The organism is Actinocatenispora comari, from assembly GCF_017312725.1.
In the GTDB taxonomy this organism is placed as follows: Bacteria; Actinomycetota; Actinomycetes; order Mycobacteriales; family Micromonosporaceae; genus Actinocatenispora; species Actinocatenispora comari.
The window spans coordinates 57,672-112,036 of record NZ_BOPO01000028.1; the positions used below are offsets into that span (position 1 = coordinate 57,672).

The following is a 54,365-nucleotide window of genomic DNA, read 5'->3' on the forward strand; positions in this document are numbered from 1 at the left end:
CGACTACGGCTTCTTCGAGGCCCGGACCACCTTCGGCCGGATCGGCGTGAAGGTCTGGATCTACAAGGGCGAGGCCGTGCCGGGTCGCGAGCAGCCGGAGGTTCCGTCCGGCCGTCCGCGCCGGGACCGCAACGACCGTCCGCGGCGCACCCGTTCGGGTTCGTCCGGCACGACCGCCGGCGGTACCGAGGCGGGTCGCGCGGCTGCGGCCGAGCGCGGTCGCCCGGCGCCCGAGCCGGCTGCAACTTCGACGGCCCCCGCGGCCGAGAAGAGTCAGGAGGGCTGAGCAATGCTGATTCCGCGTAAGCCCCCGAAGGGCTTCCGGAAGCCGCATCACCCGACGCGCCGCGGCAAGTCCAAGGGCGGCACCCGGGTGGCGTTCGGCGAGTTCGGCATCCAGGCGCTGGAGCCGGCGTACGTGACGAACCGGCAGATCGAGGCCGCACGTATCGCCATGACCCGGCACATCAAGCGTGGTGGCAAGGTCTGGATCACGATCTTCCCGGACCAGGCGCTGACCAAGAAGCCGGCCGAGACCCGGATGGGTTCCGGTAAGGGTTCGCCCGAGTGGTGGGTCGCCAACGTGAAGCCCGGTCGGGTGATGTTCGAGCTGTCGTTCCCGAACGAAGTGGTCGCGCGTGAGGCGCTGACCCGCGCGATCCACAAGCTTCCGATGAAGTGCCGGATCGTGAAGCGCGAAGTGGGTGAGGTCTGATGGCGGCTGGTACGCCTTCCGGTGAGCTGCGCGAGCTCGGCGACGAGGAGCTCGCGACGAAGCTCGGCGAGGCCAAGGCGGAGCTGTTCAACCTCCGCGTGCAGGGTGCCACCGGGCAGCTGGACAACAACCGTCGGCTCCAGGTGGTACGCCGGGAGATCGCCCGGATCTACACGATCATGCGTGAGCGCGAGCTCGGCCTCAGCGCTGCGCCCAGCGAGGTTGCGTGATGAGCGAGCAGACGACAGAGCAGCGTGGCCGCCGCAAGGTCCGTGAGGGCCTGGTGGTCAGCGACAAGATGGACAAGACCGTCGTGGTCGCCGTGGAGGACCGGGTCAAGCACCCGCTGTACGGCAAGGTCATGCGGCGGACCAACAAGCTCAAGGCGCACGACGAGCAGAACCAGTGCGGTGTCGGCGACCGGGTGCGTCTGATGGAGACGCGTCCGCAGTCGGCGACGAAGCGGTGGCGGGTCGTCGAGATCCTGGAGAAGGCCAAGTAAAGCGAGCCGCCGTGACCCGGAAGCGGGCTGCGGCGGGACGTTCCGCCAGGCTTCGCGTCAGCGGAGGACCGGCAGACATCAGGAGTTGACGTGATTCAGCAGGAGTCGCGACTGCGCGTCGCCGACAACACGGGTGCCAGGCAGATTCTGTGCATCCGGGTGCTCGGCGGCTCCGGTCGGCGCTACGCGAGCATCGGCGACGTCATCGTGGCCACCGTCAAGGACGCGATCCCGGGCGCCGGTGTGAAGAAGGGCGACGTGGTCAAGGCCGTGGTCGTCCGTACCGCCAAGGAAAAGCGCCGGCCGGATGGCTCGTACATCCGCTTCGACGAGAACGCAGCGGTCCTGATCCGGGACGGCGGGGACCCTCGGGGTACCCGCATCTTCGGGCCGGTCGGCCGGGAACTGCGCGACAAGAAGTTCATGAAGATCATCTCCCTGGCACCGGAGGTGTTGTGACCGTGAAGGTGAAGAAGGGCGACACGGTCCTCGTCATCGCCGGCAAGGACCGGGGCGCGAAGGGCAAGGTCATCGCGGCCTACCCGGAGCAGGACCGGGTTCTCGTCGAGGGCGTGAACCGAGTCAAGAAGCACACCAAGATCCAGACGTCCCAGCGCGGTTCCCAGAGTGGCGGCATCGTCACCCAGGAGGCGTCGATCCACGTCAGCAATGTGATGGTGGTCGACGGCGACGGGAACCCGACCCGCGTGGGTTACCGCAAGGACGAGTCCGGGCGCAACGTGCGGATCTCCCGGCGCTCCAAGAAGGACCTGTGATGTCGACGGCAACTGATGAGAAGGTCACCCCGCGCCTGAAGCAGCGGTACCGGGCGGAGATCGCGGGCGGGATGGTCGAGAAGTTCGGCTACGCCAACCCGATGACCGTTCCCGGTCTGGTGAAGATCGTCGTCAACATGGGTGTCGGCGACGCGGCCCGGGACGCCAAGCTGATCGACGGCGCGGTGCGTGACCTGACCGCGATCACCGGCCAGAAGCCGCTGGTGCGGCGGGCGAAGAAGTCCATCGCGCAGTTCAAGCTGCGCGAGGGGATGCCGATCGGCGCGAAGGTGACCCTGCGCGGCGACCGGATGTGGGAGTTCCTGGACCGGCTGCTGTCGATCTCGCTCCCGCGTATCCGTGACTTCCGCGGCCTGTCGGCGAAGCAGTTCGACGGCCACGGTAACTACACGTTCGGTCTCACCGAGCAGTCGGTCTTCCACGAGATCGACCAGGACAAGATCGACCGTGTGCGCGGCATGGACATCACCGTGGTGACGTCCGCAACGACCGACGAGGAGGGCCGGCACCTGCTGCGGCTGCTGGGCTTCCCGTTCAAGGAGAACTGACATGGCCAAGAAGGCGCTAGTCATCAAGGCGGCGCGGAAGCCGAAGTTCTCCGCGCGTGCGTACACTCGCTGCCAGCGTTGCGGTCGCCCGCGGGCGGTCTACCGCAAGTTCGGGCTGTGCCGGGTGTGCATCCGTGAGATGGCGCACCGCGGCGAACTTCCCGGTGTGTCCAAGGCGTCCTGGTAACAGCCGACGCTGGATAAGCAACGCCACAGGCCCGTGAGGCGGGAACCGGGGCGAGGAAGGCACCACATCACATGACGATGACCGATCCGATCGCAGACATGTTGACGCGTCTGCGTAACGGCAACCAGGCATACCACGATGTCGTGGCGATGCCCTACTCGAAGATCAAGGCGAACATCGCCGAGGTCCTCAAGCAGGAGGGCTACGTCACGGGCTGGTCCGTCGAGGAACCGGCCGAGGGTACCGTCGGCAAGAAGCTGAGCGTCGAGCTGAAGTTCGGCCAGAACCGGGAGCGCAGCCTCGCCGGTATCCGTCGGGTCTCCAAGCCGGGCCTGCGGGTGTATGCGAAGGCAGACGAGCTGCCCCGGGTGCTCGGCGGTCTGGGCGTCGCGATCATCTCGACGTCGCAGGGGCTGCTGACCGACAGGCAGGCTCGCAAGCGCGGCGTGGGCGGGGAAGTCCTCGCCTACGTCTGGTAAGGGAGTTGCTGAGCCATGTCTCGGATTGGACGTAAGCCGATCCCGGTCCCGGCCGGCGTGGACGTCAAGATCGACGGCGCCACGGTCGCGGTCAAGGGCCCGAAGGGCGAGCTGTCGCACACGCTCGCCGAACCGATCACCGCTCGCCTCGAGGACGGCACCATCTACGTGGAGCGGCCGAACGACGAGCGTCGTTCGCGCGCCCTGCACGGGCTGTCCCGGACGCTGGTGAACAACCTGGTCGTCGGCGTGACGGCGGGGTACGAGAAGGTGCTGGAGATCCAGGGCACCGGTTACCGGGTCCAGGCCAAGGGCCAGGACCTGGAGTTCGCGCTCGGGTTCTCGCACCCGGTCGTGGTCCCGGCTCCGGCCGGCATCACCTTCAGCGTGCAGAAGCCGACCCAGCTGACGGTCTCCGGTATCGACAAGCAGCAGGTCGGTGAGATCGCGGCGAACATCCGCAAGATCCGGCCGCCGGAGCCGTACAAGGGCAAGGGTGTGCGGTACCAGGGCGAGAACGTTCGCCGCAAGGCTGGAAAGGCGGGTAAGTAATGGCTGCCACACTGGCCAACCGCAACTCGGCGAAGGGCGGTGCGGCGGCGCGCCGGATTTCCCGGAACCGCCGGCACTTCCGGGTGCGCAAGCGGGTCACCGGTACCGAGGTGCGTCCTCGGCTGGTCGTGACCCGTTCGCTGCGGCACATCTACGCGCAGGTCATCGACGACACCAAGGGCCACACGCTGGTCGCGGCGTCGACGCTCGATGGCACCCTGCGCGGCGCCGACGGCGACAAGAAGGACCAGGCCCGCAAGGTCGGCGAGCTGCTCGCCGAGCGGGCGAAGGGCGCGGGTGTGACCAAGGTGGTCTTCGACCGGGGCGGCAACGCCTACCACGGTCGGGTTGCCGCGCTTGCCGACGCCGCTCGGTCCGGTGGCTTGGAGTTCTAGGAAACCGACCAGCATCGGGCCCGACCGGTCCGGTGACGAGGGACTTAAGAAAGGTAGCGCCTGATGGCAGGTCCGCAGCGCCGTGGCGGATCCGGCGACAACCGCCGGGATCGCCGGGATGGCGGCCGTGGCGGCGCGGCCGCGGAGAAGACACCGCACCTCGAGCGGCTCGTCAAGATCAACCGCGTCGCCAAGGTCGTGCGAGGTGGCCGACGCTTCAGCTTCACCGCGCTGGTCGTGGTGGGTGACGGCGACGGTACCGTTGGTGTCGGATACGGAAAGGCCAAGGAGGTGCCCGCGGCGATCGCCAAGGGCGTCGAGGAGGCCAAGAAGCACTTCTTCAAGGTGCCGCGCATCGGTGCGACGATCACCCACCCGGTGATCGGCGAGGATGCGGCCGGCGTCGTGATGCTCAAGCCGGCCAGCGCCGGTACCGGTGTGATCGCGGGCGGCCCGGTTCGTGCCGTGCTGGAGTGCGCCGGTATCCACGACGTGCTGTCCAAGAGCCTCGGCTCGTCCAACCCGATCAACATCGTGCACGCCACCGTGGCAGCCCTGAAGAGCCTGGAGTCTCCGGAGCAGGTGGCCGCGCGCCGTGGCCTGCCGCTGGAGGACGTGGCTCCGACCGCGATGCTGCGGACCCGTGCGGGCCTGGCGAGCTGAACGGGAGACATGACATGGCACGCCTGAAGGTCACCCAGGTCCGGTCCGTGATCGGGTCGAAGCAGAACCAGCGCGAGACGCTGCGCAGCCTCGGCCTGAAGCGGATCAACGACGTGGTGGTCAAGGAGGACCGTCCGGAGATCCGGGGCATGGTCCGTACCGTGACCCACCTCGTGCAGGTTGAGGAGGTGGAGTAGCGATGGCGCTCAAGGTGCATCACCTGCGCCCGGCTCCGGGTGCGAAGACCGCCAAGGTGCGGGTCGGCCGCGGTGAGGGCTCGAAGGGCAAGACCGCCGGCCGCGGTACGAAGGGCACCAAGGCCCGGAAGAACGTACCGGCGTACTTCGAGGGTGGGCAGATGCCCATCCACATGCGGCTGCCGAAGCTGAAGGGCTTCAAGAACCGGTTCAAGGTCACCTACCAGGTGGTCAACCTGGACCGGCTGGCCGCCCTGTTCCCGAACGGTGGCGAGATCGGCCCGGTCGAGCTGGCCAAGGCCGGCGCGGTGCGCGCCGGTGAGCTGGTGAAGGTGCTGGGTTCCGGCGACCTCGGTGGCGTCAAGCTCCAGGTCACGGCGCACGCGTTCAGCGGCGCCGCCAAGGAGAAGATCACCGCCGCCGGTGGTTCGGTCACCGAGCTGTAAGTGAAGCAATTTGCCGCGCCGTTGTGAGCCCCACCAGGGCGTTCACAACGGCGCGGTCTCATGTCGGTACGGAAGTGGCCGGCACGGATACCGCCGTAAACGCCCGTACTGTTAGAGTCGCCCCCGGACCCCGGCCATGCCGTGGGCGAAGTTCTCGACACGCACCGCCGCGTCGGCGGTCAGTCTGCGCAGGAGGAACAGTTGCTCTCCGCCTTTGTCAGTGCGTTCAAAACGCCTGACCTGCGCAAGAAACTGCTGTTCACGGTCTTCATCCTGGCCATCTTCCGGCTCGGGGCCGCGTTGCCGAGTCCCGGCGTGTCGTACACGAACGTGCAGACCTGTATCGGCATCGCGTCGAAGTCCGGTGGTACGCAGGACGTCTTCACCCTGCTGAACCTCTTCTCCGGTGGCGCGCTGTTCCAGTTGAGTGTGTTCGCGCTGGGCATCATGCCCTACATCACCGCGAGCATCATCCTGCAGCTGCTCACCGTGGTGATTCCGCGGTTGGAGCTGCTGAAGAAGGAAGGCCAGTCCGGCCAGGCGAAGATCACCCAGTACACGCGGTACCTGACGCTCGGGCTCGCGGTGCTGCAGGCGTCCGGCTACATCGCGCTCGCCGAGTCGGGCCAGCTGTTCGGCAACCAGTGCCCGGACCCGATCATCCCGACCGTCGGCCCGCTGCCGCACTGGCTGACCCTGGTGATGATCGTGACCACGATGACCGCCGGCACCGGCTGCATCATGTGGCTGGGCGAGCTGATCACCGACCGCGGTGTCGGCAACGGCATGTCGGTGCTGATCTTCACCAACATCGCGGCCCGGATGCCCGCCGAGGGCTGGACGATCCTGAAGAAGGGCACGCTGACCTTCGCGATCGTGCTGGGCATCGGCATCGTGGTGATCGCCGCGGTGGTCTTCATCGAACAGGCCCAACGCCGGGTCCCGGTGCAGTACGCGAAGCGCATGATCGGCCGCCGGATGTTCGGCGGCACCTCGACCTACATCCCGTTGAAGGTCAACCAGGCCGGCGTCATCCCGGTGATCTTCGCGTCGTCGCTGCTCTACCTGCCGCAGCTGGTCACCCAGCTGGCCGGGTCGAACAGCACGAACTCGGTCGTGGTGTTCATCAACAGGTACATCACCCAGCCGAACAACTGGGTCCACATCCTCTTCTACTTCTTCCTGATCATCTTCTTCACGTACTTCTACGTCGCGATCACGTTCAACCCCACCGAGGTCGCGGACAACATGAAGAAGTACGGCGGGTTCGTGCCCGGCATCCGGCCCGGCCGGCCGACCGCCGAGTACCTCGACTACATCTTGAGCCGGATCACCCTGCCCGGTTCGCTCTACCTGGGCATCATCTCCGTCCTGCCGAACCTGTTCATCGGCCTGGTCGGCGGTAACGTCCAGAACTTCCCCTTCGGTGGTACGGCCGTGCTGATCATGGTCGGTGTGGGCCTGGAGACTGTGAAGCAGATCGAGTCGCAGCTGATGCAGCGCAACTACGAAGGGTTCCTCCGGTAGTGTCGCCGCGCAGCGGCAGCGATGTGCCGGCAGAGCGGATCGGGGCGGCGGCGTGAGCGGCCGGCCGGAGCAAGGCGGAGGGCAGCGCGCATGAGCGAGCGTCAGCGAGCGGTTCGTGAGCATCGCGGTCTCGTGTCTGCTGCCCGGCCGAAGCGAAGCGGAGGGCGGGCATGAGGTTGGTGCTGGTGGGTCCGCCCGGGGCGGGCAAGGGGACCCAGGCGGAGTTCATCGCCGCGCACCTGTCGGTGCCGAAGATCTCCACCGGTGACATCCTGCGGGCCAACGTCGCCGACGGCACCGAGCTGGGGCGCGAGGCCAAGGGCTACATGGACTCCGGCGAGCTGGTCCCCGACCAGGTCGTGATCAACATGGTGCGGGACCGGCTGGCCGAGCCGGACGCCGAGGACGGCTTCCTGCTGGACGGCTTCCCGCGTACCGTGCCGCAGGCGCAGGAGCTCGACAAGATGCTCGCCGACCTCGGTACCGGCCTCGACCTGGTGTTGGAGCTGGTGGTCGAGGAGGAAGAGGTCATCCGGCGGCTGTCCGGCCGGCGGAACTGCCGTGGCTGCACGAAGATCTGGCACGTCGAGTTCGATCCGACCACGGTGGACGGCGTCTGCGACCGGTGCGGTGGCGAGCTGTTCCAGCGCGACGACGACAAGCCGGAGACCATCGCCGAGCGCCTCCGGGTGTACGCGCGGGACACCCAGCCGCTGGTGGCCTACTACGCCGCCCAGGGCAAGCTCGTCGGCCTCGACGCGGTCGGGCCGGTCGAGGACGTGACCCAGCGCGCGTACGACGCTCTCGCGTCCTACGGCGGCTGACCGACCGTCCGCGGGCGGCGCCGGGCCTCGGCCCGGTCGCCGCGGCGGTACGCACGATCCGTGAGGAACCACCTTGTTCGCCAAGCAGCAGATCCAGCTCAAGACGCCGGAACAGATCAGGATGATGCGGCGGGCCGGGCTGCTCGTCGCGGACACCCTGGCGAAGGTGCGGGCCGCGGTGGCGCCGGGCGTGTCCACCGCCGAGCTGGACGAGCTGGCCGAGGAGAACATCCGGGCCAACGGCGGGATCCCGAACTTCAAGGGCTACTACGGCTATCCGGCGACGATCTGCGCGTCGGTCAACGACCAGGTCGTGCACGCGATCCCGAGCCGCAAGCAGGTACTGGCCGAGGGCGACATCATCTCGATCGACGCCGGCGCGATCATCGCCGGCTGGCACGGCGACTCGGCGATCACGGTACCGGTGGGTGAGGTCGACCCCGCGTTGCTGCGGATGATCGAGGTGGCCGAGGACGCGATGTGGGCCGGCATCGCCGCTGCCGGTACCGGCCGGAAGCTCACCGACATCTCCGCCGCGGTGGAGCGCACGGTGCACGCGGGCGGGCCGTACGGGATCGTCGAGGGGTACGGCGGGCACGGCATCGGCACCGAGATGCACCAGGACCCGCACATCCTCAACTACGGCAAGCCGGGCCGCGGGCCGAAGCTCGTTCCCGGGATGGCGTTGGCCATCGAGCCGATGATCACGATGGGCTCGGCCGACGTGGTGGAGCAGGACGACCAGTGGACGGTGGTCACCGTCGACGGCTCCCGCGCCGCGCACGTGGAGCACTCGATCGCGCTGTGCGGCGACGGGCTGTGGGTGCTGACCGCGGTCGATGGTGGCAAGGAGCGGCTCGGTCCGCTGGCGTCCGCCCTCGCCGACTCGGCCGACTGACGGCCGGTTCGGCCGGACCGCCCCGGCTACGGGCGTGCGTGGCCTGGCCGCGGGGGTCGGCAGGCTGACCCGACTGCCCGTGCGCTGTCTGGGCGCCGTTTGCCGCCTGAGAGGTCACTGAGCCGGCGAGCTGGCCGGGGTAAGCGCTTTCCCGAATTCCCCGCCGTACGATGGACGTGGTGGCTCTGCAGCGCGGGGAGGGGGCGGCCGTGGACCGGCAGGACATGCGGGTTTCCGATGCCGAGCGGCAGGAGGTCGCCGAGCGGCTGCGCACCGCGCTCGGCGAGGGTCGGCTGGAGCTCGACGAGTACGACCAGCGGGTGCAGTCGGCGTACCAGGCGAAGACCTATCGCGAGCTGGTGCCGCTGACCGCGGACCTGCCCGACGTGCCGATGCCGGTGCCGCCGGCGCTGGGGCGGGTGCGCGAGCAGCAACGCTCTGCCCACCCGAACCGGACGGTGGCGCTGCTGTCGGTGGTGTTCGTGTTCATCGGCCTGAGCGTGTTGCTCTCGGTGGCCAGCGGTGGGGTGTTGGTGCCGTTCTGGCCGTTGTTCATCTTCGGCTTCTGGGGCCTGGCCCGCTCCGGGCGGTACGGGCGGCGTTGAGAGAGGTCGCGACCGGCTCGGCCGCGACCTCCACCACCCCTGCTGGCAGGCGCGGGGGCGGCGGGCTAAGATATCCGGTGGCGCACAGCGCCCGTCCCTTTGTGTCCGGAATCCGAACGACGTCGTGACCTCGTCTCCTGCGAGGCGGGCGCACAGCGTTCGGCCGGTCCGCCGGGGCGCGGCTGAGGGTGTTGTACGTCGACCATAGGATCCGACTCGTCACGGTTAGCGGAGGACATGCCGAAAAAGGACGGCGCCATCGAGATCGAGGGCCGTGTCGTCGAGCCCCTGCCGAACGCGATGTTCCGCGTGGAGCTCACCAACGGTCACCGGGTGTTGGCACACATCAGCGGCAAGATGCGGCAGCACTACATCCGCATCCTGCCGGAAGACCGAGTCGTCGTGGAGCTCTCTCCCTACGACCTGACTCGGGGTCGCATCGTCTACCGCTACAAGTAGCCCGCTCGTCGGGCCGCTTCGAGTGGCGAGGCTGTCGGGCCGTGGTCCGAGACGCCTCGCCGTCTGCTCGCTGACGCGGATCCGCGTGTCCGTGATCGAACGCGTTCCCGCATACGCGGGGCGAGGATCGCAACAAGGAAGCCAACAACCGTGAAGGTAAAGCCGAGCGTCAAGAAGATCTGCAACAAGTGCCGGGTGATCCGTCGCCACGGCCGGGTCATGGTGATCTGCTCCGACCCGCGCCACAAGCAGCGTCAGGGCTGACCCAGCACCGAACCAGCGGATCTCGACGCTGACAACAGAAAGGCCCGTCCACAGTTCACCCCCGGCCCGGAGGCCGGGGCCCCGCTCATTGGGCGGGCGGGGACGGACGGGCGCAGACCTCCGGAAGGACACGAGGAGCACGCCCAGCAATGGCACGTCTGGTCGGCGTTGATCTCCCCCGCGAAAAGCGGCTGGAGATCGCGCTCACGTACATCTACGGGGTCGGTCGGACTCGCGCGGCGGAGACGCTCGCGAAGACCGGCGTGAGCCCGGACAAGCGCGTCCGTGACCTCACCGACGAGGAGCTGGTTTCGCTCCGCGACTGGATCGAGGCCAACTACCAGGTAGAGGGCGACCTTCGCCGCGAGGTTGCTTCGGACATCAGGCGCAAGATCGAGATCGGTTGCTACCAGGGCATCCGGCACCGTCGCGGCCTGCCCGTCCGCGGGCAGCGGACCCGTACCAACGCGCGTGGACGCAAGGGTCCCAAGCGCACCGTCGCCGGCAAGAAGAAGCCCGGCAAGAAGTAGTAGCCACCTCGATTAGGAGAGACATACAGGTATGCCGCCCAAGGCGCGCGCCGGTGCCAAGAAGGTACGGCGCAAGGAGAAGAAGAACGTGGCCCACGGCCACGCCCACATCAAGAGCACGTTCAACAACACGATCGTGTCGATCACCGACCCGACCGGCGCGGTGATCTCGTGGGCGTCGTCCGGCCAGGTGGGTTTCAAGGGCTCCCGCAAGTCGACCCCGTTCGCGGCGCAGATGGCGGCCGAGGCCGCCGCCCGCCGTGCCATGGAGCACGGCATGCGCAAGGTCGACGTGTTCGTCAAGGGTCCCGGTTCCGGCCGGGAGACCGCGATCCGGTCGCTGCAGGGCGCCGGGCTCGAGGTCGGTTCGATCCAGGACGTCACGCCGCAGCCGCACAACGGATGCCGTCCGCCGAAGCGGCGTCGGGTCTGAGGGGGAGCAGAGAATCATGGCTCGTTACACAGGCGCGGACTGCCGCCGGTGCCGTCGCGAGAAGATGAAGCTGTACCTCAAGGGCAGCAAGTGCGAGGGCCCGAAGTGCCCGCTGGAGTCCCGGCCCTACCCGCCCGGCCAGCACGGCCGCGGTCGGCTCAAGGAGACCGAGTACCTGCTCCAGCTGCGTGAGAAGCAGAAGGCCAAGCGGGTCTACGGCGTGCTCGAGAAGCAGTTCGTCCGGTACTACGACGAGGCGAACCGGCAGAAGGGCAAGACCGGCGAGGCGCTGCTGCAGCTGCTGGAGATGCGGCTGGACAACGTGCTCTACCGGGCCGGCTACGCGAAGTCGCGTGACATGGCCCGCCAGCTGATCCGGCACGGTCACATCGTGGTGAACGGCCGCAAGGTCGACATCCCGTCGTACCAGGTCTCCGAGCACGACATCGTCGAGGTCCGGGAGAAGTCCCGCGAGCTGACGCCGTTCGTGGTCGCGCGGGCCGAGGCCGGCGAGAAGACCGTCCCGGCGTGGCTGGAGGCGATCCCCGGCCAGATGAAGGTTCTGATCCACTCGACGCCGGCCCGGCAGGTCATCGACACGCCGGTGCAGGAGCAGCTCATCGTCGAGTACTACTCGAAGTAACACCTGTGGCATCGGGTCGCGGGCCGCTCGTCGGCGGTTCGCGACCCGGCCCGGGGCGCATGCCCCGGAACCGCAGCGTGAAGTTTGCGGCGTCATATGGCGGGCGTCCGACTTAGAAGGAGATACACCGTGCTCATCACCCAGCGGCCGTCGCTGTCCGAGGAGTCGATCGTCGAGAACCGTTCGCGGTTCACGATCGAGCCGTTGGAGCCCGGCTTCGGGTACACCCTCGGCAACTCGCTGCGGCGTACCCTGCTCAGCTCGATTCCCGGCGCGGCCGTCACCAGCATCAAGATCGACGGCGTGCTGCACGAGTTCACGACGATCCCCGGGGTCAAGGAGGACGTCGTCGACCTGGTGCTGAACATCAAGGAGCTGACCGTCAGCTCCGAGCACGACGAGCCGGTCACCATGTACCTGCGCAAGCAGGGCCCCGGCCCGGTCACCGCGGGCGACATCCAGCCGCCGGCCGGCGTCGAGGTGCACAACCCCGACCTGCACCTGGCCACCCTGAACGACAAGGGTCGGCTGGACATGGAGCTCGTCGTCGAGCGTGGCCGCGGGTACGTGACCGCGGCGCAGAACAAGCAGCAGGGCCAGGAGATCGGCCGGATCCCGGTCGACTCGATCTACTCGCCGGTGCTCAAGGTCAGCTACCGGGTCGAGGCCACTCGTGTCGAGCAGCGCACCGACTTCGACAAGCTGATCCTGGACGTCGAGACGAAGAACTCGATCTCGCCGCGTACCGCGCTGGCCTCCGCCGGTTCGACCCTGGTCGAGCTGTTCGGGCTAGCCCGCGAGCTGGACGAGGCGGCCGAGGGCATCGACATCGGCCCGTCGCCGCAGGACGCGCAGCTCGCTGCCGACCTGGCGCTGCCGATCGAGGAGCTGGACCTGACCGTCCGGTCGTACAACTGCCTCAAGCGCGAGGGCATCAACAGCGTCGGTGAGCTGCTGTCCCGTACCGAGGCTGACTTGCTGGACATCCGGAACTTCGGTCAGAAGTCCATCGACGAGGTCAAGATGAAGCTGGCCGGTATGGGGCTGGGCCTGAAGGACCAGGCTCCCGGGTTCGACCCCGCCAGCGTCGCGGAGAGCTTCGCCGAGCCGGACTACGACGGCAACGACTACCGCGAGACCGAGCAGCTGTAGCCGCGAGTCGCGACGTGGCCAGCCTTCGTCGCGACCCACGACGGAGCAGTACTGCGCTGGAGTACTTCGCCGGCAAGGGGCACCCCCGAGCCGCACTGAATAAGGAGCCTGAGAAATGCCCAAGCCGACCAGGGGTGCCCGCCTGGGTGGCAGCCCGGCCCACGAGCGGATGCTGCTGGCGAACCTGGCGACGTCGCTGTTCAAGCACGGCCGGATCACCACCACCGAGGCCAAGGCCAAGCGGGTCCGTCCGCTGGCCGAGCGGATGGTGACCTTCGCCAAGCGCGGCGACCTGCACGCGCGTCGCCGGGTCGCCACCGTCATCCGTGACAAGGACGTGGCGTACCAGCTGTTCGCCGAGATCGCACCGCGGTTCACCGCCCGGCCGGGTGGCTACACCCGGATCGTGAAGGTGGGCCCGCGCAAGGGCGACAACGCGCCGATGGCCGTCATCGAGCTGGTCGAGGAGCTGGCCGAGCCGGCGAAGCCGGCCCGTTCGTCCCGCCCGGCGAAGAAGCAGGACAACGCCGCCGCGCTGGCGCCGGAGGAGTCGACCCCGGCTCCGGCGGCGGAGGCCGACGAGCCGGCCGCGTCCGACGAGAGCAAGACCGAGGAGTAGATCTCTCCTCGCTGTGCGATGCCCGAGCCCGTCACCCCCGTGGTGGCGGGCTCGGTGCGTACCGGAAGCGAAGGTGGTGGCGGTGCGGCTGCGGTTGCGGGTGGCGTACGACGGGACCGGGTTCTCCGGCTGGGCGGTGCAGCCGGAACGACGCACCGTCGCCGGTGAGCTGACCGCGGCGCTGGACCGGCTGTTCGACCCGGCGACCGGGCTGACCGTCGCCGGCCGCACCGACGCCGGCGTGCACGCCACCGGCCAGGTCTGCCACGTCGACGTACCGGACGACCAGTGGCGGCGGGTGGCCACCTCGCGCGGCGCCGGCGAACCGGACCCGGTCCTGCTGGTACGGCGGCTCGCCGGGGTGCTGCCGCCCGACGTGCGGGTGCCGAGGGTCGAGGTCGTCGACGACCGGTTCGACGCGCGGTTCTCGGCGTTGCGCCGGCACTACCGGTACCGGATCACCGACGACCCGGCCGGGCCGCCGCCGCTGCGCCGGTTCGACACGCTGGGCTGGCCGCGCCCGCTGTCGCTCGACGCGATGGCGGCCGCCGCGCCGGGGCTGCTCGGCGAGCACGACTTCGCCGCGTACTGCCGGCGCAAGCCGGACGCAACCACGATCCGCGAGCTGCAGCGGCTCGACGTGACCCGGGACGGCGACGTCGTCACGGTCGCGGTGTCGGCGGACGCGTTCTGCCAGGCGATGGTGCGCAGCCTGGTCGGCGCGCTGCTCGCGGTCGGCGAGGGTCGGCGACCGGTGGACTGGCCGGCGAGCCTGCTGACCCGGACCGAGCGCTCCAGCGAGGTCACCGTGGCGCCGGCGCACGGCCTGACCCTGGTCGGCGTCGACTATCCGAGCGAACCGGCCGAGTGGGCCAGCCGGGACGCCGCCACCCGCCGCCGCCGCGACGTCTGCCCGCTCCGCCGCCGCGACGGGTGACCGCGCCGCCGGTACCGGACGAGCTACGGGTCGCCGCTGCCGGGCGCCGCGACCCGTAACCGCCCGCCCGGTACGGACACACTGGGCCGGCGCTCGCTCTCGCTGGGGCTGCGCCGGGTGCTCGGCCGAGGTGGGCTGTGCCGGGTGCTCGGCCGAGGTCAGCGGCTGTGCCGGGTGCTCGGCCGAGGTGAGGGGCGGGGCAGGGTGTAGAGGACGAAGTGCTCGCCGCGGTGCGTGATCGGGCGCGGATCGCGCATGCCGAGCCGCTCCATCACCGCGCGGGACCGGCGGTTGTCCGGCTCGGTGAACGCGACGATCTCGTCGGCGCCGAGCTCGCCGAAGCCGACGTCCAGCCCGGCGCGGCCGATCTCGGTGGCGTAGCCGCGCCCCCAGTACCGGGCCCGCACGATCCACCCGATCTCCAGTCGGCGGGCGCCGTCGACGTGCTGGTACGACAGGCCGCCGCGGCCGATCAGCTCGCCGCTGACCCGGTCGTACGCGAGCCACTTGTGCACGCCGTCGCGCGCCCAGCCGGCGGCCATCTCGTCCGCGACGGCCTGCGCCGCCGGCAGCCGGAGCCGCCCGAGCCACCAGATGGCGACCGGCTCGTCGGCGTGCAGCCGCCACAGGCCGACCGCATCCGCCGCGGTGATCGGCTCCAGCCGCAGCCGTTGCGTGTAGTACGTACCGACCATCCGCCGACGGTAGCGCGCCGGGCATCGGCCGGAAACCGGATAATCCGGCACAGTCCACTGTGGATAATCGCGCTCGCTCCCGGGCGGCAAAGAGAGGACCCGGCGGAGTAGCCATCCGCCGGGTCCAATGGGATCGCAACTGCTCTACCGAATTGAGCTACCGGCGTGACCGCCGGGGAGGACTCGAACCTCCAACCTGCTGCCCAATACCCTCGCCGACTTTGCCGCGTCGACACGTTTAAGAGCCGGATCATCTTCACGACCCACGACTCTGCCATTGAGTCTACCGCCCGATGGGAAACCGTTGCGGCGCAACGGTTTCGTTGGCCGGGCGGGCCGGATTCGAACCGGCAACCTGGGTCTACGTCCTGACTCCCTCGATTCGACGCTCGACGAAATGCTGAAACTGGAGCGATAGCGTGAACGTGAGTCGGTCTCCGGGACTGCCTCTGCCAGTTGGGCTATCCCGTCACGGGTGACGGGAGGAGGACTCGAACCTCCACTGTGGACCCGGAGCCTGGAACGCGCAGAATCCCTGTCTGCGCGACCCTGGTTCAGGCTGAGCATCAGTCTCAGTCTGCGCTCCTGTGGCGCGCGGCCAGCATAACCCGCGCCACCAAACCGTTCGAGCGCATTCGCCGGTCAGCCCCACCGCCGGTCGCGCGCACGCACCGTCGTGGCCCGGCAGCCGGCCGCGCGCAGCCGGCGACGTGGCCGGCAGCTGGCCGCGGGCATCCGCCGCCGGCCGTGGCCCCGGTCGTCAGCCGAACAGGTAGCCGAGCACCCGCTCGCCGACCTTGCGGTCCTCGACCTCGGTGCCGTTCGCGTCCTCGCGGGCGAACTTGACCGCCGCCTGCAGCTTCTCCACCCGGTCGATGAGCTCGTTGACCCGGCTGGCCGGCAGCGCGCCGGAGAACTTCACGGTGCGCCAGTAGCCCACGGTCACGTCCTCGTGGTACACCTCGACCTGGGCCGGGTGCTTTTCGGTCGCCTCCGCCTTGACGTGGTTGCGCGGCACCTTGCGGGTGCGCAGCGTCTGCACCGGCTCGGTGGCGAAGCAGTCCGCGGACGAGTCGTAGTTCCACGACTCGGCGGCGTCCAGCACCGGCAGCTTGCGGATGAACGTGTGCAGGTCGACCAGCTGCTTCTCCAGGAACAGCAGGTAGGTCACCGGGACCTCGGCGAGGATCGTCCGGCCGTCCACGACCACGTCGGCGCGGGCGGTGCAGTTCGCCCAGTCCTTGGTCGCGGTCACGTCGAACAGCTTGGTGAGGATCCGCGACGTCTCGCGGATGACCTCCTCGGCCTTCACCTGAACCCGGGTGGACTCCGGTGGCAGTCGCTCGCCCTCCTCGTCCTTCGGCTGGTACGTCCGGGAGATGCCGGACAGCGCCGCCTGCTTCTGCAGGGTGTGGTGGCTCGCCGTCAGTTCGGCGAACGAGCGGCTCTTGACGCCCTTCTCCACGGCGATGATCTGGTTCAGCTTTGCCATCGTGTCTGCTTTCGTCGTTGAATTCCGTCCGGTCGTCGGCAGCGACGGGGATGGGTGATTCGCCGCCGGAGGCTACCTTTCGCAGGCAACCGACCGGCACCCGATTTCGGCCCCGGCGGGTCCCGCGGACCGCCGGGATCGCCGCCGCGCGGTGGGCGCCGGTTCGCCGGGCGGGCCGAAACGTCGGAGTGCCGCAGTAGCCTCGGCCGTATGACCGGGACGGGTCGACGCGGGGCAACCAGCGGCGCCTGGTCCGCGCCCGCCGCGGCCAGCGCGGCCGAGTGGTCGGCGCCGACCGGCCGCACCTGGTACCGGCCGGCACCGCCGCCCGCCGACCTCACCGGTGGCCTGGCGGTCGGCTGGACCGCGCGGATGGCCGGGCGGTACCGGCTGGTCCCGGACGGTGCGGTCGAGCTGCTGTGGCTCGACACCGGCGCGCTGTGGGTCTGCGGTCCGGAAACCGCCGCCTGGCAGACCGAGCTGCCGGCGCCGGTCGAGGCGGTCGGGGTGCGGTTCCGGCCCGGGCAGGCGGCGTCCGCGCTGCGGATCGACGTGGCGCAGCTGCGCGACCGGCGGGTGCCGGTGGACGACCTGCTCGGCTCCCGGTTCGCGCGGCGGCTCACCGACCGGCTCGCCACCGCGCGCGATCCGGCCGCCCGGCTCGGCATCCTGCACGGCACGGCCCGCGGCTGGCTGACCGGGGCGGCCGAGCCGGACCCGGTCGCCGGTACCGTCGCCGGGCTGCTCACCGCCGACCCGGCCACCGCCGTGGCCGACCTGGCCGCGGAGACCGGTCGCAGCGGCCGGCAGCTGCACCGGCGGTGCCAGGCCGCCTTCGGGTACGGGCCGGCCACGCTGCGCCGGATCCTGCGGTTGCAGCGGTTCCTGGCGCTGGCCCGGCGCACCGACGCCGGACTCGCCACGCTGGCGGTCCTCGCCGGGTACGCCGATCAGCCGCACCTGTCCCGGGACTGCCGGCAGATCGCCGGCGTCAGCCCCGCCGTACTGGTCGGGGCCCGGCCCGCGCCGCTCGCGCCGGCGGGCCGGGCGTGACCGATTCGTACACGACGGGTCGGGTGAGACGGCGCACGATGAGGGCATGAGTGAGATCGCACAACGGCACCAGAAGCTCGCCGCCGAGTTCGACCGGCGGGTGGTCGCGGTGCCGGACACCGCGTGGGACAACGCATCGCCGTGCGCCGGCTGGACGGCGCGGGACGTGCTCCGGCACGTACTGGAGACCTCGTACCGGGACATGCCGGCGCAGGTCGGGCTGACCGTGACGATCGGGTCGGTGGACGACGACCCGGTCGGCGCCTGGCGCGGTGCCCGGGACCAGCTGCAGGAGATCCTGGCCGACCCGGCGCGCGCCGGGCTGGAGTACGACGGGATGTTCGGGCGCACCTCGTTGGCGCAGACCATCGGCGGCTTCTGCCTGTTCGACCTGCTGATTCACGGCTGGGACATCGCCCGCGCGACCGGCGGCGACGAGACGTTGCCGGCCGACGAGGTGCACTCCACCTACCAGCAGGCGGTCGGGATGGGCGACATGCTGCGCACCGACGGCGTGTGCGGCCCGGCCGTACCGGTGCCGTCGGACGCCCCGGAGCAGGACCGGCTGCTCGGCCTGCTCGGCCGCGACCCTCGGCGCTGACCGACCCCCGCGTCGAGCCCGGCGCGGTCCGTCGGAAAGCGCTTGCCGCTCCGGTGGACACCGTGATCAACGGCGGGGCGGCGCGGGTCAGTCGGCGGTGCGGCGGGCGTCGATCACGCCGGTCAGGTAGCTCTGCACCAGGTCGGTGACGATCTGCTGGATCGTGGCGTTGGCGCTCGGCGCCTTCCCGTCGGTGCGGCCGACGACCACGTAGAGCAGGTAGTGGCCGTACGGCTGGAGGGTGAAGGCGGTCGGCGACTTCGCCAGCTTGGTCGCCCCCGGCGCGGACAGCGCAGTGAGCGCGCCGTCGCCCGCCTTGCCCAGGTCCTTGATCTTGTCGGTGGCCGCCTGCGCGCCGTCCGAGTCGGCCAGGTTGGCGATCCCGACGGTCGCCACGTAACCCTTGGCCGGCGCGGCGACCGTCGCCCGGACCACCTGGTCGCACTTGTACTGCGCGAGCACGCCACCGACCTGCCCGCGCGCGGCCTTGGCGCAGTTGGTCAGCGGCTCGTCCCGGGCGAGGACGTGGTAGACGGCGTCCCGGCCCGGATCGGGGTGCAGGTCGTCGGCGCCGAAGACCTCCTTGACGGTCAGCGGCGCCGGATCGGTGACCCGCGCACTGACGTCGATCGGTGACTTCTCCGGCGTGGGGCTGCCGGTCGGCGACTGCGCCCGGGCCGACTGGCTGGTCGACGGCTTGTCCGTCGGGCTGCGCCGCACCAGCGCATACGACCCGGCGAGCAGCCCGGCCAGCACCACCACGGCGACGATGCCGGCCAGTACCTTCGGCCACAGCCGTGGTCCGCGCTCCGGCGGCGGCCCGACCGTGACCGGGGGCGGCACGACCGGCGGCGCGCCGCCGGACTGCTGGTACCGGTCGTCCTGCGGTGCGCCGGGCTGCCACCCGGCCGACTGCGCGAACGGGTCGGGCGCACCCCGCCCGGGCGGCGCGAACCCGGCATCGCCGGTACCGCCGGGCCCAGACGGCGCGAACCCGGTACCGCCGGGCCCAGGCGGCGTGAACCCGGTGCCGGGCGGCGGTGCGAAGCCGCCACCCGCCGACCCGCCGCCTGCGAAGCCGCCGTCACCCACGGACCCGCTGCCTGTGAAGCCGGCACCCGCCGGCCCGCTGCCTGCGAAGCCGCCGCCACCCGCCGACCTGCCGCCCGGAACGCCCGCGGGGTTGCCGGCGTTCGGGCCGCCCGCGAACCCCCCGGTGCCGGGGCCGGGTGCGGTTCCGAAGCCCAGTGCGGCGGAAGCGCCGAAGCCGGCGCCGGTGATGGGCCCGGAATGCTGGCCGGCGGCTGGCCCGACGGCTGGCCCGGTGCCGGGGCCGGGGGCGGTTCCGGACGCGGGTCCGAATCCCGAGCCCGGCGCGGATCCGGAGCCCGGTCCGGCGGAGGGCCCGAAGCCAGGGGCGGCCGCGGTGCCGAAGCTCGGGGCGGCGTCGCCGAAACCCGGCGGCGGGACGAACGGCGGCGCGGCCGGCGGCGGTGGAGCCGACGACTGCGTGGTGGGTTGCTCGTCGGCCGGCCCCGGCCTGCCGGCACCGTTCGGGCCGTCGGGGAAGCGCTCGGGGCCACCCGGATACCGTGGGTCCCGGTGCGTCATGCGCGCCAGCGTACCCAACCTTTTCGAGGGGACCAGCCGTGCCGAACGACCACTACTTCTCCGCGGATCCGGCCGCGCCGGCGACCCGGGTACAGGTGTCGTTCACGGCGGCCGGCCGGGAGCTGGAACTAACCGCCTCCGCCGGCGTGTTCTCCGCGTCCCGGCTGGATCCGGGCACCGCGGTGCTGCTGCGCAAGGCGCCGTTGCCGCGCCGCGCCGGCACCCTGCTCGACCTGGGCTGCGGGTACGGGCCGATCGCGGCGACGCTCGCGGTCAGCGCGCCGGAGGCCACCGTGTACGCGGTGGACGTCAACAGCCGCGCGCTGGAGCTGGTGCGGGAGAACGCGGCGCGCATCGGTGCCGCCGACCGGGTCGTACCGGCGACGCCCGAGCAGGTCCCGGCCGACGTCCGGTTCGACGAGATCTGGTCGAACCCGCCGATCCGGATCGGCAAGCCGGCGCTGCACGAGCTGCTGCAGACCTGGCTGCCGCGGCTCGCGCCCGGCGGGGTCGCCTGGCTGGTCGTGTCGCGCAACCTCGGCGCGGACTCGCTGGCCGGCTGGCTGACCGAGCGCGGCTACGCCGTCGACCGGCACGCCAGCCAGAAGGGGTACCGGGTGCTCAGCGTCACTCGCGACACCGACTGACGGCGGCCGCCGGCCGGGCCGAATTGGGTTCGCGTTCCGGCCGGCGGGCCGGCAGACTCCGGTAGCCGTGGGGTATGTCGACGTGGCCGGGGTGGCGCAGGTGCTGCCGGACGGCCGGGAACTGTTCGCGGACGTGTCGTTCCGGGTCGGCGAGGGCGCCAAGGTCGCCCTGGTCGGTGCGAACGGGGCCGGCAAGACGACGCTGGTCTCGATGGTCGCGGGCGACTCCCCGGTGCACACCGGCGCGATCGCCCGGTCCGGCGGTCTGGGCGTGATGCGCCAGTTCATCGGGATGAACCGGGCGATGCCCGGCATCGACGCCCCGCACGGTGCCTGGACGCTCGGCGACCTGGCGCTGTCGCTCGCGCCGCCCACGGTGCGCGAGGCCGGCCGTACCCTCGCCGAGGCGGAACGGCGGATGCGCGCCGAGGAGACCCGGGGCAAGTTCTCCAACGTGGCCCGGCGGGCCCAGGTGCGCTACGCGGAGGCGCTGGCGGCGTGGGGCGACGCCGGCGGGTACGAGGCGGAGGTCGCGTTCGACGTCGCCGCGATCGAGGTGCTCGACGCCGAGTGGCCGGACGTCAAGGACCGCCGGCTGGACACGCTGTCCGGCGGCGAGCAGAAGCGGTTCGCGCTGGAGTTGCTGCTCGCCGGGCCGGACGAGGTGCTGCTGCTGGACGAGCCGGACAACTTCCTCGACGTACCGGCGAAGCGCCGGCTGGAGCGCCAACTCACCGCCTCCGACAAGAGCATCTTGTACGTCAGCCACGACCGGGAGCTGCTCGCGAACACCGCCGACCGGGTGGTGACGCTGGAGTCCGGCAGCTGCTGGACGCACGGCGGCGGCTTCGCCACCTGGCACCAGGCCCGCGAGGACCGGTACGAGCGGCTCGACGAGCTGCGCCGCCGGTGGGACGAGGAGCACGCCAAGATCAAGCAGCTGGTGCTGATGTACCGGGAGAAGGCGAAGTACAACTCGGACATGGCGAGCCGGCTGCAGGCGGCGAAGACCCGGCTGGCCAAGTTCGAGGAGGCCGGCCCGCCTCCGGAACGCCCGCGCGACCAGGACATCCGGATCGACCTGCGCGGCGGCCGTACCGGCAAGCGGGCGATCAGGTGCGAGCAGCTGTCGCTCACCGGCCTGACCGACCCGTTCGACCTGGAGGTCTGGTACGGCGACCGGGTCGCGGTGCTGGGCGCCAACGGCACCGGCAAGTCGCACCTGCTGCGCCTGCTGGCCCTCGGCGGTACCGATCCCGAGCCCGGCACCGTGCTGCCGGGCACGCAGCTGAAACCGGTGGCGCACACCGGCGTGGCGCGGCTCGGCGCGCGGGTCCGCCCCGGGCACTTCTCCCAGACCCACGACCGCCCGGAGCTGGCCGGCAGGTCGCTGCGCGACATCCTGTGGCACGGCGACGAGGACCGGCCCGGGATGGACCGGTCGGCGGCGATGAAGGCGCTCAGCCGGTACGAGCTGGCGTTGCAGTCGGAGCAGGACTTCGGCACCCTGTCCGGCGGCCAGCAGGCCCGGTTCCTGATCCTGCTGCTGGAGCTGTCCGGGGCGACGTTGCTGCTGCTCGACGAGCCGACCGACAACCTCGACCTGGTCAGCGCCGAGGCGCTGGAGGCCGGGCTCGCGTCGTTCGCCGGTACCGTCGTCGCGGTCACCCACGACCGCTGGTTCACCCGCGGCTTCGACCGGTTCGTCACGATCGCCAACGACGGCACCGTCACCGAAACCCCCGAGCCGGTCTGGGACGTCCGCTGACGGGGCGGTGACGGCGGTGGGAGACCATGGGTTGGTGTCCATTCCCCGTCAGGCGCTCGACGCGCCGGACCCCCGACAGAAGCTCGACCCGGACGACGTCTCCCAGGTACTGCCGATCCGGCTGACCGCCGACGACTCGGACGAGCCGTTCGACGTGATCGACGCGCTGACCCTGACCCGGTTCACCAACGGCGAGCAGCCGTTCGCCCGCACCGTGCGGCTCGACCGGGTCAAGCCGGAGGCGACCCTGATCCCGCCGGACGGTCGGCTGCTGCGCGGCGTCCGCGAGGACACCCGCCGATCCCAGCTGGTCGCCGGCGACGGCTGGACGCTGCGCGCGATCCGCTGGCACAGCGGCGGCGGCGAGGTCACCGTGACCGCGGAGTCCGAGGAGCTCGCCGACCAGGTACTGGAACGGGCCGTCGCGGGCGCCGCGGCGGAGGAGAAGGCGCCGAGCGACACCGTCGAGATGGGCTTCTGGTACCACTCGAGCCGGCGCGGCGCGTACCGCACGACCAGGTCGATCGCCGCCGCCGACTGGGCCGACATCCGGCGCAACTACGCGCGCCCGGTGTCCGCGGCGCTGGACTCGCTGATGACGCTGACCGCGGAGACGGTCACCGGCCGGCTGCTGCTGTTGCACGGCCCGCCCGGTACCGGCAAGACCACGGCGCTGCGGTCGCTGGCCCGGGCCTGGCGCGACTGGTGCCAGGTCGACTGCGTGCTCGACCCGGACAAGCTGTTCGGTGAGCCGAGCTACCTGATGGACCTGGTCATCGGGGACGACAGCGACGACGGCCGGTGGCGGCTGCTGCTGCTGGAGGACTGCGACGAGCTGGTCCGCGGCGAGGCGAAGTACGCCACCGGGCAGGCGCTGTCCCGGCTGCTGAACCTCACCGACGGCCTGCTCGGCCAGGGGCGCAACGTGATGGTCGGCATCACCACCAACGAGGACCTGCAGCAGCTGCACCCCGCGGTGGTACGGGCCGGCCGGTGCCTCGCGCAGGTGGAGGTGGGGCCGTTCGCCGCCGACGAGGCGCAGGAGTGGCTGGGGGACGCGGCGACCGCGCCGGCCGAGGGCGCCACGCTGGCGGACCTGTTCGCGCTGCGGTCCGGCCGGCGCCCGGTCGAGCTGCGCCACGAACCCGAACCGGCCGGCGGCTTCTACCTGTAACGCCCACCGCGGCCCCGGCGCCCGGTTCGGCGGCCCGAGTTGATCTGTTTTCGCAGCTCAGAGGTGTGCCTTCTCACTGTCCGGCGGGGCCCGTGACGGGACACCATCGAAGAGTGAGCGCCCCCCGTGAGCTGACCGTGCCCGAGCTGACCGTGCCGGCCGCCGTGCACGACCCGGTCCGCACCCTGCCCATCGTCGTGCACATGGACGACGCCGACACCACGTACGACGTGGTCGACGCGCTGTCGCTGTCCCCGTTCGCCGACGGCGCCCAGCCGTGGGCTCGCACCACCCGGCTCGACCACGTACGGCCGGAGGCGACGCTGCTGCCGGCCGGTGCCGTACCGGTCCGGCAGGCGTCCGGTGACCGCCGCGAGGCGCTGCTCGCCACCGGCGAGGGCTGGACGCTGCGCGCGGTGCGCTGGCGCGGCGGCGGCGGTGAGGTGACCGTCACCGCGGTCAGCGACGAGCTGGCGCAGCGGATCCTCGCCGAGGCGGTCGCGGACGCCGCGACCCCGCTGCTGGAGTCCGCCGACAGCGAGGTCGAACTCGGCTTCTGGTACCACTCCGCCCGCCGCGGCGGCTACCGCACGGTGCGCGCGGTGGACGCGCCGAACTGGGCGGACATCCGCGGCAACTACGCCGCCAGCGTCGGTACCGACCTGGACAAGGTGATGGCGTTCCGGCCGCGCCCGACCGCCGGCCGGCTGCTGTTGCTGCACGGCGAGCCCGGTACCGGCAAGACCACCGCGCTGCGCTCGCTGGCCCGGGCCTGGCACGACTGGTGCCAGGTCGACTGCGTGCTCGACCCGGAGCACCTGTTCGCCGACCCCGGCTACCTGATGGACGTGGTGCTCGGCGACGACGAGGACGACGACGACGGCCGCTGGCGGCTGCTGCTGCTGGAGGACTGCGACGAGTTGATCCGCGGGGACGCCAAGCGCACCAGCGGGCAGGCGCTGGCCCGGCTGCTCAACCTCACCGACGGGCTGCTCGGCCAGTCCCGCCGGGTGCTGGTGGCGATCACCACGAACGAGGACCTGACCCGGCTGCACCCGGCCGTCACCCGGCCTGGCCGCTGCCTGGCGCACCTGGAGATCGGCGCGCTGCCGCACGAGGAGGCCGCCCGCTGGCTGGGCGACTCCGGCCCGCTCGCCGGGGACGGCGCCACCCTGGCGGAGCTGTTCGCGCTGCGCGACGGCGGCGGCGCGGTCAACGCGGCCCGTACCGCCCGCCCCGCCGGTGGCTTCTACCTCTGAGCCCGCGACCACTGCGGGATACCCGGACAAGTCCCTGAGTTGCCGACTCAGGTGGTGATTTCCGGCAACCGCTCGCGTTGACTGGTGCGTACCGCTCTGAGGGGAGTTGAGTACGCATGCGGACGAGACTGTTCGCCGCCGGCTCGCTGGCGTTGACCGCACTGGCCGCGCTGGTCGTCGGCCCGGCGGTGGCGTCGGTACCGGCGAGCGCCGCGCCGGCCACGATCGACTGGGCACCCTGCCCGGACCGGCCGGACGACCCGGCGCTGCGCTGCGGCACGGTGCAGGTACCGGTCGACTGGGCGAAGCCGGACGGGCCGACGATCGGAGTCGCGGTGGCGAGGCGGGCTGCCGACGACCCGGCCGACGATCGCGGGCCGCTGGTGATCAACCCGGGCGGGCCCGGCGGCTCCGGGGTCGACTTCGCCGAGGGCGCGCAGGGGTACTTCAGCAAGAGCGTGCTGGCGCACTTCGACCTGATCGGGTTCGACCCGCGCGGCGTCGGCCGCAGCCACCCGATCCGGTGCCCGGCCGAGCTGCTCGCCGCGGCGCCGGAGCCGGCCACCGACACCCCGGCCGCGTACCGGCAGCTGCGCGACTACAACGGCCGGCTCGGCGCCGACTGCCGGAAGCACACCGGCCCGCTGATCGACCACGTCGACACGCTCAGCGTGGTACGCGACATCGACGCGATCCGGAGCGCTCTCGGCGCCCGGCAGATCAGCTACTACGGGGTTTCCTACGGCACCCTGATCGGCCAGCAGTACGCCGAGCGGTACCCGCAGCGGCTGCGCGCCGCGGTGCTCGACTCGAACATGGACCACAGCCTCGGTACCGCCGCGTTCCTGGCGACCGAGACCGCGACCGACGAGGACTCGTTCGACCAGTTCGTGGCGTGGAACGAGCGGACCGCGGCGTCGCCGCTGCACGGCCGGGACGTGGCCGCGCTGTACGACCGGTTGATGGCCCGGGCCGACGCCGGCACCCTGACCGACCCGGACAGCGGTCAGCCGATCACGGGCTGGGAGCTGTCCGCCGGCGCGGTCTCGGCCTTCTACGGGCCGGACTGGGCCGAGCTGGCCACCGAGTTGGTCACCCTGGACGGCTCGCCGAGCGCCGCCCCGCGGGCGGCGGGTGAGCTGGCCGACTACCCGATGCCGGTGTTCTGCTCCGACTACTCGCTGCCGGTCCGCTCGTACCGGCAGTTCCACGGCTACCTGGCCTCGATGCGGGCGATCGCGCCGCACCTGCGGTACTCCAGCATCGGTTGGGGTGCGGTCACCAGCTGCCTGGGCTGGCCGGGCCGGGTGTCCAACCCGCAGCACGTGCTGCGGGCGCACCCGACGACACCGCTGCTGGTGATCAACGCGCGGCACGATCCGGCCACCCCGTACGCCTGGGGCGTGCACGACGCGCTGATGCTCGGCCGGCACGCCCGGTTCGTCACCTACGACGGGTGGGGCCACGGCACGTACGGCCGCAGCGACTGCACCACCGGCTACCAGGACCGGTACCTGCTGGACCGGGCGCTGCCGGCGCCGGGTGCGAGCTGTGCCGCGGTCGAACCGCCGGCGGCGTCGGCCCGTGCGGTACCGGCCCGGCCGGCGGCGCCGACCCGCACCGTTCCCGGCTGGTGACCAGGGCCACCGTCACCTGGTGAGCGACGACACGCCGCGCCCCGGACCACCGGGGCGCGGCGTACCGCGTCAGGTGCCGGCCTTGGCGGCGACCGCCGAACTGTCCGTGGTACCGAACCGGATGCCGCGGCGTTCCTTGCCGATCGCGCTGAGCACGATCACCGCGATCAGCACCGGCACGATCGTGACGGTCAGCGCGAACGGATAGCCGTGCCGTTCGGCGATCGCGGCCTGGATCGGCAGGTTCAGCGCCGCCAGCAGGTTGCCCAGCTGGTAGGTCACGCCCGGGTAGAAGCCACGGATCTCGTCCGGCGACAGCTCGGTCAGGTGCGCCGGGATGACGCCCCACGCGCCCTGCACCATGATCTGCATCAGGAACGAGCCGAGGCACAGCATCCCGGCCGTGGTGGAGAACGCGAACAGCGGCACGATCGGCAGCGCCAGCACCGCGCAGAACACGATCAGCAGCCGCCGGCCGAACCGCTGCGACAGCGTGCCGGCGACGGTACCGCCGACGATCGCGCCGATGTTGTAGAGCACCACGATCCAGGTGGCGGTGGTCGGGTCGAGCCCGATGCCGCCGTGCGCGGTCTCCTTCAGGAACGTCGGGTACACGTCCTGGGTGCCGTGGCTCATCCAGTTGAACGCGGTCATCAGCAGGACCAGGTAGATGAACCGGCGCAGCGTCTTCCAGTTGAACAGCACCTGCGCGATCGAGGTACTGGTCATCTTGCGCCGCTCGGCGGCCTTCTCCCACACCTCCGACTCGCGGACCCCGAGCCGGACCAGCAGCGCGATCAGCGCCGGGATGATCGACAGTGCGAACATCCACCGCCAGTTCAGCCCGAGCGTGGAGTGCACCAGCAGGAACGCCAGCGAGGCCAGCAGGTAACCGAACGAGTACCCCTCCTGCAGGATGCCGGAGAAGAAGCCGCGGCGGGTGGCGGGGATCTTCTCCATCGCGAGCGCCGCGCCGAGGCCCCACTCGCCGCCCATCCCGATCCCGTACAGCAGGCGCAGGACCATCAGGGTGGCGAAGTTCGGCGCGAACGCGCAGAGGAACCCGACCACGGAGTAGAAGCAGACGCAGGCGATCAGCGGCACCCGGCGGCCGGCCCGGTCGGCCCACAGGCCGAACAGGGCTGCTCCGACCGGCCGCATGACCAGCGTCAACGTGGTGATGATGGCGGTCTCGGCGAGCGAGACGTGGAACGTGTCGGCGATGTCCTTGATGACCAGGACGACGATGAAGTAGTCGAACGCGTCCATCGTCCAGCCGAGTAGCGCGGCGAGGAACGAACTGCGTTGGTCCCGGGTGAGTCGCTGCCGCCCGGACGGCGCTGTGTCACTCATAGCCGCATCCTGCTCTTGTGGCCGGTGTTTCGCACTATGTCGAACCAGTCGGATTTTGCCCGGCTATGGTCGGTCGACACGGGCGCGAACCGCGCTAGGCTGGTGCTTGACCGGGGCCACTTTGACCCTGCCGGATCGCTGCGGGTATCGTTGCGGGCTGTTGCGTGTACCGTCCGCGCGCCTGCCCGCGCCAGCCCGGCCATCCGGCCCGGTCTTCAGTGCGGCAGGCGTCGATAGCGTTAGGCGGCCGCACCCCGAGACACCGACGACAGACAAGGTAATTCTGTGCGTACGTACAGCCCCAAGCCGGGCGAGATTGCGCGCCAGTGGCACGTCATCGACGCCACGGACGTCGTGCTCGGCCGCCTCGCCAGCCAGACCGCGCAGCTGCTGCGCGGCAAGCACAAGCCGACGTTCGCCCCGCACATGGACATGGGCGACTTCGTGATCATCGTGAACGCGAGCAAGGTCGCGCTGACCGGCAACAAGCGTGAGCAGAAGATCGCGTACCGACACTCCGGTTACCCGGGTGGCCTGAAGCAGGTCCGCTACGTCGACCTGCTGGCGAAGCGCCCCGAGCGCGCGGTGGAGCTCGCCGTCAAGGGCATGCTCCCGCACAACAAGCTCAGCAGCCAGGTGCTGAAGAAGCTCAAGGTCTACGCCGGCCCGGAGCACCCGCACCTGGCGCAGCAGCCGGTGCCGTTCGAGATCACCCAGATCGCGCAGTAAGGGCAGGGATGAGCGTGACCAGCGACATCGAAACCACCGTCGTGGCCGAAGAGCCGATCCCGACGCCGCGCGCCGCCGACCGTCCGGTGCAGACCGTGGGTCGGCGCAAGGAAGCCGTCGTCCGGGTTCGCCTGGTGCCCGGCACCGGTCAGTTCAAGCTCAACGGCCGCGCCCTGGAGGAGTACTTCCCGAGCAAGGTCAGCCAGCAGCTGGTCAAGGAGCCGCTGGTGACCGCCGACCGCCTCGAGGCGTACGACGTGCACGCCAACCTGAAGGGCGGCGGCATCACCGGTCAGGCCGGCGCGCTGCGGCTGGCGATCGCCCGGGCGCTGATCGAGGTCGACCCCGACCACCGTCCGGCGCTGAAGAAGGCCGGCTTCCTCACCCGTGACGACCGCGCGGTGGAGAGCAAGAAGTACGGCCTCAAGAAGGCGCGCAAGGCGCCTCAGTACTCCAAGCGCTGACCAGGGGCCCGCAGCAGGGGCCTCGCAGGCAACACCGGCCCTGCGGCCGGGATCGCATTTTCGGCCGGGCACGAGTGTCGTGCCCGGCCGAAGTGCTGTAGTGAGAACATGTCCTGCGGCCGAACGGGCGACGACATGCCGGTGGCCGCGACGCGATCGAGGTGAGGCGGTGCGCATGGGCCGGCTGTTCGGTACCGACGGGGTTCGGGGCCTGGCGAATGCGGAGCTGACACCGGAACTGGCGGTCGCCGTCGCGGTCTCCGCGGCGCACGTGCTGGCCCCGGTACCGGACGAGTCGACCGGCCACCGGCCGGTCGCCGTGGTCGGCCGGGACCCCCGGGCCAGCGGCGACATGCTGGAGGCGGCGGTCGTCGCCGGCCTGTGCAGCGCCGGTACCGACGTGCTCCGGGTCGGCGTGCTGCCGACGCCGGCGGTGGCGCACCTGGTCGCCGAGACCGGCGCCGCGTTCGGCGTGGTGCTGTCGGCGAGCCACAACCCGATGCCGGACAACGGGATCAAGCTGTTCGCCGCCGGCGGGCAGAAGCTGCCGGACGACGTCGAGGACGCGATCGAGCGGTTGGTCGCGGCGCCGGACGGGTGGCGCCGGCCGCGCGGCGCGGCGATCGGCCGCGCGGTGGACCATGCCGCCGGCGCCGAGCGGTACCTGGAGCACCTGCTCGGGTCGCTGCCGCACCGGCTGGACGGGGTGAAGGTCGTCGTCGACTGCGCCAACGGGGCGGCCTCCGCGGTCAGCCCGGAGGCGTACCGGCGGGCCGGCGCCGAGGTGATCGCGATCCACGCCGAGCCGAACGGGCTCAACATCAACGCCGACTGCGGCTCCACCCACCTGGAGACGCTGATCGCCGCGGTCGCCGAGCACGGCGCCAACCTGGGCATCGCGCACGACGGTGACGCGGATCGGTGCCTGGCGGTGACCGCCGACGGTACGCCGGTGGACGGCGACCAGATCATGGGCATCCTGGCGCTGGCGATGCGCGAGTCCGGCACCCTGACCGACGACGTGCTGGTGGTCACGGTGATGAGCAACCTCGGCCTGCACCTGGCGATGCGGGAGCACGGCATCGAGGTCGCGACGACCGCGGTGGGCGACCGGTACGTGCTGGAGCTGCTCCGCTCGCGCGGCCTGGCGCTGGGCGGCGAGCAGTCCGGCCACGTGGTGCTGCCGCAGCACGCGACGACCGGCGACGGCACGCTGACCGCGCTGCAGCTGATGGCCCGGATGGCGGCCACCGGTACGAGCCTGGCGGAGCTGGCCGCGGTGGTCCGGCCGCTGCCGCAGGTGCTGCTCAACGTCCGGGTGGCGGACAAGGCGGCCGCCGCGGACACCGTCGTACGCGACTCGGTGGCGAGCGCCGAGCGGGAGCTCGGGGACAGCGGCCGGGTGCTGCTGCGCCCGTCCGGTACCGAGCCGCTGATCCGGGTGATGGTGGAGGCGGCGACCCAGCCGCAGGCCGCGGAGACCGCGGAGAAGATCGCCGCCGCGGTCCGCGCCGCCAGCCCGCTCTGACCGACCGCTGTGCCTGGCGCGCGGTGCGGCTCGGCCGGGTCAGAGCAGGCTGGGCAGCAGCACCGCCGCGAGGATGATCAGGAACACCGGGATCGCGACGACCAGAGCGATCAACACGATCCGCCGGCGCAGCTGGCGCTGGTCGGCCGCCGATGCGAAGTAGTCGTTGATGCCGTCGGTGACCTGCCGGCCGCGCTCGCCGGCGAGAATCCGCCCGGCGGCCCCGGGCGGGTACTCGGCCGGCCGTGGGTAGCCGTCGAGCGGTGGGTGTCCACCGTACGGCGGGTGGGCGTTCGGCGGTTGCCGGCCCGGGCCGGCGGTCGCCTGGTACGCGGCCGGGTGCGGCCCGGCCCCGTACCGGCTCGGGTCGCCGGCGGGCGGTGGGCCAGGGGGCGGGTACGGGCCGGGTGGCGGGCCGAGGAATCCTGGCGCGCCGTCCGGCGGGAGCGGGCTCGACATCCCGACATCGTAGGGCGCTGCACCCCATACCGGGAACGGCAACGACAGGTGCCCGCGGCGGGACGCCGGTGCAGCCGTCAGTCGGCGACGGTGGCGCGCAGCCGGGCGAGCAGCTCCTCGGTGAGCGGGGAGTGCCAGCGGCCGATCGGGTAGAGGGCGCCGACCTGGCGGACCGGCTCGGGGTCGAGGCGGCGGGCGACGACCTCGTCGTCCGGGCCGGCCAGCGCCACGGTGGGCACCAGGGCGACGCCCATCCCGGCGGCGACCACCGACTGCATGAACAGGTAGTCGCTGGCGTAGCAGGCCACCTGCGGGGTGAAGCCGGCCACCGCGGCGTAGTGGTCGAGCAGCTGCCCGACGTCGGCCCAGCCCTGCACCCAGCGCTCGTCCGCGAGGTCGGTGAACGCGACGGTGTGCCGGCTCGCGAGGGGATGGTCGGCCGGCAGTACGACGCGGACCGGGTCCCGGCGCAGCCGCACGTACCGCAGCGACTCGCCGACGCCCCAGTCGTCCGGCGGCCGGGGCGCGCCGAAGTGGTAGACGATGGCGAGGTCCGCCTCGCCGCGCCGCAGCTTCGGCACCGCGTCGAACGGTTCGTACTCCAGCACGGTGACCTCGGCGTCCGGCCGGTCGGTGGCGAGCGCGCTGACGGCCTGCGGGAGCAGCCGCTGCCCGGCGGAGGCGAACGTGGCGACGGTGAGCCGGCCGCGGGTGCCTTCGGCGATGTCGGCGATGTGACGCTCCGCTTTTGCCAGCTCGGCGGCGATCACGTCGGCGGTGGCCACCAGGACGCGGCCCGGCGCGGTCAGGGTGATGCCCGTCGTACGGCGCTCGACCAGCGGCACGCCGACCTGCCGTTCCAGCGCCGCGACCTGCTGTGACACGGCCGACGGTGTGATCTTCAACAGGCGCGCGGCGGCGCTCAGGCTGCCCCGGGCGGCGGCCGCCCGCAGCACCATCAGGCGAGGTACGTCGATCATTAGCTCTACTTAACACCCCTGGGCCAATTCACCACTACTACTGGCAGAGAAATCGACGCACAGTAGTTGCCGTGAGTCGACGTTCGCTGTTCCTGCTGCTCGTTCTGTCCGCCACCTGGGGCGCCTCGTACCTGTTCATCGACCTGTCGTTGCGCGGGCTGTCCGCGCCGGTGGTGGTGTTCGGGCGGCTCGCCATCGGTGCCGCGGTGCTGTGCGTACTGGCCCGGGCGAGGAACCGGCGGCCGTTCGCTGCGCTGCGCGGCGACTGGCCGCGGATCGCGCTGTTCGCGCTGTTCGAGATGGTGCTGCCGTACCTGCTGATCGCGTTCGGGCAGAGCCGGATCGCCACCGGTACGGCGAGCCTGCTGGTGTCCACCCAGATGCTCTGGCTGGTGCTGCTGACCCCGCTGATGGTGCGCGGCGCCCGGGTGCGGGCCGTGCAGCTGGCCGGCGTCGGGGTGGGCCTGGCCGGGGTGGCGGCGCTGGTGCAGCCGTTCGGTGCCGGTGGCGCCCCGGACGCGGTCGGCGCGGTACTGGTGACGCTCGCCGCGGCCAGCTACGCGATCGGCTCGCTGCTGCTCGGGTTGCTGCTGCCGGGCCGGCCCACGCTGCCGGTCACCGCGGCCGGCCAGGCGGTCGCCGCGGTACTGGTCGCGCCGGTCGCCGCGGTCGGACTGCCCCGGGCGGTGCCGGCCGCCGGGACGTTCGGGGCGCTCGCGGTGCTCGGGGTGGCCTGCACCGCCGGCGGGTTCCTGCTGTTCAACGTGCTGATCACCCGCTCCGGTGCGGGCACCGCGAGCCTGGTCGCCTACCTCGCGCCGGTGTTCTCCCTGGCGTACGGGGCGCTCGCGCTGCACGAGCCGTTCACGGTGTCGGCGGCGGCCGGGCTGGTGCTGATCGTCGCCGGTACGGCGTTGACCGTGTCCCGGCGGCGGCGCGCGGTTCAGCCGAACACGGAGCCGGCGCCCGCGGCGGTACGGGTCGGCTCGACCTCCACGACGCGGTAGCGGGCCACGCCGGCCCGGGCGAACGGGTCCTCGGTGACGATCCGGTCGATCGTGGCCCGGTCGACGTGCCGGGCCAGGATCGCCCCGCCGGTACGCGGCACCTGCCGGCCGGAGAGCACGAACGTGCCGTCCCCGTAGTACCGGTCGAGGTAGTCGCGGTGCTCGGGCAGCAGCGCGTCGATCTCGCTCAGCGGCTTCAGGTAGTCGAGCAGCAGGATGTACACGCAGGCAGTCTGGCATGGCGCCGGGCGCGGCCCGGCGGCGCGTTCGTACCGAAGACGCCTGATGCTCGGCTCGGCGCCGCATGGTGTTTCCAATCAAATCAGCTGCGTGAAACATCGGGGACTGCGCATCGGGGCTGCGCGTTTCGCTGCTACCCTGCCGGCATGTGCGGCATCGTGGGGTACGTGGGAGCCCGGTCGGCGTGCACCGTCGTCGTGGACGGACTCCGCCGGCTGGAATACCGGGGGTACGACTCGGCCGGCGTCGCCGTCGTCGCCGACGACGAGGTCCGGGTGGTGAAGCGGGCCGGGAAGCTGACCAACCTGGCCAAGGCGCTGGCCGAGCTGCCGCCGGCCGACCGGCTGCGCGCCGCGGCCAGCGGCATCGGGCACACCCGGTGGGCCACGCACGGCGCGCCGACCGACCGCAACGCGCACCCGCACGCCTCCGCGGACGGCCGGGTCGCGGTGATCCACAACGGGATCATCGAGAACTTCGCCCGGCTCCGCGACGAGCTGGAGGCGGCGGGCGTCGAGCTCGCCAGCGACACCGACAGCGAGGTCGTCGCCCACCTGCTCGCGGCCGAACTGGCCCGCACCGCGGTACCCGTCGGCGTCGGCGCCGGGACCTCCGGCAGCGACGGTGGCCCCGGCGGCGATGCCGGCATTTCCGGTGGTGCCGGGGCGGCGACGGTCGGCGACGGGGCCTCCGGCGCCGGGCTGGTGGCGGCGATGCGGGCCGTGTGCGCCCGGCTGACCGGCGCGTTCACCCTGCTCGCGGTGTCGGCGGACGAGCCCGGGCTGGTCGTCGGTGCGCGCCGCAACTCACCGCTGGTCGTCGGCGTCGGGGCCGGCGAGTACTTCCTCGCCTCGGATGTGGCGGCGTTCATCGAGCACACCCGGGACGCGGTCGAGCTCGGCCAGGACCAGGTCGTCGCGATCACCGCGGACGGGTACCAGGTGACCGACTTCGCCGGCGCGCCGGCACCGACCCAGCGGTACCACGTGGACTGGGACGCGAGCGCCGCCGAGAAGGGCGGCTACGACTACTTCATGCTCAAGGAGATCGCCGAGCAGCCGAAGGCGGTCGCCGACACGCTGCGCGGCCGGCTCACCGAGGCCGGCGAGATCACGCTGGACGAGGTACGGCTGTCCGACCAGGACCTGCGCGACGTCGACAAGATCTTCATCGTCGCCTGCGGCACCGCGTACCACGCCGGGCTGGTGGCGAAGTACGCGATCGAGCACTGGACCCGGATCCCGTGCGAGGTGGAGCTGGCCAGCGAGTTCCGCTACCGCGACCCGGTGCTGGACCGCTCGACGCTGGTGGTGGCGATCTCGCAGTCCGGCGAGACGATGGACACGATCATGGCGCTGCGGCACGCGAAGGTGCAGAAGGCGCGGGTGCTCGCCATCTCGAACACGAACGGTTCGACGATCCCGCGCGAGTCCGACGCGGTGCTCTACACGCACGCCGGGCCGGAGGTGGCGGTCGCCTCGACGAAGGCGTTCCTGACCCAGCTGGTCGCGTGCTACCTGGTCGGTCTGCACCTCGCGCAGGTGCGCGGGATCAAGTACGCCGACGAGGTCGGTGCGGTGGTCGCGCAGCTGCAGGCGATGCCGTCGAAGGTGGACGAGGTGCTGGCCACCATGGAGCCGGTACGGGAACTGGGGCGGTCACTGGGATCCGCGCGCTCGGTGCTGTTCATCGGCCGGCACGTCGGCTACCCGGTGGCGCTGGAGGGTGCGCTCAAGCTCAAGGAGCTGGCGTACATGCACGCCGAGGGGTTCGCCGCCGGGGAGCTCAAGCACGGTCCGATCGCCCTGATCGACGACGGAACCCCGGTGATCTGCGTGCTGCCGTCGCCGCGCGGCCGGGCGGTGCTGCACGACAAGATGATCTCCAACATCCAGGAGGTACGGGCCCGCGGCGCCCGGGTCGTCGCGATCGCCGAGGAGGGCGACACCGCGGTCGCGCCGCACGCCGACCACGTGGTGTACGTGCCGCGCACCCCGACGCTGCTCGCCCCGCTGGTGACGACGGTGCCGCTGCAGGTGCTCGCCGCCGAGATCGCCGCCACCCGCGGCCACGACGTCGACCAGCCCCGCAACCTCGCCAAGTCCGTCACCGTCGAGTGACCCGTGCGCCGTCCGCGCACGGCGGGGGAGGTCACAGGGTGACGTCGAGGGCGCCGCGGGCGGCGAGCACCCGCAGGAAGTCGGCCGGGTCGAAGATCTCGCCGGCCGACGCGACGCCGACGGCCCTCGTCTCGCCGGCGAGGACCCGGCGTACCGCCTCCACCACCAGCGGCGCGGTGACGGCGTAGATGTCCCGCCCGCGGGCCACCGCCCGCCGCTCGGTCCCCTTGTCGCGCACCAGGACCTCGACCACGAACGTCTCCGCGAGCCGGCCCTGCCCGCCGGCCGCCGGCGTGGAGGTGTCCGGCGCGGCGAGGTCGCGCGCCGCCTCGGTGGTCATGTACGTGCACACCTCGCCGACGTCCAGGTGGCTCGGCAGCGTGACCACGTCGGCCATGGTGAACTCCGCGAGCACCGTGCGCGGCCCGATCGGGGCGGGGAAGTCCCAGGTCAGCGTCGTCGGCTCGGCATCGTGGTACTGCAGCCGACCGTCCTGGTAGCGCACTCGCCGGCCGTCGCGCCGCTGGCTCGACACCACCCCCGCGGCGCGCGTCCCGGCGGTCGGCTGCCAGCTGCTCAGCCCGTACCCGACGTGCACCTCGTCGGCGCGGGTCTCGCCGGCCAGTACGGCACTGACGAGCAGGTCGCCGAGCCCGCCGTAGAAGGCCATCGCCGGGACGACGGTCGCGCCGGCGGCCCGAGCCCGGTCGCCGAAGTGCGCGAAGGTGTCCAGGTTCGCCTCGATCTCGGCGGCGACGTCCAGGTACGGGATGCCCGCCCGCAGCGCGGCCTCGATCACCGGCCCCGCGGTCACGGCGAACGGCCCGGCGCAGTTGATCACCGCGGCGACGCCGGCCAGCGCCCGGTCGAGCGCGGCCGGGTCGTCCACCGCCGCCGGCCGCACCGCGGTACCCGGGTGGGCCGCCGCGAGCGCCCGCAGCCGGTCCTCGTCGCGGCCGGACAGCACCGGCGTGAACCCGCGGTCCCGCAGCTCGGCGACCACGAAGCGGCCGGTGTGCCCGTACGCCCCGTACACCGCGACCTGGTGGTTGTTCGTGCTCATCGGTCCTCCACCGTCCTGTCATGCTCGACGGCTGTGCCGTCGGGGCCGTGCTCGACGGCTGTGCCGTCCGGTCGTGCTCGACGGCTGTGCCGTCGGGGATCAGCCTGGCAGCGGGGGGCCGTGCGCACGAGTGGCAGGAACGCCAACTCGCGTACAGTTTCGGACATGCGTACCGTCGCGTTCGCCGTCACCGACGGCATGCTGAGCCTGGAGCTGTCGATGGCGCACGAGGTCTTCGGCGGCGGGCCGTCCGTCGAGCGGTACGAGGTGGCCCTGTGCGGTCCGCGCCCGGTCACGGTCGGCCGGTTCCGGTTGGTGCCCGACGACGGGCTCGACCGGCTGCGGCGCGCCGACACGGTGATCGTGCCGGGCTGGGCCGACGTCGACGCGGACCCGCCGGCCGACCTCGTCGCCGCGGTACGGGCGGCCCACGAGGCCGGCGCCCGCGTCGCGTCGCTGTGTACCGGTGCGTTCGTGCTGGCCGCCGCCGGCCTGCTGGACGGCCGCCGGGCCACCACGCACTGGGCGCACACCGACGCGCTGGCCGCCCGGTACCCGCGGGTGACCGTCGACCCGGACGTGCTCTACGTCGACAACGGCAGCGTGCTCACCTCCGCCGGCAAGGCCGCCGCGATGGACCTCTGCCTGCACCTGGTACGCCTCGACCACGGCTCGGCGGTCGCGAACACCGTCGCCCGGCGGCTGGTCGTACCGCCGCACCGGGACGGCGGGCAGGCGCAGTTCGTCACCGCGCCGGTACCGGTGCGCGACGGCCGGCCGCTGGCGGAGCTGTTCGACTGGGCGCTGGACCGGCTGGCGCAACCGCTGACCGTGCCGGACCTGGCCCGGCAGGCGACCATGAGCACCCGGAACCTGGTCCGGCACTTCCGCGCGGCGACCGGTACCACGCCGCTGCGGTGGCTGCTGTCCCAGCGCATCCGGCGCGCCCAGGAGCTGCTGGAACGCACCGACGACGGCATCGACGCGATCGCCGCGGCCACCGGGCTGGGCAGCGCGGCGACGCTGCGCCGACACTTCCACCGCACCGTCGGGGTACCTCCCGACACCTACCGCCGCACCTTCCGCACCACGGCCGCATCCGAGCCGACCCGAGCCGGCACCGGACCCGCGCGCCGATCGAGGAGCTGACCGCCGCCCCGGATCCGTACCGGTGCGCGGCGCCGGCCGAGGATGCGACTGCCGATCAGGGACCGGTTCGGGTGCGACGTGCCGCGACTCGTCAGCTGGTGGGCGACGCGTCCCGGGCCGGATCGGCGACGGCCCCGTCGGCTCCGAGCAGGAACTCGCCGCCCGCGGCGATCGCCAGCTCGGGGCCGAACAGCGCGCCCGGGGTGTACGCGCCGGGGCGGCCCTCGCCGGCCGCGAGCCGCGCGGCGACGGTCGCGGTGATCGCGGCGGTGAACGCCATCGCCTCGCCGGCGCGCAACCAGACCTCGCGGCTACTGCCGTCCGGCCACCAGGCCCGGGCGCGTGCCCAGGTGTACCGGCGGGCCGGCGGCCGACCGGAACCGCGGGCCCGGGCGAGGGCACCGCGTGCGGCGCGCGCGATCACCGGCCGGGACAGCAGCGCCGCCACCATCGGCAGGATCGCGCGGGACGCCGTACCGGACGGCACCATGCTGGAGGCGGAGACGACCTCCGGCGCCCCGCTGGCCCGGTGCGCGGCGACCAACTCGCCGCTCGGCATTCCGGTGGTACCGACGGTGCTCCCGTCCGGCAGCAGCAGCCGCGCCGGGTCGCTGCCGAGCCGGGTGCGCACCAGCCGGCCCTTCTCGTACCGGCGGCCGCCGGCGGTGAAGCCGTCCACGATGGTCGCCGCGAGCGTCGGGCCGATCGGCCCGGGGTCGCTGTGCACCATCGGTACGGCGTCGACCCGTACCCGGGCCGGGGTCGGGCGGTCGGCGCACAGCCGGCGCAGCGCACTCTCGGTGCCGACCACGCCGAAGCCGCCGCCAGTCACCAGGCAGCGTCCGGCGGCGACCGCGGCGTCGTGGCGATCCAGCAGCGCGGTGACCGCGGGCAGGTCGTTCGCCAGATCGACGTAGTGGGTGCCGGCCGCCACGACCGTCGGCGCGGTCCGGGTGAACGGGCCGATCGTGTTGACGACCACCGCCGGCGCCGCGTCCCGCGCCAGCGCCGCGGCCTCGTCGACCGAGCCGGCCGGTACCACCTGGGCCGTGCCGGGGAGCGTCTCGGCCAGCGCCCGCAGCCGGGCCGGGTCGCGGCCGACCAGTACCGGGGTCGCGCCGTCGGCGGCCAGGCGGTCGGCGACGGCACGGCCGGTGCGGCCGGTGGCGCCGAGGATCCAGATCTCGTTCATGGTGTCGGTCCCGTCCGGCCGGCGGGTCGCCGGCCTGCCCCTCCAGCGTGCGGACGCCGACCGCGGGCCGTCCAATGAAAGATCCGCACGGCGCGTCTCGATCCGTGCATCACCGCAGGTCAGAGCAGGTAGATCGGGGCGGGTGCGGTCCGGGCGGCGTTACGCTGGCGGCATGACGACCTCGGTACCGGCGGATCTTGACCTGCGGCTCGTCCGGTGCTTCGTGACGGTCGCGACGCACCGCCACTTCGGCCGTGCGGCGGCCGAGCTGCACCTGACCCAGTCGTCGCTGAGCCGGCAGATCCGCCGGCTGGAGCAGGACGTCGGGGCGCTGCTGCTGGCGCGTTCGCCGCGCGGCACCGAGCTGACCGAGGCCGGTGCGGTGTTCCTGCCGGCGGCCCGGTCGATGCTCGCCGCGTCGGCCAGGGCGGTGGCGCGGGCCCGGGCCGCCGCCGATCCGCGCCGCGTCACGATCGGCTTCACCGCGAACATCATCGTCACCCCGGCGGTCCGGGAGCTGCGCCGGCGGCACCCGGACGCCGAGGTCCGGACGCAGCACCTGAACTGGCACGTGGCGCAGGCGCTGCACGACCACCGGGTCGATGCCGCGGTCACCCGCCTGCCGCTGAACCCGGACGGGCTGCACGTGACGATCCTGTACGACGAGCCGCGGGCGCTGCTGCTACCGGTCGATCACCGGCTGGCCGGGCGCGAGTCGGTCACCCTGGCCGACATCGCCGACGAGCCGGTGGTCCGCGGGGCGGACCCGGAGTGGGACTCCTTCTGGCGCATCGACCCGCGGCCGGACGGCAGCCCGGCACCGGACGGCCCGTTCATCGACTCGGTCGAGGACAAGATCGAGCTGGTCGCCTCCGGCCAGGCGGTGGCCATCGTGCCGGCTCCGAACGGGATCGGGACGCTCCGGAACGACGTGACGCTCGTGCTGCTGGCCGGCGTCGAGCCGAGCCACGTGGTACTCGCGACCCGCGCCGGCGACCGCAATCGGCTGGTGGCCGACTTCGCCGCCTGCGCGCGGACCCTTCCGGCGACCCGCGGCATTCGCTGACCGGAGCCGCTGGACAGCTCGGGAACCGCCGCCCGCGGGTGTGCCCGGGCGAGCGACTCGACCGCCCGGGCACACCCGCGAGCTGCTGTCCACAATGGACGGTTCTGGTCAGGTGCGTTGCCAGCCTTCGCGGACGGCGAACGGGGTGGCGATCTTGCCCGGGTCGCGTTCGACCAGGTCGCCCAGCTCGGGGTCGACGAAGGCGGCGTCGATGCGCGCCATCGTGTCGGCGTCCAGCACGGCACCGGCGGCGACCGCGTTGTCGCGTACCTGGTCCGGCCGGGAGGCGCCGAGGATCGCGCTGGACACCGCCGGGTTCGTCAGCACCCAGCGGATCGCCAGCTGCGCCAGCGTCAGTCCCTGCTCGGCGGCGATCGGCGCCAGCCGCTGCACGGCGGACAGCACCGCGTCACCCAGGTATCGGCCGACGAACCGGCCACCGCGGTCCTGGGTGGCGCGGCTGCCCTCGGGCAGCGGCTGACCCGGCCGGTACTTGCCGGTGAGCACGCCCTGCGCGACCGGCGACCAGACGATCTGACCGATGCCCAGCCGCTCGCAGGTCGGCACCACCTCGGCCTCGATCACCCGCCACAGCATCGAGTACTGCGGCTGGTTGGACACCAGCGGCACCCGCAGCTCGGCGGCGAGCGTCGCGGCCGCCTCGATCTGGTCCGGCCGCCACTCCGAGGTGCCGAGGTAGCCGACCTTGCCCTGCCGGACCAGGTCGGCGAACGCCACCATGGTCTCTTCCAGCGGGGTCCCGTCGTCGTACCGGTGCGCCTGGTACAGGTCGATGTGGTCGGTGCCGAGCCGGCGCAGCGACGCGTCGCAGCTCTCCATGATGTGCTTGCGGGACAGCCCCTGGTCGTTCTCGCCCGGCCCGGTGCGGCCACACACCTTGGTGCACAACACGTAGCCGGCCCGGCGCGCCGACCGCAGCGCCGCGCCCAGCACCTCCTCGGCGGCGCCGTAGTCGGGCGCGCCGTACACGTCGGCGGTGTCGAACGTGGTGATGCCGACGTCGAGCGCGGCGGCGACGCACTCGCGGGCCACCTGCTCGGTGTCCTTGCCGTGGGTCAGCCAGTTCCCGTACGTGACGGCGCTGACCTGCAACCCGCTGCCACCCAGTCTGCGATGTTCCATCCGCCCACGCTAACAACAGCGCCGGTGCCGGCTGTTGGTGCGCGGTCGCTACGGTCGGAGCGGTACGGCAGGCGTGGCCTGCGCGCCGATCGGACGGAGGGCCCGATGGCGGTGGGATGCGCGCTGGCGGTCGAGCTGGGCGCGGTGCACACGGTGGCGATGCTGGGCCACCCGGACGGCCGGGTCGAGCCGCTGCTGTTCGACTCTTCGCCGCTGTTGCCCTCGGCGGTGTTCGCCCAACCCGACGGAAGCCTGCTCGCCGGCCGGGACGCGGTGCACGCCGCCCGGCTCGCCCCGGAACGGTACGAGCCGAACCCGCTGCTGCACATCACCGGCGAGACGGTGCCGCTGGGCGACGACGTACCGGTCGTCACCGCGCTGGCCGCGGTGCTGGGGCGGGTCGCGGCGGAGGCCGCCCGGGTCGGCGGTGCCGCGCCGGGCGCGGTGGTGCTGCTCTGCCCGGCCGGCTGGGCCGAGCGGGAACGGTCGGTGCTGACGGCCGCGGCGGAGTCGGCGGGGCTGGGCACGGTGCTGCTGGAGGCGGCGCCGATCGCGGCCGCGCGGTACTTCCACCGGCTGTTCGGCGCCCAGGCCGCGCCGCTGACGGTGCTCGATCTCGGCGGTACCGCCGAGGTCTCGGTGGTGTTCGGCGACCGGGTCCTGGCGACCGAACGGCTCGCCGAGGCCGGCGGGCTGGACCTGGACGAGGCGCTGATCGACCACCTCGACGGCAGCTACCGGGAGCAGGACCCCGCCGGGTGGCAACGGCTCCGCGCGCCGGAGACGCCGGACGAGCGGCGGGCGCGGCAGCAGTTGCTCGACGACGTCCGGGCCGCGAAGGAGATGCTGTCCCGCACCCCGCAGGCGAGCGTGCACGTACCGCTGGTCGGCGTCGACGCGCCGATCTCCCGCGCCGAGCTGGCGGGGATCGCCGAGCCGATGGTCGGCGACGCCGTCGAGGCGCTGCGAGCCGCGCTCCGGTCCGCCGGGCTGGCGCTGCCGCTGCCCGGGCCGATGTTCCTGGTGGGCGGGATGAGCCGGATGCCGCTGGTGGCCACCGTGCTGCACCGCGAACTCGGCGTCGCGCCGACCGGCGTCAACCAGCCGGAACTGGTCGGCGTGCACGGCGCCCTGCTCGGGCTGCTCGCCCGGCCCGCCCCGGTCGGCGGCGCGGCCGACCCGCGGCGGGCCCGGGCCGACCAGGCGTACCGGCTGCTCGCCCAGGCGGAGCAGCTCGCCCGCCGGGTGTCCGCGCCGGCCGACCGGGCGCCGGCGCTGGCGCACCTGGCCGCCGCGATGGCGTCGGTGGCACCGGATCGGGCCCGGCAGCTCGCGATCGAGGCCGACGCGGTCGCCCGGGGTACGCACGACGTCCGGTTCCGGGCCGGCGCGCTCGGCGAGGTGCTGGCCGGGTTGGCCGCGGTCGAGCTGCCCGAGCTGGCGCCGATGGGGTCCGCGGCGACGCGGACGGCGCTGGCCGTGCCCGACCCGTACTGGCAGGTGATGGCGTTGGCGGATCTCGCGACGGCGCTGCGGTCGGTGCTGCCGGCCCGGGCGGCCGCGCTGATCGAGGTCGCCGAGCTGCTCGTCGAGGGCATCGCGGACCAGCAGCAGCGCCGGAACGGACTGCTCTCGGTCGGGCAGGCGGCGGCACTGGTCGACCCGGCGCGCGCGGTGCGGCTCGCCGGCTACCTGGACGATCCGGACGCCCGGGCGAGCATGCTGGCCTCGGCGGCGGTCACCGTCGCGGCGGCCGATCCCGACCGGGGTGCCGAGCTGGCCGCGGAGGCGCTGCGGTGCGCGCGGACCCAGGCCACGCCGAACACCTGGGTGTCCGTGCTGACCTACCAGGTGCTGTCCGGCGGCCCGCGCGGCGAGGCCGCGACCGTCGAGGAGGCGGTCCGGATCGCCTACGGTTGCGGCGATCCGGTCGACCGCGCCTGGCTGCTGGCGTGCTGCGCGGTGCTCACCGACGACGCCGGCCGGGCCGAGCGGCTCGCCGCCGACGCCACCGCGCAGACCCGCTTCGACGACACCGATCCGGCCGTCGCGGCCGGGATCGCCGCGGCCGCCCGGCTGCTGGCCGGGCCGCTGCCGGTGGCGGCCGAGGTGCTCGGTACCGCGTGCGCCCGGATGGTCGCCGCGACGGCCAAGGGCCGCTCGTCCGAGTGGCACCTGGCCGCCGTGGCGACGGTGCTGGCCGACCTCGCCCGGCTGTTGCTCGGTGGCCCGCTCCGGCCGGCCGACATGTGGTCCTGACCGTCCGCCGAGACCGCGGATCGTCGGCGACGGTCGACGCTGGCCTGGCCCGTCCAGGTCGGCCGGTTCCGGCCGGGCGGGCCGTCAGCGGTGGTCGGCGCCGACCAGGTGGCGGTGCAGGAAGTGGTGCACCAGGGCGGACAGGAAGGCGGCCTGGGCGTTGTCCGCGGCACCGGCGTGGCCGCCCTCGATGTTCTCGTAGTACGACACGTCGTGCCCGCTCGCGCGCAGCCGGGCGACCATCTTGCGGGCGTGCCCCGGATGCACCCGGTCGTCCCGGGCCGAGGTGGTGATCAGCAGCGGCGGATAGTCGCCGTCCGGCCGGATCTGGTGGTACGGCGAGAACTCGCGCAGGAACGCCCAGTCGTCGGCGACGTCCGGGTCGCCGTACTCGGGCACCCACAGCGCGCCGGCGAGCAGCCGGTGGTAGCGGCGCATGTCGGTCAGCGGCACCTCGCTGACCGCCGCGCCGAACAGCTCGGGCCGGCGCATGGTCATCAGCGCGGTCAGCAGCCCGCCGTTGCTGCCGCCGAGGATGCCGAGCCGGCTCGGGGTGGTGAGCCCGCGGTCGGCCAGATCCGTTGCCACCGCGGCGAAGTCGTCGTACACCCGGCGCCGGTCGGCGCGCAGCGCGGCGGAGTGCCAGAGCGATCCGTACTCGGCGCCGCCGCGGGTGTTCGCCACCGCGTACCGGAAGCCCCGGGCCAGCCAGGCGCGGCCGACGACGCCGGAATAGCCTGGCAGCAAGGAGATCTCGAACCCGCCGTAGCCGTACAGCAGGGTCGGCAGCGGCTCGTCGGTGTCCGGCCCGACCACGAAGTACGGCACCTTCGTGCCGTCCGTGGACGCGGTGAAGTGCTGCCGCACCACGAGCCCGGTCGCGTCGAAGTAGCGCGGCTCGTGCTTCACCGGTACCGCGTCGTCGCCGCCCGCGGTGCCGAGGTACAGGGTGGACGGGGTCAGGAAGCCCTCGACGGTGAGCTGGTACTCGTCGTCCACGTCCTCGTCGGTACCGAACGCGGACGCGTCGCTGTGCGCCGGCAGCGCGGTCAGCGACGCCGCGTGCCACGGCCCGGACTCGGCGGGGGTCAGTACCCGCAGGTGACTCGACACGTCCCGCAGCTCGGTGACGATCAGCCGGTGCCGGGTCCAGGACCAGCCGGCCAGCGCGGTGTGGTCGTCCGGCGCGAACAGCACCACCAACTCCGGCTCGCCGCCGGCCGGCTCAGCCGTGCGGGCAGGGTCGGCGGAGCCGACGGCGCGGGCGGGGTCGGCGGAGCCGACGGTGTGGGCAGGGTCGGCGGAGCCGACGGCGCGGGCGAGGAAGTCGCTGAACCGGGTGGCGAGCAGCGAACCGGCGGCGTGTTCGGTGCCGCCGACCTGCCACGCCGAGCGCAGCTCGATCAGCAGCCAGTCGCGGTTGACCGAGGCGATCGCGTCGTCCGGCACCGGGATCCGGCGCAGCGCGGCACCGTCCCGCAGGTACCACTCGGTGCGGTAGAAGTCGACCGAACGGGAGACGAAGTCGCGTTCGTAGCCGGGGGTGTCGTCGTGCCACGCCGACACGCTCGAATCGGTCGGTTCGCCCTCGTACACCAGTTCGGCGTCGGCGAGCGGGGTGCCGCGCCGCCACTCCCGTACGGTGCGGGGCAGCCCGGCGGTGGTCAGAGTGTCCGGCCCGAAGTCGGTGGCGACGTAGATGCGGTCCGCGTCGATCCAGTCGATCGACGTCTTCGCCTCCGGCAGCACGAACCCGTCCGCGACGAACTCCCGCCGCGCGAGGTCGTACTCCCGGACCACGCTCGCGTCGGCGCCGCCCCGGGACAGCGACACCAGCGCCCGGGTGTAGTCGGGTCGCAGCACGGTCGCCCCGTCCCAGACCCAGTTCTCGCCCTCGTCGGCGGCGAGCCGGTCCACGTCGAGCACCGTCTCCCACACCGGCCGCTCGGTGCGGTACGACTCGGGGGTGGTGCGGCGCCACAGCCCGCGCGGGTGCTCGGCGTCGCGCCAGAAGTTGTACCGGTACGGCCCGCGCCGGGTGACATAGGGGATCCGGTCGTCGGCGTCGAGCACCTCCCGGATCGACTCGCGCAGCGCCTCGAACTCCGGCCCGGACAGTGCGGCGATCGTCTCCGCGTTGCGCTCGCGCACCCAGTTCAGCGCGCGGGGCGAGTCGATCTCCTCCAGCCACAGGTTCTCGTCGTAGTCGTCCGTACCGGTCATCGGCACGCTCCTCCAGGTGAGACAGGCTCCGGGCGATGCGGGCAGGCGTGCGGTGCGGGGAGGCCACCCAGGCTGCCACAGCGGGCCCGGTCCGCGCCGAGCGGTGCGCCGCGCCGCTCGAACGCGGGCGGCAACCCCCGACACAACTCGACGGGGCCGGCGGTGTGTCAGGGTGGGGGCGTGATCATCGGGGTGGGAGTGGACGTGGTGTTGGTGGAGCGGTTCGCGCGGGCGCTGCTGCGCACGCCGCTGCTCGCGGATCGGTTGTTCACCGACGACGAGCGCGTCACGGCGGTCGGTCACCCGCGGGCGCCGGAGTCACTGGCCGCCCGGTTCGCGGCCAAGGAGGCGGTGGCCAAGGCGCTCGGTGCGCCGGCCGGACTGAACTGGCAGGACTGCGAGGTCGTCGTCGACCGGGCGGGCCGGCCGTGGCTGACCGTCACCGGTACGGTCGCCGACGTCGCCGCCGAGCACGGCATCGCCCGCTGGCACCTGTCGCTGTCGCACGACGGCGGGATCGCCTCGGCCATGGTCGTCGCGGAAGGACCCGTCGTGGAGGGGGGAGCATGAGGCAGGCGTACGGGGTGGCGCAGGTGCGCGCCGCCGAGCAGGCACTGATGGCGACGGTGCCGGACGGTGCGCTGATGCAGCGGGCCGCCGCCGGCCTCGCGGTGCGGGCCGCCGGCATGCTGGCCGACCGCGGCGTCTACTCGTCCCGGGTGTTGCTGCTGGTGGGGGCGGGCAACAACGGCGGTGACACGCTGTTCGCCGGCGCCCGGCTGGCCCGGCGCGGCGCGCGGGTGAGCGCGCTGCTGCTCGCCGGTGAGCACACCCACGCCGCCGGCCTGGCCGACTTCCGCGCCGCCGGCGGCCGGCTGGTCGATGCGGTCTCCGGCCCGGTCGACCTGGTGCTGGACGGGATCGTCGGCATCGGCGGCCGGCCGGGGCTGCGGCCGGACGCCGATGCGGCGGTACGGGCGGTCGCGGAGACCGGCGCGCCGGTGCTGGCGGTCGACGTACCGTCCGGGGTCGACGTGGACACCGGCGCGGCCCCGGACGAGTCGGTGTGGGCCGACGTCACGGTCACGTTCGGCACGTACAAGCCGTGCCTGGTGGTGGGGGCGGCGGCGCCGCGGGCCGGGCTGGTCGAACTGGTCGACATCGGGCTGACCCCGTACCTGCCGGCGGTCCCGGCGCTGTCGGTTCCGGACGTGGACGACGTCGCCGCCGCCTGGCCGGTGCCGGGACCGTCGTCGGACAAGTACACCCGCGGGGTGGTCGGCGTCGCCACCGGCTCGGAGGCGTACAGCGGGGCGGCGGTGCTGTCGGTCGGCGGCGCGCTGGCCGGCCCGGCCGGGTTCGTCCGGTACGCCGGGCACGCCGCCGACTTCGTCCGGCGCGCTTGGCCGTCCGCGGTCATCGCGGACCGGGTCGGTGACGCCGGCCGGGTGCAGGCCTGGGTGGTGGGCTCCGGCCTGGGTACCGACGTGCGGGCCAAGGGCGAGCTGCGCGCCGCGCTCGCCGCCGACGTGCCGGTGTGCGTCGACGCGGACGGCCTGACGCTGCTCGCCGAGGACCCGGTCGGCTGGCTCGCCGATCGCACCGCGCCCACCGTGCTGACGCCGCACGACCGGGAGTTCGCCCGGCTCGCCGGCGCCGAGCCCGGGGACGACCGGCCGGCCGCGGCGCGGTCGCTGGCCGCCCGGCTGGACGTGACCGTGCTGCTCAAGGGCGATCGGACCGTGGTCGCCACCCCGGACGGTCGCTGCCTGGTCAACTCCACCGGTACCGCGGCGCTCGCCACCGCCGGCTCCGGCGACGTGCTGTCTGGCCTGCTCGGCTCGCTGCTCGCGGCCGGTCTGCCGGCGGAGCACGCCGCGATCGCCGCGGCGTTCGCGCACGGGCTGGCCGGCCGGGAGGCCGCCACGCACGGACCGGTGACGGCGATGGACGTACTGTCCGGACTTCGGCCCGTTGTCCGCTCTCTGACCAGCGTGAACGCTGCCGCACACACTTTCAGATGAGGAATTCCAACCGGTACACAGGGTAGCGGTCGTACCGCTTTGGGGGGGCGGGCGACCGCCCGGTGTGCGCCGATTCCGGGAACGTTCACGGCTACGCAGAGTGGTTCCGGCGGTGCGCTGCGCGCCGTGGCCGACGATTCGACGGTGGACGCTGCGCGGTACGCCGGGCATGATGACCACGTCCGCAACGATTCGTGTTGGGACGCACACACAGCGGTGCTCATCGTCGCGTGCCGGTACCCGCCCGGAACTGGGGGGTGCGGGCGGGCACCGGACGCGACGTTTCTCCGCGCAGCGGGGTTTGCCGCCTCGGTCCGGCACCCGGGCCTACCGGAATGGCCCGGGTGCCGGCTCGAACGGGGAGAGAGGAACCAGACGCCTCTCTCCCCGTTTGCTGTCTCGGGGTGAGGTCGATGGGTGGTGGTGGGGTAAAGGCCACCTCTGTTCGCTGTTTTGACCCCTTGTGGGGGAACGTGGGGAGCGGGCTTCGCCCCTCCCCACACCCCTCCCCATCAAGGGGGCAGTCGCCCCCTTGACATCCCCTGCCCGGGAATCGGTGTTCAGGCAGGACGCCGCCTGGCTCGCTTCGGAACTACGGGGCCCGGTGCGGCATGCCGATCAACGCCCAGCCCGCCACGACAACCCCCGCCGCGTGCAGTGCACGACACGGGTCGAAGCGCACAGTGCCGTGATGGGTAGGCCGGGCCGTGCCCCGTTCTTCTTCGACAGGCACAAGGGGTCAAAGCGACGAACAGAGGTGGCCTTTGCACCGCCGCTTGGGGCGCACCTCAGCGGACAGAGGTGGCCTTTACACCACCAGCGGAAGCGAACGCCCGCGACCGAGGTGGCCGCACCCCACCAGCAACAAGAGCGAACACCAGCGGGACACGGGCGCTTCGGGGGCACCTCAGCGCAGAGAGGTGAGTCGTCCAACTCGGCGTACGCAGGTGGATGGGAGACTGGGAGGATGCAGCAGGCCGAGGCGGTGATCGATCTCGACGCGATCACCAGCAACGTCTCCCATCTTGCCGGCCTCACCTCGGCCGAGGTGATGGCCGTGGTGAAGGCCGACGGGTACGGGCACGGCGCCGTCCCGGCGGCCCGCGCGGCACTGCGCGGCGGGGCGAGTTGGCTCGGGGTGGCGACCCTGACCGAGGCGTACCAGCTGCGCGACGCGGGGATCACGGCGCCGGTGCTGGCCTGGCTGATCGCACCCGGTACCCCGGTGGATGCGGCGGTGCGGCGCGACGTCGACCTGTCCTGCGCGACGCTCGGTGGGGTGGCGGCCGCCGCCGCGGCGGGGCGTGCGGCGGGCCGGCCGGCGCGGGTACACCTCAAGATCGACACCGGCCTGTCGCGGGGCGGTTCGACCGCGGACGGCTGGCCCGAGCTGGTCACCGCCGCGGCGAAGGCGCAGGCGGACGGCGAGGTGCAGGTGGTCGGCGTGTGGAGCCACCTGGCCTGCGCGGACGAGCCGGGGCATCCGAGCGTCGACCGGCAGCTGGCCGCCTACCACGATGCCCTGGGTGTCGCCGAGCGTGCCGGGCTGCGGCCGACGCACCGCCACCTGGCCAACTCGGCCGGCCTGCTGACCAGGCCGGACACCCACTTCGACCTGGTCCGGCCCGGCATCGCCTGCTACGGCCTGTCGCCGGTACGCGGCTGGCCGAGCGCGGCGGCGCTGCGACCGGCGATGACGGTCCGGGCCCGGGTGTTGATCAGCAAGCGGGTGCCGGCCGGCGCCGGCGTCTCGTACGGGCACACCTACCGCACCGAGCGGCCGAGCAACCTCGCGGTGGTCCCGCTCGGGTACGCGGACGGGGTGTTCCGGGCGGCCAGCAACGCCGGGCAGGTGTGGCTCGCCGGCGCGCGCCGCGGCATCGCCGGGCGGGTCTGCATGGACCAGTTCGTGGTGGACGTCGGTGACGACCCGGTGGCCGACGGCGACGTCGCGGTGCTGTTCGGGCCGGGCGACGGCGGCGAACCGACCGCGGACGACTGGGCCGACGTGGTCGGCACGATCAGCTACGAGGTGGTGTGCCGGCTGGGCATCTCGCGCGCGGTGCGGCGGTACGTCGGCGGCGCGGCGTAATGGCGGAGCGACGCAGCAGGGCCCGTACCGCCGGGCTGGTGGGCGCGGCCGTGGGTGCCGCGGCGGCCGGCGTCGCCGGCGGGCTCGCGGTGCGGGCGCTGCTGACCCGGCGCGATCGCGCGCCGGCCCCGGTCGACCCGTACGCGGACGAGCCGTTCGACGCGCTGCCGGCGGACGCGGAGCTGGTCGTCACCACCGACGAGGGTGTCGACCTGCACGTCGAGGTGGTGGAGCCGTCGGGGCGCGGTGCGCCGGCGCTGACCGTGGTGTTCGTGCACGGGTACGCGCTGGATTCCGGCACGTTCCACTTCCAGCGCCGGGCGTTGACCGAGCTGACCTCGCCGCGGCTGCGGATCGTCGCGTACGACCAGCCGGGGCACGGGCGGTCCGGCCGGCTGCCGGCCGGCGAGTACTCGATCGACGCGCTCGGCGGCGCGCTGTGGCGGGTGATCGAGGAGGTGGCGCCGGACGGTCCGCTGGCGCTGGTCGGGCACTCGATGGGCGGCATGACCATCATGGCGCTGGCCGAGCGGCACCCGGAGCTGTTCGAGGCGGGCGGCCGGGTGCGCGCGGTCGCGTTCGTCTCCACCTCGGCCGGCGAGCTGGCCGGGGTTCCGTTGGGGCTGCCCAAATTGCTGCCGCGGGCGAGCCTGCTGCCGGCGCTGGCGAACGCGGCGAAGCTGACCCCGGGCATCATCGACCGGGCCCGCGGCGCCGCCGGCGACATCGCGTACCTGCTGACCCGGCGGTACGGGTTCGCCGGCGCGACGCCGAGCCCGGCGGTGGTGAAGTACGTGGAGCGGATGAACGCGCGTACCTCGGTCGAGTCGATCGCCGGCTACGTCAAGACGCTGTACGAGCACCGCCGCTACCGCGCGCTGGAAGCCTTGCGGCAGACCAGGGTCCTGGTGATCGCCGGCGACAAGGACGTGTTCACGCCGCTGTCGCACGCGCAGGAGATCACCCGGCTGCTGCCGAACGCGACGCTGCTGGTGTTGCCGGACGCGGGCCACATGGCGCTGCTGGAGTATCCGGACGCGGTCACCGAACCGCTGCGCGTGCTGCTGGTGGCAGCAGCGAAGAAGAGGAGTACCACGTGATCGACACCGTCCACCATGAACTGTCCACTGTGGACGACACGCGGCGGTTCGGCGAGCGGCTGGCCCGGCTGCTGCGCGCCGGCGACCTGGTCGTGCTGGTGGGGCCGCTCGGCGCCGGCAAGACCGCGCTGACCCAGGGCATCGGCGTCGGCCTGGGGGTGCGCGGCGACGTCACCAGCCCCACGTTCGTGATCTCCCGGGTGCACCCGCCGGACCCGGCCCGTGGCGGCAGGCTGCCGCTGGTGCACGTCGACGCGTACCGGCTGGGTGGCGCGCTGGAGGTCGACGACCTGGACCTGGACGCCAGTACCGAGGAGTCGGTGACGGTGGTGGAGTGGGGTCAGGGGCTGGTCGAGCAGCTCGCGGACGCGCACCTGGAGGTGCGCATCGACCGCCGCGACGACGACACCCGTACGGTCACCCTGCTCCCGCACGCCGGCGACTGGCCGGACCGCCTGGCGAGCTTCTGAGCTCAGGCCCCTGCCGGCGGCTTGTCGCAGTCGGCGTCCCCGGTCAGGTCGTCGACCGGCGGGAACTGCGCGTGATACGCGGCGACGGCCTCCGCCGGGATGCGCCGCCGTTCGTCGATGTCGTAACCGTTGTCTCGCAACCATTGCCGGATCGGCGGGGGTTCCTCCGTCATGAATCCTCGTTCCTGCGACCGATGCGTCGGTTGATGCCGCTCTGTGGTTTTCTGGCCCGATCAGCTTAGAGGTTCTGCCCAGGCCCCTGCACCGGCCGGGTACCGCGTCGGCCGGCCTCCGGCGCCGCTGCCGCCCAGGTGCGGGGCGGGAAAGCCGGCGAGAGAGGATGGACGGGTGCTGGTACTGGGTGTTGACACGGCGACGGCGGCGGTGACCGCGGTGTTCGCCGAGGTGACCGACGACGGCGTACGGGAGTTGGCCACCGAGGTGACCGTGGCCGGGCAGGCGCACGGCGAGCGGCTCGCGCCGGCGATCGAGACGGTGCTGACCGCGACCGGGCACGCACCCGCCGACCTGTCCGCCGTGGTCGCCGGTACCGGCCCGGGGCCGTTCACCGGCCTGCGGGTGGGGCTGGTGACCGCGACCGCGCTCGGCCAGACCCTGGCGATCCCCACCTACGACGTGTGCACGCTGGACGCGCTCGGTGCCGTCGCCGGCCCGGGCCGGGTGCTGGTCGCCACGGACGCGCGCCGCAAGGAGATCTACTGGGCGAGCTACCTCGACGGGGTCCGGCAGACCGAGCCGGCGGTGGCCAAGCCGGCCGAGGTCGCCGCCGGGCTGGCCGTCGACCGGGCGGTCGGTGACGGTGCGGCGAAGTACGCGGAGGTGCTCGGCGTGCCGGTGGCCGACGAGCCGCGCTACCCGGTCGGTACCGCGCTGGTCGCGCTGGCCGCCGACCGGATCCGGGCCGGTGCGCCGACCGAGACGCTGGTGCCGCGGTACCTGCGCCGGCCGGACGTGACGCCGGCCGCCGCGCCCAAACCGGTCTCGACCCGGTGAGCCGGTGCGACCGGGTGGGTCGGGAGCCGTGACCGAGCCGCAGATCGAGCGGTTGCGCTGGTGGCACATCCGCGACCTGCTGCCGATCGAGGATGACCTGTTCGGCCCGGAGCGGTGGAGCGCGGCGATGTTCTGGAGCGAGCTCGCCGCCGGCCACTACTACCGGATCGCCCGCGACGCCACCGGCATCGTCGGCTATGCCGGGCTCGCCGCCACCGGGCCGGACGAGGCGTGGATCCAGAACATCGCGGTACGCCGGGACCGGCAGCGCGCCGGAGTCGGCCGGGCCCTGCTCGACGACCTGCTCGCCGAGGCCGACCGGCGCGGCGCGACGCACGTGCTGCTGGAGGTCGCGGTCGACAACGACCCGGCCCTGGCGCTGTACCGCCGGTACGGGTTCGTCGAGGTCGGTCGGCGCCGCGGCTACTACCAGCCGAGCAACACCGATGCGTTGGTGATGAGAAGAGAGGGTTCGGGCCGTGAGTGAGCGAACCGTCGGCATCGCGTCGCGGAGCCGCGCCGGCGAAGGGGGGACGGCGATGAGCGTCGACGAGCCGTTGGTGCTGGGCATCGAGACGTCGTGCGACGAGACCGGGATCGGCGTGGTGCGCGGTACCACGCTGCTCGCCGATGCGGTCGCTTCCAGCATGTCCGAGCACGCCAGGTACGGCGGGGTGGTGCCGGAGGTGGCCAGCCGGGCGCACCTGGCGGCGATGGCCGGCACCATGCGCGAGGCGCTCGACACCGCCGGGGTACGACTGTCCGACGTGGACGCCGTCGCGGTCACCGCGGGCCCGGGGCTGGCCGGCGCGCTGCTGGTCGGCGTCGCCGCGGCGAAGGCGTACGCGCTGGCCGCGAACAAGCCGCTGTACGGGGTGAACCACCTGTCCGCGCACGTCGCGGTGGACACCCTGGAGCACGGCCCGCTGCCCGAGCCGGCGATCGCGATGCTGGTGTCCGGCGGGCACTCCTCGCTGCTGATGGTGGAGGACCTGGCCGGCCGGGTCGAGCCGCTCGGCGCGACCATCGACGACGCGGCCGGCGAGGCGTTCGACAAGGTGGCCCGGCTGCTCGGGCTGCCGTTCCCGGGCGGCCCGCCGATCGACAAGGCCGCCCGCGACGGCGACCCGGTCGCGATCGACTTCCCGCGCGGTCTCACCTCGCCCCGCGACCTGCAGCGGCACCGGTTCGACTTCTCCTTCTCCGGGCTCAAGACCGCGGTGGCCCGCTGGGTGGAGGCGCGGGAACGCTCCGGCGAGCCGGTACCGGTCGACGACGTCGCCGCCTCCTTCCAGGAGGCGGTCTGTGACGTGCTGTCCCGCAAGGCGATCGACGCCTGCCGCAGCAACGGGATCGACACGCTGCTGATCGGCGGCGGGGTGGCGGCGAACTCGCGGCTGCGGGCGATGGCCACCGAACGCGCCGAGCGGTACGGGATCCGGGTCCGGGTGCCGAGGCCGAAGCTGTGCACCGACAACGGGGCGATGGTCGCCGCGCTGGGGTCGCATCTCGTCGCCGCCGCGGTGCCACCGTCCACACTGGACATCCCGGCCGACTCGTCGCTTCCGGTGACCACGGTGTCGCTGGCGAACCGGATCGGAGCCTAGAGGTCATGACAGGATGGACCGTCGGCGCCTGTCGGACCCAGGACGACGCTGCCGGCGTTGTCGGCACGAGCGCACACGACACCGGTGTGCACTCGCACCTCCGCCCGGGCAGCCCTGCCCTGAGCCTCGACAGCCATCCTGTCAGGACGTCTAGATGATCGTCCGGATGTGGGAGGCGAAGGCGCACCCGGCCGAGTTCGCCGAACTGCTCGACTGGGTGTACGAGGCGGTCGTGCCGGCGCTCGCGGTGGCGCCGGGTCACCTGGGTACCGAGGTGTTCCGGTCCGGCGACGAGCGGATCGTGGTGCTCTCCCGCTGGCGCGACCTGCCGGCGGAGATCGCCGAGCCGCCGGCGCGGCTGGTGCCCCGGCCGCCGCACTCCTGGGACTTCGTCCCGGTCGACCGCGACGGCGCCTGACCTCGGCCGACCGCGCTGACCTCCGTTCGGACGGGCCCGCGGGCCCGGGACGCCTCGGTGCGGCGTCAGCGGTCCTCGTCCGGTACCAGGTGGTCGAGCAGCGTGGGCAGCTCGGCGAGGCTTTCGACCCGGGGGCCGGTCCAGCCGGCGGTGTCCGCCCAGGGGTCGGCGATCGCGGTGTCGGCCAGTACCGTCGGCAGCCCCAGCGCCGTCGCCCCGGGCAGCTCGCCGCTCGCGCCGTCGCCGACGAACGCGCAGGAGGTCGGCGGCAGGTTCAGCGCCACCACGGCGGCCAGGTAGGCGCGCGGGTCCGGCTTGGCGTGGCCGAGCGTGCTGGAGAACACCGCCAGTTCGAA

At 72.7% G+C, this 54,365-nt stretch carries 63 protein-coding genes (2 of these 63 cut by a window edge); 50 read left to right on the forward strand and 13 right to left on the reverse strand.

Going from position 1 to position 54,365, the window contains the following annotated elements; genetic code table 11:
* From rpsC to truA, 26 genes are all read left to right on the forward strand, one after another.
* Positions 1-286, forward strand: partial view of a 30S ribosomal protein S3 gene (gene rpsC, locus NUM_RS10075; protein WP_207124529.1) — the end only. It extends 545 nt beyond the left edge of the window; only the last 286 of its 831 coding nucleotides appear in the window; the start codon falls outside the window, past its left edge; its stop codon occupies positions 284-286.
* Positions 287-289: 3 nt separating this feature from the next.
* Entirely contained in the window at positions 290-715 is a 426-nt protein-coding gene (rplP, locus tag NUM_RS10080; RefSeq protein ID WP_207124530.1) for a 50S ribosomal protein L16, read from the forward strand.
* Positions 715-945 (forward strand): 50S ribosomal protein L29, encoded by a 231-nt coding sequence (gene rpmC / locus NUM_RS10085; RefSeq protein WP_030446768.1) that lies wholly within the window; start codon positions 715-717, stop codon positions 943-945. Before rplP ends, rpmC begins: the two co-directional genes overlap by 1 nt.
* Entirely contained in the window at positions 945-1,217 is a 273-nt protein-coding gene (gene rpsQ / locus NUM_RS10090) for a 30S ribosomal protein S17 (RefSeq protein WP_030446769.1), read from the forward strand. The genes rpmC and rpsQ overlap by 1 nt, the downstream gene beginning before the upstream one ends.
* Positions 1,218-1,307: 90 nt before the next feature.
* Positions 1,308-1,676, forward strand: coding sequence for a 50S ribosomal protein L14 (gene rplN, locus NUM_RS10095; RefSeq protein ID WP_030446770.1), 369 nt, complete (start codon positions 1,308-1,310; stop codon positions 1,674-1,676).
* A complete protein-coding gene (rplX, locus tag NUM_RS10100) occupies positions 1,673-1,993 on the forward strand; it encodes a 50S ribosomal protein L24 (protein WP_207124531.1) in 321 nt (106 codons plus the stop codon). The genes rplN and rplX overlap by 4 nt, the downstream gene beginning before the upstream one ends.
* Complete coding sequence (gene rplE, locus NUM_RS10105) at positions 1,993-2,562, forward strand: 50S ribosomal protein L5 (RefSeq protein ID WP_207124532.1); 570 nt, start codon at positions 1,993-1,995, stop codon at positions 2,560-2,562. The genes rplX and rplE overlap by 1 nt, the downstream gene beginning before the upstream one ends.
* A gap of 1 nt (position 2,563) precedes the next feature.
* The gene (locus tag NUM_RS10110; RefSeq protein WP_030446773.1) at positions 2,564-2,749 is read left to right on the forward strand and encodes a type Z 30S ribosomal protein S14; all 186 of its coding nucleotides are present in this window, start codon (positions 2,564-2,566) and stop codon (positions 2,747-2,749) included.
* A 71-nt stretch (positions 2,750-2,820) separates the two neighbouring features.
* Positions 2,821-3,228 (forward strand): 30S ribosomal protein S8, encoded by a 408-nt coding sequence (rpsH, locus tag NUM_RS10115; RefSeq protein ID WP_030446774.1) that lies wholly within the window; start codon positions 2,821-2,823, stop codon positions 3,226-3,228.
* 15 nt (positions 3,229-3,243) lie between these two features.
* Positions 3,244-3,780 carry a 50S ribosomal protein L6 gene (rplF, locus tag NUM_RS10120; RefSeq protein WP_207124533.1) on the forward strand — a complete coding sequence of 179 codons (537 nt, stop codon included), beginning with the start codon at positions 3,244-3,246 and terminating at the stop codon, positions 3,778-3,780.
* Positions 3,780-4,175, forward strand: a complete 396-nt coding sequence (gene rplR, locus NUM_RS10125) for a 50S ribosomal protein L18 (RefSeq protein WP_207124534.1) — start codon at positions 3,780-3,782, stop codon at positions 4,173-4,175. Before rplF ends, rplR begins: the two co-directional genes overlap by 1 nt.
* 63 nt (positions 4,176-4,238) lie before the next feature.
* Positions 4,239-4,838, forward strand: coding sequence for a 30S ribosomal protein S5 (rpsE, locus tag NUM_RS10130; RefSeq protein WP_030446777.1), 600 nt, complete (start codon positions 4,239-4,241; stop codon positions 4,836-4,838).
* 14 nt (positions 4,839-4,852) lie between these two features.
* Positions 4,853-5,035: a 50S ribosomal protein L30 gene (rpmD, locus tag NUM_RS10135; protein ID WP_030446778.1), complete on the forward strand. Its 183-nt coding sequence runs from the start codon at positions 4,853-4,855 to the stop codon at positions 5,033-5,035.
* A gap of 2 nt (positions 5,036-5,037) precedes the next feature.
* Positions 5,038-5,481 carry a 50S ribosomal protein L15 gene (rplO, locus tag NUM_RS10140; protein ID WP_207124535.1) on the forward strand — a complete coding sequence of 148 codons (444 nt, stop codon included), beginning with the start codon at positions 5,038-5,040 and terminating at the stop codon, positions 5,479-5,481.
* 141 nt (positions 5,482-5,622) lie between these two features.
* Entirely contained in the window at positions 5,623-7,008 is a 1,386-nt protein-coding gene (secY, locus tag NUM_RS10145; RefSeq protein WP_370466954.1) for a preprotein translocase subunit SecY, read from the forward strand.
* Positions 7,009-7,178: 170 nt separating this feature from the next.
* Positions 7,179-7,832 (forward strand): adenylate kinase, encoded by a 654-nt coding sequence (locus tag NUM_RS10150; protein WP_207124537.1) that lies wholly within the window; start codon positions 7,179-7,181, stop codon positions 7,830-7,832.
* A gap of 73 nt (positions 7,833-7,905) precedes the next feature.
* Positions 7,906-8,730 carry a type I methionyl aminopeptidase gene (gene map / locus NUM_RS10155; protein ID WP_225918473.1) on the forward strand — a complete coding sequence of 275 codons (825 nt, stop codon included), beginning with the start codon at positions 7,906-7,908 and terminating at the stop codon, positions 8,728-8,730.
* A gap of 179 nt (positions 8,731-8,909) precedes the next feature.
* Entirely contained in the window at positions 8,910-9,335 is a 426-nt protein-coding gene (locus NUM_RS10160) for a DUF1707 SHOCT-like domain-containing protein (RefSeq protein ID WP_225918474.1), read from the forward strand.
* Between the two features lie 237 nt (positions 9,336-9,572).
* Entirely contained in the window at positions 9,573-9,794 is a 222-nt protein-coding gene (gene infA, locus NUM_RS10165; protein ID WP_030446784.1) for a translation initiation factor IF-1, read from the forward strand.
* Between the two features lie 150 nt (positions 9,795-9,944).
* Positions 9,945-10,058, forward strand: coding sequence for a 50S ribosomal protein L36 (gene rpmJ / locus NUM_RS10170; protein ID WP_021596712.1), 114 nt, complete (start codon positions 9,945-9,947; stop codon positions 10,056-10,058).
* Between the two features lie 149 nt (positions 10,059-10,207).
* Positions 10,208-10,588: a 30S ribosomal protein S13 gene (gene rpsM / locus NUM_RS10175; RefSeq protein WP_030446785.1), complete on the forward strand. Its 381-nt coding sequence runs from the start codon at positions 10,208-10,210 to the stop codon at positions 10,586-10,588.
* A gap of 31 nt (positions 10,589-10,619) precedes the next feature.
* The gene (gene rpsK / locus NUM_RS10180) at positions 10,620-11,021 is read left to right on the forward strand and encodes a 30S ribosomal protein S11 (protein WP_030446786.1); all 402 of its coding nucleotides are present in this window, start codon (positions 10,620-10,622) and stop codon (positions 11,019-11,021) included.
* 16 nt (positions 11,022-11,037) lie between these two features.
* Complete coding sequence (gene rpsD, locus NUM_RS10185) at positions 11,038-11,664, forward strand: 30S ribosomal protein S4 (RefSeq protein WP_203964001.1); 627 nt, start codon at positions 11,038-11,040, stop codon at positions 11,662-11,664.
* A gap of 129 nt (positions 11,665-11,793) precedes the next feature.
* On the forward strand, positions 11,794-12,816 hold the full coding sequence (locus NUM_RS10190; protein WP_030446788.1) for a DNA-directed RNA polymerase subunit alpha: 1,023 nt from the start codon (positions 11,794-11,796) through the stop codon (positions 12,814-12,816).
* Positions 12,817-12,931: 115 nt separating this feature from the next.
* Positions 12,932-13,435 (forward strand): 50S ribosomal protein L17, encoded by a 504-nt coding sequence (gene rplQ, locus NUM_RS10195; protein ID WP_207124538.1) that lies wholly within the window; start codon positions 12,932-12,934, stop codon positions 13,433-13,435.
* Between the two features lie 82 nt (positions 13,436-13,517).
* Entirely contained in the window at positions 13,518-14,372 is an 855-nt protein-coding gene (gene truA / locus NUM_RS10200; protein WP_207124539.1) for a tRNA pseudouridine(38-40) synthase TruA, read from the forward strand.
* A gap of 158 nt (positions 14,373-14,530) precedes the next feature.
* On the opposite strand, the gene NUM_RS10205 is transcribed toward truA, so the two are convergent.
* Complete coding sequence (locus NUM_RS10205; protein ID WP_207124540.1) at positions 14,531-15,067, reverse strand: GNAT family N-acetyltransferase; 537 nt, start codon at positions 15,065-15,067, stop codon at positions 14,531-14,533.
* 760 nt (positions 15,068-15,827) lie between these two features.
* Positions 15,828-16,559 carry a DUF7873 family protein gene (locus tag NUM_RS10210; RefSeq protein WP_207124541.1) on the reverse strand — a complete coding sequence of 244 codons (732 nt, stop codon included), beginning with the start codon at positions 16,557-16,559 and terminating at the stop codon, positions 15,828-15,830.
* A gap of 210 nt (positions 16,560-16,769) precedes the next feature.
* Here NUM_RS10210 and NUM_RS10215 point away from each other — a divergent pair, with 210 nt between their 5' ends.
* Together NUM_RS10215 and NUM_RS10220 are read left to right on the forward strand one after the other, a co-directional pair.
* Positions 16,770-17,612: a helix-turn-helix transcriptional regulator gene (locus NUM_RS10215; protein ID WP_207124542.1), complete on the forward strand. Its 843-nt coding sequence runs from the start codon at positions 16,770-16,772 to the stop codon at positions 17,610-17,612.
* A gap of 46 nt (positions 17,613-17,658) precedes the next feature.
* Complete coding sequence (locus NUM_RS10220) at positions 17,659-18,213, forward strand: TIGR03086 family metal-binding protein (protein WP_207124543.1); 555 nt, start codon at positions 17,659-17,661, stop codon at positions 18,211-18,213.
* An 87-nt stretch (positions 18,214-18,300) separates the two neighbouring features.
* Here the strand turns inward: NUM_RS10220 and NUM_RS10225 are convergent, their stop codons facing one another.
* Positions 18,301-19,305, reverse strand: a complete 1,005-nt coding sequence (locus NUM_RS10225) for a hypothetical protein (protein WP_207124544.1) — start codon at positions 19,303-19,305, stop codon at positions 18,301-18,303.
* Positions 19,306-19,862: 557 nt separating this feature from the next.
* Between NUM_RS10225 and NUM_RS10230 the strand changes: the two genes are divergently transcribed.
* The 5 genes from NUM_RS10230 (at position 19,863) to NUM_RS10250 (ending at position 26,309) form a co-directional block, all read left to right on the forward strand.
* Positions 19,863-20,471: a class I SAM-dependent methyltransferase gene (locus tag NUM_RS10230; protein ID WP_207124545.1), complete on the forward strand. Its 609-nt coding sequence runs from the start codon at positions 19,863-19,865 to the stop codon at positions 20,469-20,471.
* A 67-nt stretch (positions 20,472-20,538) separates the two neighbouring features.
* Positions 20,539-22,239 (forward strand): ATP-binding cassette domain-containing protein, encoded by a 1,701-nt coding sequence (locus NUM_RS10235; protein ID WP_207124546.1) that lies wholly within the window; start codon positions 20,539-20,541, stop codon positions 22,237-22,239.
* Between the two features lie 34 nt (positions 22,240-22,273).
* Positions 22,274-23,413 (forward strand): DUF5925 domain-containing protein, encoded by a 1,140-nt coding sequence (locus tag NUM_RS10240; protein ID WP_225918475.1) that lies wholly within the window; start codon positions 22,274-22,276, stop codon positions 23,411-23,413.
* A 113-nt stretch (positions 23,414-23,526) separates the two neighbouring features.
* The gene (locus tag NUM_RS10245) at positions 23,527-24,672 is read left to right on the forward strand and encodes a DUF5925 domain-containing protein (RefSeq protein WP_225918476.1); all 1,146 of its coding nucleotides are present in this window, start codon (positions 23,527-23,529) and stop codon (positions 24,670-24,672) included.
* A 116-nt stretch (positions 24,673-24,788) separates the two neighbouring features.
* Positions 24,789-26,309 (forward strand): alpha/beta fold hydrolase, encoded by a 1,521-nt coding sequence (locus NUM_RS10250; protein ID WP_207124548.1) that lies wholly within the window; start codon positions 24,789-24,791, stop codon positions 26,307-26,309.
* A gap of 69 nt (positions 26,310-26,378) precedes the next feature.
* Here the strand turns inward: NUM_RS10250 and NUM_RS10255 are convergent, their stop codons facing one another.
* Positions 26,379-27,662 (reverse strand): MFS transporter, encoded by a 1,284-nt coding sequence (locus NUM_RS10255; protein ID WP_207124549.1) that lies wholly within the window; start codon positions 27,660-27,662, stop codon positions 26,379-26,381.
* 285 nt (positions 27,663-27,947) lie between these two features.
* Here NUM_RS10255 and rplM point away from each other — a divergent pair, with 285 nt between their 5' ends.
* The 3 genes from rplM (at position 27,948) to glmM (ending at position 30,383) form a co-directional block, all read left to right on the forward strand.
* Positions 27,948-28,391 (forward strand): 50S ribosomal protein L13, encoded by a 444-nt coding sequence (rplM, locus tag NUM_RS10260; RefSeq protein WP_207124550.1) that lies wholly within the window; start codon positions 27,948-27,950, stop codon positions 28,389-28,391.
* Between the two features lie 8 nt (positions 28,392-28,399).
* Positions 28,400-28,855 carry a 30S ribosomal protein S9 gene (rpsI, locus tag NUM_RS10265; RefSeq protein WP_207124551.1) on the forward strand — a complete coding sequence of 152 codons (456 nt, stop codon included), beginning with the start codon at positions 28,400-28,402 and terminating at the stop codon, positions 28,853-28,855.
* Positions 28,856-29,030: 175 nt separating this feature from the next.
* Positions 29,031-30,383, forward strand: a complete 1,353-nt coding sequence (gene glmM / locus NUM_RS10270; RefSeq protein WP_207124586.1) for a phosphoglucosamine mutase — start codon at positions 29,031-29,033, stop codon at positions 30,381-30,383.
* A 39-nt stretch (positions 30,384-30,422) separates the two neighbouring features.
* Here the strand turns inward: glmM and NUM_RS10275 are convergent, their stop codons facing one another.
* On the reverse strand, positions 30,423-30,842 hold the full coding sequence (locus NUM_RS10275; protein ID WP_207124552.1) for a hypothetical protein: 420 nt from the start codon (positions 30,840-30,842) through the stop codon (positions 30,423-30,425).
* A 77-nt stretch (positions 30,843-30,919) separates the two neighbouring features.
* Positions 30,920-31,822 (reverse strand): LysR family transcriptional regulator, encoded by a 903-nt coding sequence (locus tag NUM_RS10280; RefSeq protein ID WP_207124553.1) that lies wholly within the window; start codon positions 31,820-31,822, stop codon positions 30,920-30,922.
* Between the two features lie 71 nt (positions 31,823-31,893).
* On the opposite strand from NUM_RS10280, the gene NUM_RS10285 reads away from it, so the two are divergent.
* A complete protein-coding gene (locus tag NUM_RS10285; protein ID WP_207124554.1) occupies positions 31,894-32,829 on the forward strand; it encodes a DMT family transporter in 936 nt (311 codons plus the stop codon).
* On the opposite strand, the gene NUM_RS10290 is transcribed toward NUM_RS10285, so the two are convergent.
* The gene (locus NUM_RS10290) at positions 32,766-33,053 is read right to left on the reverse strand and encodes a YciI family protein (protein WP_207124555.1); all 288 of its coding nucleotides are present in this window, start codon (positions 33,051-33,053) and stop codon (positions 32,766-32,768) included. The two genes, NUM_RS10285 and NUM_RS10290, sit on opposite strands and share 64 nt — an antisense overlap.
* A 162-nt stretch (positions 33,054-33,215) precedes the next feature.
* Between NUM_RS10290 and glmS the strand changes: the two genes are divergently transcribed.
* On the forward strand, positions 33,216-35,189 hold the full coding sequence (gene glmS, locus NUM_RS10295; protein ID WP_207124556.1) for a glutamine--fructose-6-phosphate transaminase (isomerizing): 1,974 nt from the start codon (positions 33,216-33,218) through the stop codon (positions 35,187-35,189).
* 31 nt (positions 35,190-35,220) lie between these two features.
* Here the strand turns inward: glmS and NUM_RS10300 are convergent, their stop codons facing one another.
* Complete coding sequence (locus NUM_RS10300; RefSeq protein WP_207124557.1) at positions 35,221-36,252, reverse strand: saccharopine dehydrogenase family protein; 1,032 nt, start codon at positions 36,250-36,252, stop codon at positions 35,221-35,223.
* A 165-nt stretch (positions 36,253-36,417) separates the two neighbouring features.
* Between NUM_RS10300 and NUM_RS10305 the strand changes: the two genes are divergently transcribed.
* A complete protein-coding gene (locus tag NUM_RS10305) occupies positions 36,418-37,401 on the forward strand; it encodes a helix-turn-helix domain-containing protein (RefSeq protein WP_207124558.1) in 984 nt (327 codons plus the stop codon).
* A 91-nt stretch (positions 37,402-37,492) separates the two neighbouring features.
* Here NUM_RS10305 and NUM_RS10310 read toward each other — a convergent pair whose 3' ends face one another.
* Positions 37,493-38,593, reverse strand: coding sequence for a saccharopine dehydrogenase NADP-binding domain-containing protein (locus tag NUM_RS10310; RefSeq protein WP_207124559.1), 1,101 nt, complete (start codon positions 38,591-38,593; stop codon positions 37,493-37,495).
* A gap of 172 nt (positions 38,594-38,765) precedes the next feature.
* On the opposite strand from NUM_RS10310, the gene NUM_RS10315 reads away from it, so the two are divergent.
* Positions 38,766-39,659: a LysR family transcriptional regulator gene (locus NUM_RS10315; RefSeq protein WP_207124560.1), complete on the forward strand. Its 894-nt coding sequence runs from the start codon at positions 38,766-38,768 to the stop codon at positions 39,657-39,659.
* A gap of 108 nt (positions 39,660-39,767) precedes the next feature.
* Here NUM_RS10315 and NUM_RS10320 read toward each other — a convergent pair whose 3' ends face one another.
* A complete protein-coding gene (locus NUM_RS10320; protein WP_207124561.1) occupies positions 39,768-40,802 on the reverse strand; it encodes an aldo/keto reductase family protein in 1,035 nt (344 codons plus the stop codon).
* Positions 40,803-40,907: 105 nt separating this feature from the next.
* On the opposite strand from NUM_RS10320, the gene NUM_RS10325 reads away from it, so the two are divergent.
* Positions 40,908-43,061, forward strand: coding sequence for an Hsp70 family protein (locus tag NUM_RS10325; protein WP_207124562.1), 2,154 nt, complete (start codon positions 40,908-40,910; stop codon positions 43,059-43,061).
* An 84-nt stretch (positions 43,062-43,145) separates the two neighbouring features.
* On the opposite strand, the gene NUM_RS10330 is transcribed toward NUM_RS10325, so the two are convergent.
* Positions 43,146-45,284, reverse strand: coding sequence for a prolyl oligopeptidase family serine peptidase (locus NUM_RS10330; RefSeq protein ID WP_207124563.1), 2,139 nt, complete (start codon positions 45,282-45,284; stop codon positions 43,146-43,148).
* A gap of 180 nt (positions 45,285-45,464) precedes the next feature.
* On the opposite strand from NUM_RS10330, the gene NUM_RS10335 reads away from it, so the two are divergent.
* From NUM_RS10335 to tsaE, 5 genes are all read left to right on the forward strand, one after another.
* The gene (locus tag NUM_RS10335; protein ID WP_207124564.1) at positions 45,465-45,854 is read left to right on the forward strand and encodes a holo-ACP synthase; all 390 of its coding nucleotides are present in this window, start codon (positions 45,465-45,467) and stop codon (positions 45,852-45,854) included.
* The gene (locus NUM_RS10340; RefSeq protein ID WP_207124565.1) at positions 45,851-47,308 is read left to right on the forward strand and encodes an NAD(P)H-hydrate dehydratase; all 1,458 of its coding nucleotides are present in this window, start codon (positions 45,851-45,853) and stop codon (positions 47,306-47,308) included. The genes NUM_RS10335 and NUM_RS10340 overlap by 4 nt, the downstream gene beginning before the upstream one ends.
* Before the next feature lie 967 nt (positions 47,309-48,275).
* Entirely contained in the window at positions 48,276-49,400 is a 1,125-nt protein-coding gene (gene alr, locus NUM_RS10345) for an alanine racemase (RefSeq protein WP_207124566.1), read from the forward strand.
* Positions 49,400-50,500, forward strand: coding sequence for an alpha/beta fold hydrolase (locus NUM_RS10350; RefSeq protein WP_207124567.1), 1,101 nt, complete (start codon positions 49,400-49,402; stop codon positions 50,498-50,500). The genes alr and NUM_RS10350 overlap by 1 nt, the downstream gene beginning before the upstream one ends.
* Positions 50,497-50,970: a tRNA (adenosine(37)-N6)-threonylcarbamoyltransferase complex ATPase subunit type 1 TsaE gene (gene tsaE / locus NUM_RS10355; RefSeq protein ID WP_207124568.1), complete on the forward strand. Its 474-nt coding sequence runs from the start codon at positions 50,497-50,499 to the stop codon at positions 50,968-50,970. Before NUM_RS10350 ends, tsaE begins: the two co-directional genes overlap by 4 nt.
* Before the next feature lie 2 nt (positions 50,971-50,972).
* On the opposite strand, the gene NUM_RS10360 is transcribed toward tsaE, so the two are convergent.
* Positions 50,973-51,143: an Lsr2 family DNA-binding protein gene (locus NUM_RS10360; RefSeq protein WP_207124587.1), complete on the reverse strand. Its 171-nt coding sequence runs from the start codon at positions 51,141-51,143 to the stop codon at positions 50,973-50,975.
* 175 nt (positions 51,144-51,318) lie between these two features.
* Here NUM_RS10360 and tsaB point away from each other — a divergent pair, with 175 nt between their 5' ends.
* The 4 genes from tsaB (at position 51,319) to NUM_RS10380 (ending at position 54,009) form a co-directional block, all read left to right on the forward strand.
* On the forward strand, positions 51,319-51,984 hold the full coding sequence (tsaB, locus tag NUM_RS10365) for a tRNA (adenosine(37)-N6)-threonylcarbamoyltransferase complex dimerization subunit type 1 TsaB (RefSeq protein ID WP_207124569.1): 666 nt from the start codon (positions 51,319-51,321) through the stop codon (positions 51,982-51,984).
* A gap of 28 nt (positions 51,985-52,012) precedes the next feature.
* Entirely contained in the window at positions 52,013-52,471 is a 459-nt protein-coding gene (rimI, locus tag NUM_RS10370) for a ribosomal protein S18-alanine N-acetyltransferase (protein WP_225918477.1), read from the forward strand.
* 52 nt (positions 52,472-52,523) lie between these two features.
* Entirely contained in the window at positions 52,524-53,591 is a 1,068-nt protein-coding gene (gene tsaD / locus NUM_RS10375) for a tRNA (adenosine(37)-N6)-threonylcarbamoyltransferase complex transferase subunit TsaD (protein WP_207124571.1), read from the forward strand.
* 154 nt (positions 53,592-53,745) lie between these two features.
* Complete coding sequence (locus tag NUM_RS10380; protein ID WP_207124572.1) at positions 53,746-54,009, forward strand: antibiotic biosynthesis monooxygenase family protein; 264 nt, start codon at positions 53,746-53,748, stop codon at positions 54,007-54,009.
* 65 nt (positions 54,010-54,074) lie between these two features.
* Here the strand turns inward: NUM_RS10380 and NUM_RS10385 are convergent, their stop codons facing one another.
* A protein-coding gene (locus NUM_RS10385; protein WP_207124573.1) for an HAD family hydrolase crosses the window boundary here: on the reverse strand, positions 54,075-54,365 show its 3' portion. Its footprint extends 408 nt past the window's final position; the window shows 291 of its 699 coding nt (coding positions 409-699); its start codon lies off the right edge, out of view — the gene reads right to left on this strand; its stop codon occupies positions 54,075-54,077.

Excerpts from the sequence above, each read along its gene's own strand:
- NUM_RS10275 (WP_207124552.1), bottom strand. The coding sequence starts at position 30,842 with ATGTCGAGCCCGCTCCCGCCGGACGGCGCGCCAGGATTCCTCGGCCCG.
- NUM_RS10300 (WP_207124557.1), bottom strand. The coding sequence starts at position 36,252 with ATGAGCACGAACAACCACCAGGTCGCGGTGTACGGGGCGTACGGGCAC.
- infA (WP_030446784.1), top strand. The coding sequence starts at position 9,573 with ATGCCGAAAAAGGACGGCGCCATCGAGATCGAGGGCCGTGTCGTCGAG.
- rplP (WP_207124530.1), top strand. The coding sequence starts at position 290 with ATGCTGATTCCGCGTAAGCCCCCGAAGGGCTTCCGGAAGCCGCATCAC.
- rpmC (WP_030446768.1), top strand. The coding sequence starts at position 715 with ATGGCGGCTGGTACGCCTTCCGGTGAGCTGCGCGAGCTCGGCGACGAG.
- rplO (WP_207124535.1), top strand. The coding sequence starts at position 5,038 with ATGGCGCTCAAGGTGCATCACCTGCGCCCGGCTCCGGGTGCGAAGACC.
- NUM_RS10110 (WP_030446773.1), top strand. The coding sequence starts at position 2,564 with ATGGCCAAGAAGGCGCTAGTCATCAAGGCGGCGCGGAAGCCGAAGTTC.
- NUM_RS10205 (WP_207124540.1), bottom strand. The coding sequence starts at position 15,067 with ATGGTCGGTACGTACTACACGCAACGGCTGCGGCTGGAGCCGATCACC.
- NUM_RS10330 (WP_207124563.1), bottom strand. The coding sequence starts at position 45,284 with ATGACCGGTACGGACGACTACGACGAGAACCTGTGGCTGGAGGAGATC.
- rplF (WP_207124533.1), top strand. The coding sequence starts at position 3,244 with ATGTCTCGGATTGGACGTAAGCCGATCCCGGTCCCGGCCGGCGTGGAC.
- NUM_RS10255 (WP_207124549.1), bottom strand. The coding sequence starts at position 27,662 with ATGAGTGACACAGCGCCGTCCGGGCGGCAGCGACTCACCCGGGACCAA.
- rpsE (WP_030446777.1), top strand. The coding sequence starts at position 4,239 with ATGGCAGGTCCGCAGCGCCGTGGCGGATCCGGCGACAACCGCCGGGAT.
- rpsQ (WP_030446769.1), top strand. The coding sequence starts at position 945 with ATGAGCGAGCAGACGACAGAGCAGCGTGGCCGCCGCAAGGTCCGTGAG.
- rpmD (WP_030446778.1), top strand. The coding sequence starts at position 4,853 with ATGGCACGCCTGAAGGTCACCCAGGTCCGGTCCGTGATCGGGTCGAAG.
- NUM_RS10250 (WP_207124548.1), top strand. The coding sequence starts at position 24,789 with ATGCGGACGAGACTGTTCGCCGCCGGCTCGCTGGCGTTGACCGCACTG.
- rpsD (WP_203964001.1), top strand. The coding sequence starts at position 11,038 with ATGGCTCGTTACACAGGCGCGGACTGCCGCCGGTGCCGTCGCGAGAAG.
- NUM_RS10315 (WP_207124560.1), top strand. The coding sequence starts at position 38,766 with ATGACGACCTCGGTACCGGCGGATCTTGACCTGCGGCTCGTCCGGTGC.
- NUM_RS10215 (WP_207124542.1), top strand. The coding sequence starts at position 16,770 with ATGACCGGGACGGGTCGACGCGGGGCAACCAGCGGCGCCTGGTCCGCG.
- NUM_RS10340 (WP_207124565.1), top strand. The coding sequence starts at position 45,851 with ATGAGGCAGGCGTACGGGGTGGCGCAGGTGCGCGCCGCCGAGCAGGCA.
- NUM_RS10220 (WP_207124543.1), top strand. The coding sequence starts at position 17,659 with ATGAGTGAGATCGCACAACGGCACCAGAAGCTCGCCGCCGAGTTCGAC.
- NUM_RS10325 (WP_207124562.1), top strand. The coding sequence starts at position 40,908 with ATGGCGGTGGGATGCGCGCTGGCGGTCGAGCTGGGCGCGGTGCACACG.
- NUM_RS10350 (WP_207124567.1), top strand. The coding sequence starts at position 49,400 with ATGGCGGAGCGACGCAGCAGGGCCCGTACCGCCGGGCTGGTGGGCGCG.
- NUM_RS10360 (WP_207124587.1), bottom strand. The coding sequence starts at position 51,143 with ATGACGGAGGAACCCCCGCCGATCCGGCAATGGTTGCGAGACAACGGT.
- rplQ (WP_207124538.1), top strand. The coding sequence starts at position 12,932 with ATGCCCAAGCCGACCAGGGGTGCCCGCCTGGGTGGCAGCCCGGCCCAC.
- rplR (WP_207124534.1), top strand. The coding sequence starts at position 3,780 with ATGGCTGCCACACTGGCCAACCGCAACTCGGCGAAGGGCGGTGCGGCG.
- rpsM (WP_030446785.1), top strand. The coding sequence starts at position 10,208 with ATGGCACGTCTGGTCGGCGTTGATCTCCCCCGCGAAAAGCGGCTGGAG.
- rpsI (WP_207124551.1), top strand. The coding sequence starts at position 28,400 with ATGAGCGTGACCAGCGACATCGAAACCACCGTCGTGGCCGAAGAGCCG.
- tsaD (WP_207124571.1), top strand. The coding sequence starts at position 52,524 with ATGAGCGTCGACGAGCCGTTGGTGCTGGGCATCGAGACGTCGTGCGAC.
- NUM_RS10210 (WP_207124541.1), bottom strand. The coding sequence starts at position 16,559 with ATGGCAAAGCTGAACCAGATCATCGCCGTGGAGAAGGGCGTCAAGAGC.
- NUM_RS10305 (WP_207124558.1), top strand. The coding sequence starts at position 36,418 with ATGCGTACCGTCGCGTTCGCCGTCACCGACGGCATGCTGAGCCTGGAG.
- glmM (WP_207124586.1), top strand. The coding sequence starts at position 29,031 with ATGGGCCGGCTGTTCGGTACCGACGGGGTTCGGGGCCTGGCGAATGCG.
- rplE (WP_207124532.1), top strand. The coding sequence starts at position 1,993 with ATGTCGACGGCAACTGATGAGAAGGTCACCCCGCGCCTGAAGCAGCGG.
- NUM_RS10320 (WP_207124561.1), bottom strand. The coding sequence starts at position 40,802 with ATGGAACATCGCAGACTGGGTGGCAGCGGGTTGCAGGTCAGCGCCGTC.
- rpsH (WP_030446774.1), top strand. The coding sequence starts at position 2,821 with ATGACGATGACCGATCCGATCGCAGACATGTTGACGCGTCTGCGTAAC.
- alr (WP_207124566.1), top strand. The coding sequence starts at position 48,276 with ATGCAGCAGGCCGAGGCGGTGATCGATCTCGACGCGATCACCAGCAAC.
- rpsK (WP_030446786.1), top strand. The coding sequence starts at position 10,620 with ATGCCGCCCAAGGCGCGCGCCGGTGCCAAGAAGGTACGGCGCAAGGAG.
- NUM_RS10380 (WP_207124572.1), top strand. The coding sequence starts at position 53,746 with ATGATCGTCCGGATGTGGGAGGCGAAGGCGCACCCGGCCGAGTTCGCC.
- NUM_RS10310 (WP_207124559.1), bottom strand. The coding sequence starts at position 38,593 with ATGAACGAGATCTGGATCCTCGGCGCCACCGGCCGCACCGGCCGTGCC.
- NUM_RS10150 (WP_207124537.1), top strand. The coding sequence starts at position 7,179 with ATGAGGTTGGTGCTGGTGGGTCCGCCCGGGGCGGGCAAGGGGACCCAG.
- NUM_RS10280 (WP_207124553.1), bottom strand. The coding sequence starts at position 31,822 with ATGATCGACGTACCTCGCCTGATGGTGCTGCGGGCGGCCGCCGCCCGG.
- glmS (WP_207124556.1), top strand. The coding sequence starts at position 33,216 with ATGTGCGGCATCGTGGGGTACGTGGGAGCCCGGTCGGCGTGCACCGTC.